A 56,030-nucleotide genomic window follows, 5' to 3' on the forward strand; every position below is an offset into this window, starting at 1 on the left:
GCAGGCCTGTGGTGGCTGGCCTTCACCGCGAACCGAAAATTCACCTGCAGCCAGCTCAAGCGCGACAATCTGAAGTACGAGGATCCGCTGAACCCACATTCGACTGCCGCGCAACCTTGGGGGACCGCTGAATGGCCGGCCGAAGGCGTCAAGAACAAGCGGCGCTTCATGCTCCCGATTCCGCCGTTCCTGCTCCACATCGTTCGGTGTTGCGCGCGAGATTTTGAAGTGATCGTCAGCAGGAAGCGCGGCCTGCGCACGACCAGCGAATGGATGTTTGCCTCGTCCCGACGGAAGGGCCGCAGCAACCACCCGGATAATCCGGATCCCGGGCTCTATCCAAGCAGCCTGAACGCGCACCTGCGCGCCATGGGCGGCAGGAAGAAGAACAGCAAGGGAGAGTACACGGAAAACTATTTGGACGGTGTGCCGCGTTTCTGGCCGCACCTCGTGAGAACCGTGGCGACGGATTTCATCAAGGCGCATCCCGACAAGGTCCCGGGGGCAGCGGTGTCGGCCATGCTCGGCCATGTTCTGCCACGCGACCGGAACGATGCAGACGACGAGATGTCGGAAGTCACACGCGAGTTCTACCTCACAAGCCAAGAAATGCTATTGAAGACCCAGGCGATGAAATTCTGGAGCGACGCCGTGCTTGACGCCTATGTGAGGGCCGGCGGCACGTTGCCCATGCCGCACGAATTCGACAAAGACCATACGGAGAAGCTGCACTGGCCCGTCCCGAGGCTGCCGCACGTCGCGCGACCGCAGCGTCGCCAGCTTGTCTCAGAACCACGCCGCGAGCGCGGTTCACGGCCGACGGCACATCGTGGCAAACGGCAACGACGCCAAGGCCGGCTTCGCCGGGCGTAAGCTGGTCACGCCCTGAATCCCGAGGTCACCATGCATGCTGTTGCTCCGACGATATCTTGCGTCGACATGACGACACTCGCTCATTGAGATCGTTACGTCCGTCGATAGAAGAGCGTCCTAACCGTGGGCAAGAGCTGCAGGACATCAAAGTCAGCGACGTTGGCGGTCAGCACCGACAAGCCAAGTTTCCGGGCCTGTAGAAACCGCACGCGATCTTGCAAAGCGCGAAATTTGCGGTCGCCGGCATAGCCCTGCATACGACAGACCACAGTCTCGACCACGCCGCCAATGTGCGGCTGATGGACGCCATCAATGTCCACAGCTATCAGCGAGACGGCCAGCACCGATATTTTGGGGGCGAGGTGCGGCGGTCGCCGTTCAGGCTTCGGGTGCCTCAGTCCGGATACTGGCACGTGACCATCGATCTTGGCGGGCGCTCCGGTACGATCCGCGCCGGCGTTAGGGTTTTCCCATCGGAAGTAGATGCCCCTGCCTGAAAGACACCCCCCCGGCGCCGTCGAGGCTTTCATGTCGGCGACGCTGGATCGAAGCAGGTCGGGCATCGACGCCGCAGGGAACGCTCAACGGGTGTGGTCGCTTCTTACGACCTGGAGACGCGGCCGGGGCTTCACCTCAAGGGTATCGTAGATCTCGTTCAGCTTGACTTCTCGTGCCCTGGAATAGCCATGACAACATCCGGACCTTCGCCGCGTGTAATATAAACGGCATGGCGCGATAGGAAAGACCACCTCCGGGAAGAGACTCTTAGTGGCCGCGGGGTCGGCGAGGGGGACTTTGCTCGGCAAGCACTGAATTTTGCCCGCGCACAAGGATTTTGGATTGGGCGATTCCAACGACCTAAAGGGGCACTGGGGCATACTTTGGTTAGTGCCGCAGCGCCTGCAGCAGCGCGCAAGGACCTGTACAAGCCTCGGTGAGACAGGACCGCAAGACCGCAAATGCGATTCCGCGACTTTGCGGTCATCAGCGCTTCAATCGAACTCGTTTGGAGTGAGCCCTTGTCCCTTCCCGACTTTGAGGTTAAATCAGAGATATAGCAATGGACTAGCCAGATGACGTTCGTCGGCGCCAAATTCGAGATGCGAATGCCCGCCCCGCAGGAAATCTGTTGGAGGGATTGAAGGCGCACACGCGCCGTTCGGACGAAGTGGACCCGAGCCCTCCCATCCTGCGGAGGGCTTCGTTTTTTAGGGTCCGCATTCTCTCTTTCCGACGGAGTGCGTCATGACGAAATATCTTGTCACGAGCGCGTTGCCCTACGTCAACGGCATCAAACATCTAGGCAATCTGGCGGGGTCGCTGCTTCCCGCGGACGTCCACGCCAGGTTCAGGCGGCAGACGGGTTCGGAAGTCCTCTTCATCTGCGCCACCGACGAACACGGGACGCCGGCCGAGCTCGCCGCCGCCGAAGCGGGCGTCGATGTCGCCGCGTATTGCGAACGTCAGCACCACCTCCAGGCCGACACCTATCGGCGGTTCGGTCTGTCCTTCGATCATTTCGGACGGTCGTCCAGTCCGCAGAACCGCGCGCTGACGCAGCATTTCTTCGCCTGCCTGGAGCAAAACGGCTTCATCGAGGAGCGTACGCTGGAGCAGGTCTTCAGCGTCGCGGACGGCCGTTTCCTCCCCGACCGGTACGTGATCGGCATCTGTCCGCATTGCGGGTCCGACCGGGCGCGGGGCGACCAATGCGAGGCCTGTGCGCGCCAGCTCGATCCTACGGATCTGCTCTCGCCGCGTTCGGTCATCTCGGGCTCCGGCGACCTCGAGGTATGCGAAACGCGTCATCTGTTTCTGCGGCAGAGCGCCATCGAGGGCGAGCTGCGCGAGTGGCTATCCTCCCGGCGGGATTGGCCGCCACTCGTCATCTCCATCGCACGCAAATGGCTCGACGAATGCATCCGGGACCGGTGCATCACGAGAGACCTCTCATGGGGCGTCCCGGTGCCGAAACCGGGCTACGAAGGCAAGGTTTTCTACGTCTGGTTCGATGCTCCCATCGAATACATCGCCGCGACCCAGGAATGGGCTGACGGCGACCCGGAACGCCGCGAATGGCGGCGGTGGTGGCTGGACGCCCATGACGTGCGCTATCTGCAGTTTCTCGGCAAGGACAACGTGCCCTTCCATGCCGTCAGCTTCCCCTGCACGCTGCTGGGATCGGGCGAGCCGTGGAAGACGGTCGACATCATCAAGGGGGTGAACTGGCTGAACTACGAAGGCGGCAAGTTCTCCACCAGCGCCGGCCGCGGCGTCTTCCTCGATCAGGCGCTCGACCTCCTGCCGGCCGATCGGTGGCGCTGGTGGTTGACCGCGAACGCGCCGGAGACTTCCGACACCGATTTCTCCTTCGCCCGCTTCGCGACGGACGTCGACCACGACCTTGCGGACACGTTCGGCAACTTCGTTCAACGGGTACTGAGCTTCATCGTCTCGCGCTACGACGGCGTCGTGCCGGGCGAGGGCCTGCCGGAGCGTGAGGATGCCGATCTGTCGTCCAGGCTCACGATCCTGCTCGATCAACTGCGGGAGCGGCATGAAGCCTTGGCGCTGCGCGGGACGGCCAACGCGGTGCGTGCGATCTGGAAGGTCGCCAACGTCTACTTCGTCGAACGGGCGCCATGGACGCTCCTGAAGACCGATCCGGACCGGGCGGCGTGCGCGGTCCGCACCGCCGTCAATCTGATCGGCATCTGCGCGCGCGTATCCTGGCCGATCATTCCCCAGGCAGCGGAGAAGGCGCTCTCGGCCGTCGGCGATCCAGAGGAGGTGCCGACCTTTCCTTCGCTGGAGCATCTGAGGCGGATTCCGGCCGGACGCCGAATTGAACATCCCGGACCGCTGTTCGCCAAACTCGGATCGGAATGGGTCGCGATACAGAATCGGAAGTTCGCCGGATCGTGGAAAGTAACTGGCGCTCCGCAGGGGGCCGCGAGAAGCGCGAGCAATCAGCAGTAGTCCGATATTTGGGGGAAATGCGAGGCATTGATCTTCAATGACATTTCGACACGCTCTCCAAAGAAATGGGCGTTGCGGACCACGCCAGCGGTCGCACTTGGCGTCGCCGAGCGGGTATGGACCATTGGTGATTTGCTTGACGCCGTGTTGCCGCTGGAGCCGAATCGGCCTGGTAGCTTCGACAACTGCGGCTAAAGCACCCACCTAGACCGGTATGCCCCGTAATCACACGGGTCCAATGTCATGAACCTTTGGCCCGCTTCGTGCAGACCCATATGGGCCAGGATTTTGCGGGAACCTTTCTGGGGCTAGAACCAGCGCCGTCCGTATGTATTTCAAGCGGGCGGCGTTGTGCATTTTCAGAACCGGCACCGCAGTGACGAAATCGGCCGCAGCGCGCGGGGCTAGGCAGCGTTCGCGCCGGAGCCGCGCCTGCATCCCCGTAGTCGGTGCTGTCCCAGTTAGGACATTTAGATGAGGCCATTCCTATGAATGTGTACCGATCGCCCTTGTGCTTGCCGTCCGCGATTCGAATCCTTACATTTTTTCTGGCGGACGAAGGACTGCCTACGGTCACCGGCTTCACCGCGCCCCGCCTACAATGCGGCAATTCGAACCCGATGCGCGACGGGCGCGCGTGGTCGGACGCGTCGGCGAAGGTAGCGGTCAAACAAACAACCTTCGCGTACGGTCGTCGTGGCAGGAGCCTTCGGGACGTGGCAAGATTGGCTTGAATTGCCCTCGCGATCGTACCCGACGAAGCCAAGGATTCGCGGAGAAGCCCGTGACGGACTCTGAGCCCTTCATAAAACTCAAAACGGAGCTCAGGGACACTCTCGCCCGCCGGGTCAGGGAGCTGAGGCTTCATGCGAAAATGAGCCAGCGAGAGCTGGCCGAGGACGCCGACATGCGTCAGGCCTTGATCAGCCGGATCGAGCGAGGCGAAGCGAACCCGACTCTTGACTCGATCGCAAAGATTGCGGTTGCGTTGGACGTGCGCCTTACGGATCATTTCGGGTGACACAGGCCTGGAATTAGCTCCTTGCTCGTCGGCGCTCGCGTCTGATCCGCGGAGCGTCCGAAAATATTCTTTCATATCGCTCGCACCTGCCACATCTTTGGCGCAATGCTGTCATACGCTATAACGTGTCATGCTCGTTGACGCCCGGCATCCCGTATGTCGCCGGCTCCGGACATAGATCCCGCAGGTCCTGGTTGAATACGGCAAACGCGCCACGGAGAGCCGTGGGCGATGGCAGTACGATTGCACGCAACAAATTGATCGGCATTGGACGCGGGCGAGAATTTTCACGCAAGGCCGCCCGATTCTATCGAAACCCAGGAGTGTCGGCATGGCCTCCCCCTCGCGTGACTGGCGGATCGAGCTGGTCGAAGCCTATCCGGATCTCTTCCGCCCGGTCGGCGATCCGCCCGTGGCCCAGGGCTGGCCCGACGTCGGCGACGGCTGGCGCGACCTGTTAGAGCGTGCCTGCGCCCGCATCCGGGCGGCGGTCCAGGCCGACGGCGGTTCATTCAAAGCGACGCAGATCAAGGAAAAGTACGCGACCTTGCGTTTTTACCGGGAGGGCGCCCTCTCACCCGAGGCGGATGCTCAGGTGGATGAAATTATCGATCTGGCGGAGGCGCGCTCCGCCTGCACCTGCGAGGTCTGCGGCGAGGAAGGAAGGCTGCATCAATCGGGCTACTGGATGATGACGCGCTGTGCGCTGCACGCCGAGGGGCACGCGGTGGTGATCGAGCCGTCCTTCGAGAACGTCCACGTCAAGGAGCGGATCGTCGGCGAGAAGCGCGTGGTCCGATGCCGCCGCTACGTCCGGGAGACCGACTCCTTCGTCGAGGTCGATCCTGGCTCCCTTGGAATCGAGGAGGAGTGATATGGCGAACGTTCGCGACTGGCGGATCGCGCTGATCGAAGCGCATCCCGGCCTCTTCCATCCTCCGGCGGGGTATCCACAGAAGGCATCCGGCTATCCGTGGTGCCACGAGGGCTGGCGCGATCTGCTCGAGCGCCTGTGCGTACGTATCGAGGCTGCGCTGTACGCGGGAGAGACGATCCTCGTCGTGGAGATCAAGGAAAAGTTCGCGTCCTTGCGCTGCTATTGGTGCGGCGACGTTTCGCGCGACACCGCCGCCAAAATCATCGAGGCTGTTGCGCTCGCGCAGGCGCGCTCGGCCTGCACCTGCGAGCAGTGCGGCGAGCCGGGCCATCTCTATCGTCACGGCGGAATCTACATGACACGCTGCACGACGCACGCGAACGGCGTCGAGGTGCCGCCGGAGCGTGGTCGCGAAAACGTGCATCTGGTACGCCGTAGCTTGGGCACCTCGGACGTCTACTACGCGCGGTACGACCGCGAGAGCGACTCGTTCACGGAAGTGCCGCCGCCGTCACCTGGCTCGGAGGAATAGCGATGGCCACCATGCAGAACTGGCGCATCGCCGCCAACGCCAGGCCCGGAGGCGTAGCATGGCAAGATTTCGTTGCCGCGCGTGCGGCCGAGAAGGCACATAGGCCTACGACCCGACGCGCCAGAGGAAGCCAAGACGAAGAGGTCGCGCACGTGAAGGTCATCACGATCATTGAGGACGGCGAGCGAGCGCGGTTGGTCTACGTAAGGGCCGACGGCGACGTGACGGTGTTCGACCGCGACCGCAAATTTCGCTTCCGGACCGACATTTCCGGTGCCGAGACCACATGGCAGCTCCTCGAGCGCGTGGTGCCTGCCATCGCTCATGCTGAGGCCGTCCGGCTCAACATCGAGGCCCTCGCCGATCGGTGCCGCACCGGCTGGCGCCCGGGATATCCGGACGAGATCGATCCCGAGGTCCCCCAACGGACGCTGCGGCGCGCGCGGTTCGGTATCGACCTGATCCGCTACCCCGAGCACGACGAGTTCTACAGCCCGGCGACGATTTTGATGGGCATCGAAATGGGCACGGGACCATCGACGAGCCTGGTCGGGAAGGCGGATGGAACGGCCTGCGTCACCGGAGAGATCCTCTGGATCGACGCCGCACGCGAGTGGGCAGTCTGCGGGGACGGCTTCTGGTGGACGCCCGCGGAGGAATAGCGATGGCCAGATTTCGCTGCCGTTCGTGCGGGAAGGAAGGCACCTTTGTCTACGAAGGTCGCCGCGAGTGTCCGAACTGCGGTTCGGTGGACGTGCAGTTTGCGGTCGGCATCGAGGAGTTGCCGGACGATGACCCCTTGATCGAGACGATGCGGCGCCTCGCCGAGGAAGGCGACAACGAGGACTAACATGCGATTGTGGATTCTGTCAGATCTGCACGTCGAACTGACCCGCGGCTGGGACCTGCCGCCCGGCGACGCGCGTCCGCAATTCGACGTCCTGGTCGTCGCCGGCGACCTCATTCCGCGCATGGAGCGAGGTGTCCGCTGGTTGCTCGAGCGGATACCCGACAAGTCTGTCGTCTATGTCCCTGGGAATCATGAAGCCTACGGAACAGATATTGATCGGACTGTTGAGAAGGCAATGGAAGCCGCTGAGGGGACCAAGGTGTTCGTGCTGCAGGATCGTTCGGTCAGGCTTGGCGACGTCACCTTCGCTGGCTCGACGACCTGGACGGACTTCGACCTGTTCGGCGACCAGCGCCGCGCAATCGCGGTGGCCGGCGAACGGATGAACGACTTCGGCAAGATCAGGACGGCGCGCTACGAGCTGCGCTTCCTGCCACACCACGCCTATGCCCGGCATCGACAATCCCGTGCGTTTCTAGAAGGCGAGATGCGCAAGCCGCGCAGCGGGCCTCTCGTGGTTGTCACCCACCATGCGCCGATGCCGAGTCGCGTCTACCGGCTGGGCCACCACTCTCCCACCGCGCGTCTGTCCGATGACGAAGTCCTGACCGCAGCATACCGCAGCGATCTGACCTCGCTGATGTGGCCAGCATCCATTGCGGACGGCAAGCCCGCCCTGCGGCCCGCCGACGTGTGGATCTTCGGGCACACGCACGAGTCCGAAGACACCGTGATCGGCTCCACGCGCGTGGTGTCGAACGCCAAGGGCTACGGACCCTGGCTGCCTCAGCAGCGCGTCTGGGACAATCCGAACTTCGACCCAAACTTCGTTATCGAAATTTAGAGAGAGGTTGGCCATGACAGACATCGACGACCACTCGAAACCCACCGACGCAAGGTGCCCTACCGTGGTTTGGTCTGCGCGCCCATCCACGATCGTCGAAGCATTTGCCGACCGCCGGCCATTTGTAGCGGACGAGTTGGCGTAAACACTTCAATTGTGCGGCGCCCGATCTCGCACCGTTGCGCGGGAAAGTGTTTCGCTTGTTCGGAAGGAGATAGGGATGCTGGTGATCACGGTCGACCTCATGCCGGGCGGGTACGAGCCCATGCGGCGCACGATCGCTGCAATGAGCATCGCGAACATTTCGGATCTGGCGGAGGTCTCGGACTATCGGATCGAGGCGAGCGAAACCAGCAATCCGCTTGCCGGCACTCCGCCGCGCACCATTCGATGCCTCGTCCGCGGGCACGCTCGCGCACAATCGTATGGGCTCTACTGGCGAAGGCCTCTGAGGAGGTCGTGAAGACTCCCCCGTCGAGTTCGAGCGACGTCGGCTAATGCTCCTCCAGATTTGCCCGCGGCGGGCTCGGTGTGCCGCGTGATCAGAAGGATTGATCCGACCAACCGGCTTTCGGCCGCAGCAGATCTGGCGTGTCCACGCTGCCGCTGTCGGTTCCAGGAGTTCGACATGAGTGCAGGTGCGTTAGAGGGCAACGATCGCCAGTCGATGGGACTTGTGACCGACCACGCGGAGTGGAAGCCGGTTGTCGCCGCATTGGAGTCCGAGGGACTTCCCGCATCCGCGGCGACGATCCAGCAGGAACACAGGTGGGATCGGGAGGCGGTCCGGTATTTTATGGGCCCTCACGTCGAGATCGACATACGGGATGCCCGCACCTGGGCGATGAACGAATCCGAGCGGATCGAGCTGGAAGCAAAGCTTCGCGCGGCCGCGCCGCCAGAATGGAACGGGCCTGACCTTGTCATCGTGTGGCGCCGGCCGGTGGCCGAAGAATGGGCGGCGGCTTGGCTCGATGCGATCGACAAACTCTGGCGCGAGTGGCGCCGCCGACGCGTCTCGAATGACGCGTTTGAGAACGCTCGAGAGGCGCTATCCGTGCTTCATCACCGGGTTTGGGACGAAGCGGAAGATCACGGCCCGCTCCTGCCGAAGATTGGCGAGATCCTGACCGAGGCACGCCGACATCCGCCAGCGGTAAGACAGTTTCCGCCCTTGCCGCCAAGTGGAATCGATGTTGCAGAGGTGATGGACGTCTTACGGCGCATCGCGAACGGGTCCGCTCGCCCTCAAGTCGTCTTTCCATTGAATGGCTGGAGGCATCTTTATCATGGTGTCGGCGAGTTCACCGTGGACGACTGGTCGATCGAGGCGTTCAAGCGCAATTTCGGGATGAAGTACGTGCAGGAGGCTCGCGCGCCGGACGGGCGGACCGGCGACTACAAATCGTTTGCAGCACGCGAAGGCAACCCATTCAGCCTTCTCGAAGACGACGAGCAGGACGCCATCTGCGAAATCCTTGAACGGCTTTAGTTGTTGCGAGGTCTTGGAATGTCCGAGGTCACCTACTACGTCGCTCTGTCTTTCGTCGCGACCGGCGACGGCATTGCACCTGGCGAGGCTGTCGAGTGCTTCAATCCAGACTGGGCAGTAATGCGCGCCGAGGCGTTCTCCCGCAAGCCCGGGTACGTCGGCGCGCTCGCGTTTAGCCGAACGGGTGATCCGACCACGGGGGATTTCCGGGACGCCAAGATCATCCTCAAGTTCGGCGACGTCCCAGATGATCTGAGCACGTTGTGATGCTGTCCTCCGGCGGCTCCCTGCGCCGTCCGCGCCGACGCAATCTTATGCGAGCACGACCTCGCACGGTGAGGAACTGAGCATGACTCAGGCGGTGACCAGTGACTCACCGGCGCCCCTGCCAGTTGAACTCCTATGGCAGCGCGGATGCCCGTCGCGGCACTGTGTTTCAGGACTAGGCGGCCTACTTTGCCCCCATTAGAGGACCAACTTTGCCCACGGCTGCACTCCCATAAGCCGCTGCAAAATCACGCACATATCGGAGATTGCGCGCCGAGAAGCCTTTCGCACCGGGAAACTCCTTTTGAAGGTCCTCGGCCAGACGATCGATGACCCGCTTAACTGTTTCTTACGTTGAACCAGCGGCTGGACGGCCGCTCTTGCCATTCCGCCGAAGCCCTCCTATCTTACTTTCGTCTTACCAAATGAAGCCGCCATGTCCGCCAAACAGAAACTGACGACCACCGTCTCGACCAAGGGCCAGGTGATATTGCCCAAGGCGATCCGGGAACAGCGGCACTGGCCTGCCGGAACGGAACTGATGGTGGAGAATACCCCCGAGGGCGTATTGCTGAAGGCGAAGCCCGCCTTTGCGCCCACCCGGCCGAAAGACGTATTCGGCTCCCTACCGTATAAGGGGCCGGCAAAGTCGATCGCGGATATGGAGGCAGGGATCGCCGCCGAGGCGAAACGGCGGCATGCTCGCAATCGATACTAATCTCATCGTGCGGTATCTGGTGGGCGACGATCCCGGACAGGCGGCCCGGGCACGAAGGCTGATCGACAACAACGACGTCTTCGTCTGCACCACAGTCCTGCTAGAGACCGAGTGGGTGCTGCGGAGTGTATATGGGTTTTCCGCGGCCCAGTGCGCCAAGGCCCTCTCCGATTTCGCCGGGCTGCCGCGCGCGAGTCTGGAAGATGTAACCGCCGCGGCCAAGGCGTTGGCCTGGATGCGGCGGGGTGTGGACTTTGCGGATGGCCTGCATCTAGCCAAGGCGGAAGGCTGTGAGGCCTTTATCAGCTTTGACCAGGATTTCGCCAAAGCCGCCAACACCCTCGGCAGCATCAAGGTGCGCGCGCCCTGACACCGGGCACGCGGAGCGCACGGAAGGCTATAGCGGACATCCTTTGAATGGCGGCACCCGGTTGCGGGTCGCTGGGGACGAGCTAAGGTACGCGCTTCCAATAGCTTGGCGAGTATCTAGGGGACCTACTTTGCCCAGTGCCGCAGCGGATGCAGCCATAGGCATAGTTCGTCCCCTACAAGTTTGTCCCTATGGGGGCAAAGTAGGTCCCCTACTCGGCGCTGCCATCGATCACAAAAACCCCGCCGAAACGGCGGGTTTTTACTTCTGGACGGCTGATGCTTTGCCGATAGGCCGCTTCGGCAGGCAGACCAACGCCTGCCGCGACTTTGGAACTGATGTTTGAAGAAGGCGTTTGGCGAATTCGGATGGGTAGGTCGGGCCGAGAACCCCAGCGCTAGTGCGGCCGCGATCAGCATCGCCGTTCGCGACATAGTCGCCGGCCAACCTTTCCGCTTCGTGCTTCAATCCGTATCCGTGAGCCAGGCCTGTGGATCGTCGCGATGACATCCCGGCGTGCGAACTTCGCCCCGACATCCTGGTCCGCCGCGGCCCGGTCGGAGACCGGACCTACATCGACGACCCGATCGTCGTGATCGGGGTCATGCCGTCGAGAACCAGCCGAACGATGTGCTCGCTCATGCAGAAGGCCCGGTGGGCGGCCTGCGGGATTGTAACTTGGCCGTCGGCCGCGGCTTTGACCGGCGTGGCGCCATCAAGCAACCTGGCCAGAAAAGTATCCAGGTCCTCAGGGGCGAACTGATCGGCCGCGCCGTGCTCTCGCTCCTGCGAGGGGACTCGGATCTTGGTCGAGTCTTATACCTGTTTGATATTTGATGTTTCCTACCACGCAGACTCGTAGTTCGAATTGGGGCTCAGCCGGATAGCGTTGCTGTGGTAGCACCCTGACATCTTCAAACAAGACGCTTCTGCCACTGTGGTGTGAGGAATGAAGCGGCCGATGAGCGACGCCGAAGTGGCTGTGATCCGGGAAGCTATCGAGCTGACGCGCATTATTATTGGCCAAGAATTACTTGGCTTCCTGGCCCGGTACAAGCCAGCGTTCTGTTGACCGCGAATAACCGCTCAAGAAGGCAAGTTGGGACTCGGAAAGCAAGCCAAGACGCCGAGCAAGAGCCGCATCGAGCTCACGTTCTCATTCCTTTCGACTACTAAGCAAGCCCATTTGCCTGAAGGTCTAGACGCAAAGCTCCTCCCGCCGCAAACAGGCGGCGAGGCGGAAGCGAATTCCTTGCGGTTAGGTAACGATCTCGATGCCGCGCTTGGCCTTCCTTTTGCGAAAGCGGAGGCGCTGCTTCTGTCCCTCCATCGCGGTCTCCTGATTCTTCTCGATGTAGATCTGAACCGAGTCTTCGGTGAGATGGATACTTTGGCTCATGATCTGCGTGGTCGTCAGGCCGGCAGTGCCCGATTCCGTCAGACCGCCCGTCCGGAACTGGGTCGGTGTCAGGTGAGGCAATCCAGACTCCTTACAGATATTCGCCACGGCCTTGTTCAGCCTCCAGTTCGTCCAAGGCCTCGGCTCGTCGGCCGCCGATTCCTCGCAGACGAAGAGCGGCCCGGAAGTGCGATTGCCTTTGAGCTTGTCCAGGCGTTCTATCAGGGCAGGATACAGCGCCTTACCGTCGTCATCGCGCAACAGGAAATACCGCTCCTGATACACCTTTTCTGCGCGCACGAGCACCTCCTCCTCGTGGTGGGGACCGCGGTAGTCGCTCACGGTCATTTTATAGGGAAAGTGGCTGACGCGCGCTTCCATTTCCCATGCGAACAGTACGATGGCCGACAGAGAGAAGAGGCCCTTGCAATCGGCGGCGCGGACGAACGTCGCGAGCTGACGAAGTGTCACGGCCGGCGCGCCTTTGGAACGGTGCGGCATATAAGCACCCGCGAACGGATTGACGCCCTTTGGGAGCAGGTGCGCGTGCTTTCGTTTAATAGCGTTCACCATTGCCCGAAGAGTGTGTATGTCACCCCGCGCCAAGCGGCTGCGCTTGCGCTGTACAGTGTTGCCGTCCTGGTCGATATCGGTGACGAAGAGGTATTCTTGGTAGAAGTCGTCCACCAATGCAGGGGTTATCAGGGTCATCGGGATGTCCCCAAAGGACCGCCCCGCAAACGGACCCGACTGCATCACGTGCGTGCAGCAGCGCCGGATGCTATCGTGATAGACTCTCTGGGTGGACTGAGCGAGATTCTTGAAACGAACGGTGCCCTGGTAGATTCTGGACGCCCATGCAAGTGTCCCGTAAAGGGGCCCGGTCTCGATCGGGATCCCTACCGAGTTCTGGCTTCTGGCCTCGAGCAGCGGTAGCACCTCTCTGTCGTACTTGGAGAGAGCTGCCATGAGGTCGGTGCCAAGCGTGAGATACGGCATAGGGAAGTCTTCCTGCCGCATTCGCGTCGACGCTTCAAATCGGAAAAAAACTCTCTGCTTGGACTCGGACCAGTGGTGGCGCACGTAAGGCGGTAGACGGACGAACTGAGCAACTTGGAACATCTGCGGCTCCTCTGGCTGGGTTTGACGCCTCAACGTTGCATACGCAGCGCGGCAGATTGGCCTGAATGCCACCAGATTTTTTGGAAGAACGAAACTAACGTCGGGTAGCGCAGAATGGTAACGCTAAGAAACGCTAAGGTTAGCTCCGCTGCACGGTTGTGGACGAACAGGTCGCAAGGTGAAACACCGTTACCAATTCCCGCTCTAGAGTCGGGATGGCTCTCAGCGAGCCGAGTCGGGATAAGTTGAGAGAGCCTATTAAAATAGGCATAACTTGCGTCGATCGAGGTGGAAAAGGAAGTAGTTGAACCTGCATAACGCCTTGGGCCGAACTCGGTAAGTACTTGCAAATACTGGCGTCGCAGACTCCCGTCCCGACTCGAAATCTACGAAACTTGCCCCAATACCAAGGACTCGCGAGACAAGAGTCGGGATAAACTCGGCGTGAATCCTTATTGCAGATCGATTCGAACCCGACCGAATTGAACCGCCGGAATCACCGCGTTCAATTGAACTTCTGGCACCAAATCACTAGGATCGCAAAGAACTCGGGTAACGCCGTGTTACCATTGCATGCGCGCGCTCTGGTTGCGTATCGAACACGAACTACGCGACTGGGTGCGAGCCATGGAGCGATGGCATGACGGATCTTGCTCAGGTCCGGATCGCTTGTGTTTACGTCCTGATGCAGTTCGGAACAGTCAGCGACCGGAAAGTTCGCGATTACATGCGAGCTCGGGGCCAGAAACCGGGCAGAACCAAAGCGTTCGCGGACGCGATCAAAGCCTTCAAGAAAGAGCTGGAGGAGCTGGAGGAGGTGACGGAGCTGGGGTCGGTCATCCGAGAATGGCTCGAGAAGTCCGCCACGGAGCTCAAGCGGCTTATTGCAACTAGCATCCTCCTCAAGGCGGAGCTGCCACGCGACGCCGCCCGGCGACAATCACGCAAGCTCCCGGAAAGGCCGGAGCCGGGGCGCAAGCAGAAATTTGTCGTCCTGAAAAACGCCGTCGAGGCGATCCTCGCCCGACACCGGAAGGGCAGCAGACTGGTAGCCACCCCGCTAAGCGGCAGGGAAATCCTCCGCCGCCTGCCCAGCGAAGTCGCCGGGCTCTCAGACAAACCCCACATCAACCGCGACCTGAGCAAAGCCGCCGCATTGTCGACCGTTCTGTACCGGCTGAACGGCGGCAAGGGCAAATGGTGGCGGAGCGACCGCGATGTTCCGCCGGGGTACGGGTCCGGAAAAGCGAAAAGACGTTACGTCCCACGTGGGACCGAGCTTTCGCAGACCCGGATGGGCAATCGTCCCATTATGGAAGAAGCGGTGGCGTTCATGATCACCGCGGGGCGTCGGGTGAGCCGGCCGGAAATTATCAAAGCCTTGGGCATTCCCGCCCAAGACCGCGACGGATTCGTGCTGATGCTGCGCAACCATTTGCGTGCCAAGCGTCCTCGCTTCAGCCGCGACCGCGACGGGTTCTTCTACGTTAAGCGTTAATAGAAAGGGCGCGGATCTGGGAGGACCCTAGCGGGAGAACCAATGCGGATCTCTCCCGGATCATCGGTGGTAGCCTGCATTCAAGCTCGACCTTCCGCAACTTGCGGGAGCGGCGGCTATGCTGTCTCCAAACCATCCTCATTCAAGTCCGCTTGCATCCCGCGATGCCGGGCAACAACGAAGGCTCTGACGGCTTCCCGCGACCACACCACCTCCAGCCTAGCGCCCCGCCCGCGCACGGCCCCGGGGCGCGGGGCTGTGCCGTCGGCGATCGCCTTGCAGAGCTGCCTCGTCGTGTCGAAATCCAGCAGCGCTGCCACCATGTCCGCGCGCAGCTCGAACGGCCATGCTCCGCTGGGCGGGAATCTGGCGGGCCGATTCGTCACCCTGACGGTCTGTTTGCGCAGACCGGCGTGGACGTCCTGCACGCCTTTCGCCGAGCCCGAAGCGGCGGCGCACACCGAGAATGCAGGACCGCTTGCTTGCCGCCCGATCCGCGCCTGGCGCTGAAAACATGGGCGACCGTCGATCGGTCGAGCATTCGTCATCGCTTCGCTCCGGCACGGCGGGATGAAGCCGAGTCCGCCGGCGAGAGAAAGCGGATGTCGAAGTGATCGGCGATCTCGTCGAGCGAGATGGTGAGATCATCCGACTCGGAATTGTCCGCTGCACCATCAATGATTCCGACCGTAGCCGTGGCGATGTCTTTCGACGCCGACGACCGCGCCACATGCGCGCGCAGCACCAGTTCGACGGCACGCAACTCTCCCGCAATGCGCCGTCGCGCCCGCGCGGAGTGCGAGCCTCCCCAACAGAAGGCGTATCCGCCCACCCAGCCGTTGCACGCGTCGATCACGACCATGTCGACGAGGGCGCTCTCGCCCGCGTCGTCTCCGCACGGGAGCGAGCCTCCGATGTAGGCCCCCTTCGCCCGGTGCACCCGTCGTCGGCTCTCCGCGGTCAACGGGACCCGGACGTTCTGACGGACGGCGTATCGGCCCGATCCGCGCAACGCTTGAGCCAGCTGCGCGCGTAGCAGGTCGTTTCGGCGAGCGGCCCTCGCGTCGATGCGGACCCTTCGCCTCGTTGCCGGAACCGTATCCACTGACGGAGGCGCGACGACGATCTGGTGGATTCTGGCATTCATCGCAACGCCCGCGGCGAGCGCGCTCGGCGTCATCTCTTCGTTGCCCTGCAAGTCGCTCACCGCGACGTCGAGCCACTTGCCCGGCACGCGCAAATGACCTCGCGGCGAACCCGGATCATCGTGCCGACCCGTAAGCGCCGGACTCTTCATGTGGCGTCCTTTCTCTTCGATAGGTCACAGTCCAGGGCTCCGCCAAGACGTGCCGTCCTATTGCGCGCCGACCTCCTCAACGAGGAGGCCGCTCGGGACGGTGATACCCACGTCGCGGCTTGAGCCGAGGTACATCGCTGCGTCGGTGAAAACGAACGATCCAGAGTATTGTGATCGCGAATGTCGCGATGAGGCCGCGACCGCACCCCAGGGCTGCGCGCGAGCAAGCAGCGATGCCTGCAGGACCTCATCGGCCGCTCGGTGCCCAATCATTGGCCGCAGCCTGCACATCCCCTCTCAATTGCGTGCATGTCGCCGTCACCCGTGGCAGCGAGCTCAACGTTCTTCCCGAGCCGATCGATCGTCGAGACATCCGTCCATCTTCTGTTTCGACCGGAAGAGCTCTGACGGTTGGCGAGACACCACCGCCAGGAAGCCGGAGCAGCCGGCTGTCGCCGGCTCTCCCCCTGCCACGCCGGGCCACGCCATGCCTCGCCGGGCCACGCCCCGCCACGGAGCTAGTCCAAACACTCCACCCGGAAACGACCGAATTTCGGACGCCAATCTCCCAGTCCACGCGCGACCCCGCTTGCTACGAAGATGTCGGCAATGAGCGGCCGGCTCAGCAGTCCAGGCAGATAGGATGCCGTAAACTCGACGTTCCACGTGTCGAACCGCGGCCTCGTTCTCATGGTTCGGGCGCTGCCCACCCGGACCGGCACGCGCAGGCGAAAACGCTCGTGCTTCCACAACTCGTCGACGTCCTGTGGACCGTCATAAAAGAGCCGAGCCGGGCCATCTACCTCGATCCCGGCCGCCGCCTGCTTTCCTCGACGCTGCATTCTGGCGCCGGCCAGGAATGCAGCCTCGATCGCTTCGGCCGGAATACAGGGCACTCCTTGATCCAACCAGAGGCCGCCGAACCACTCGATGCGGGCAATTTCCCGATAGTCAGAGGCGGTCTTCAGGCGTTTTCCGGTGATCCGGGCGAGATCGCGCGAGATCGGATCCAGCGGATCGCAAAGCCGGCCGGAATGCATCAGCAAGGGCCGCACGCCGATCAAGCGCAAGGAAATGAATTCGCTGGCCATCGGCTTCTCCATGGACCGGATCAAGGATTTGGGTGGCGAGGACGAGCGGACGTATGACGTCAGCCCGTTTGGGAATGTGCGACGCATACCGACGCTCCCGCAGCATGGCCGTCACGCCGCGATGGCAGGTCGCACAAAGCGTGATCAGATCCTCCCGCCGCTCCGCGCCGAGCCTCTCGTAGGTGCGGTGATGAACCTGCAGCTCGGCTTCTGTTCCACTTGCGTTGCAGATGCGACAGCGCATTCCGGAGGCGACCAGCTCCTGAAGCCGAGCTGGATTGGCGCGCCAGGCTGTGCTCGAGATGTATTTGATGTAGTCCATTTTGGTCCGCCCTTATCTAAGGCGCGCATCGTTGTTGCGCGCAGGTAAGGAAGACTTCCCCGATCGTGGCAAGAAGTGCTTGTTTCAAGCATGAGACGAGCGTTGCGGGTCATGGTTTAGTTGGTTGGACGCTATCCATGTCTGCGATGACTCGGGCGACGAGCTTCCAGACGCTCTGGCGCCGCGGGTGATGATGCACGATGAATTTGCGCGCCTGAGGTGGGGTCCCCGCCACGGGGTTCGCGCCCTCGGTGACGCTCACCAAATAATCGCTGACGTCGGCGAGATTGCTGATATTGCCGATCGTCATTCGTCCAATGGTGCGGCGGGATTTTGTTGCGCCACTGGGTAAGATCTCCACAGTCACCTTGAGCATGCGCTGGATCTCCATGGGAGATGAACGTGTACGTCGCCGTACTTGGGCACATCTCCGCTTGCGACGTTTCGGGCGGTCTACAGGATGGCGCTTGCCGAGCCAGAGCACCTGGTTAAGGTGATCAGGATACCAGGCAACAGCCTTTGGCCTTGTTGCCGCGAGTATTTCTCGGCGCGCCGCTATGAAATGGATGCGATGCTGCGCACCGGGTGACCTTTCAAGAGCTCATCGATCGCAGTGCGATTCAGGTAGCCAGTCGTCTCCAATCGCCGCGCCACCGCCTCGACGACGCTGCGGTTCGTCGCGATGAGTTCGCGCGCTCGCGCCAGGCAGCCCTCGAGGCGCTTGGCGATGAGCGCGACGACGGACGGGTCATGAATCAGCATGTCGGTGGCGCGCTCGGAGAAATGTGCGACCCCCAGCGCTCCGAAGCCAAATCGAAGTTCGAGATCGATTGCCGCCCGCGTCGCCCGTGCGAAATCGCTGTCCTCACCAATACCGGCGCCGACGGTCGCCTGGGGGCTACCCAGGATCACCTCCTCGGCGGCGCGACCTGCCAGGAGGGCGGCGATGCAGTTTTCGATTCCGGGCTGGGTCTGCGAATTCGTCCACGACAGGTTGCCGTGGGTGCCGGCACCGCGATCGAGAATCGTCAGAGCTTGCGGCTCGAACACGGCCAGAGCAACGCCGACGACAAGGTGCCCAGCTTCGTGCACCGCAAACGACCGCCGGAGATGTTTGGGCAGTGCTTCGCGCCCGGACCTGACCTCGTGCAGCACATCTTCGAGCACAAGAACGCGGCCGGCGCGGCGGGCACGCGATTTCGCGCGCCGGACCCACGCCTCGACGTCGGCGCCGGTCTTGCCCGCAGCCGCAAGCGCGACCGGCGTCAGATCCTGATCGGCCAGCAGGTCGGCGCCGAGATGAAAGCGAAAGATGGCCAACAGCGCCTCGGCGTCGGGCAGCTGGATCTCGATCGTGCGATCGAGACGTCCCGCCCGCCGCACGGCGGCATCGATGTGGTCGGGATGATTCGTCGCCCCGATCACCACGACGCCCGGCCGCTCCTCAATGCCGGCCAACAACTCGAGGAGCAGGTTGACGAGTTGGGTCCAATACTCCTTGTAGTCGGATGTTAGGTTGGCGCGATCCGAAATCCCATCGAGTTCGTCGATGAAGAGGATACAGGGCGCGAGCTGGCGGGCCTGCGAAAACGACTCCTTGATCGCACCGAGCGTGCCCGACAGATAAGCGGCCGAGTTCCAGTCGGCGACGGACGTGCTTACCAGCGGCAGATTAGCGGATTTGGCGAGCGCCCGCGCATACTGCGTCTTGCCGACGCCCGGCGGCCCGACCAGCAGCAGACCCTTTTCGATGCAGGTCCAGTCGAGACGGCCCGCCTGGTATTCGCGCAGGTCGGCGACGAGGTTGAGCCCCCATTCGCGCGCTTCACCGTAGCCGGCCAACTCTTCAAGGCACGGACCTTCATGCGCGAAGAAGCTCTTTGTCGAGACGATTTTTTCGAGCAGCTTGAGGCAATCGTCCGGGCTGCGATCGGCGCGGACGGAGAGGGCGAGATCCGAAATGTCGATCGCGCGCACCAGTTCATCATTTGGCGCATCGTGCGGCCGCTTCCCGGTCACGGCTTCGATTACGAGGACAATCGCGGAGGCGTCGAGCTGGCTCAGGGCAAGGTTGTATTCGGCGGCACGAAGCATGTCGCGCGGCAGGTGTCGGCGTGGATCCGGCGCGACGCCGAAAATGGGCGCGCGGGCGTGGAGCGCGTCGCCAACAATCGTATTGCCTCTGTCCGGCCGATGCTCGCTCATTGTCCCGTCCCGACACAGCAGCAGCACGGGCCGGTGATGGTGATCCGGGGCGAACGACCGTTCATCGAGTGGCTTTGCCTCCTTGCCGAACGCGCAGGTCTTCAAGACCTGTTTGACGAGTGAGACCAGCTCGGCGCGATGCGTCGCCAACGCGATCACCGGACAGCTTCGACGCAGGTCGCGGGTCAACCCGTCAATAGGCTCGATTGTGCGGGCGACCAGGACCGCGGCGGCGGCGAGATCCGCCCGGATTGACGTTCGTCCGACGGAGGCTGGTGCGATCGCCAGATCATCGATCAGCTTCTCGATGGGGTCGTCCGGATCGCCGCCGCGCAGAAGCGGCCCGCTGTTCGCGCCAGCTTCCGCCGCCAACATGTCGAGGTAGGCGCGTCCGAGCAGGTCGCGCGGAGGTGACAGGTGCAGGTTCATGCTTTCACTCCGTGGAGCATGGTTCGGGCAGGCCCGACGGTCGCATGCGCCGCCAATGGTCGCGGCAGGCCGTCGATTGCGATAGGTGTTCGACCGGCGTGCAGCCCGGTCGCACAACATAGCTGGGCCGGTCCGACCGGCGCAGCCTGTGCCACCGGCGATTGGCTGGTGGCGCCGCAAGGACCGTGAGGCGTCGTTTTCGTTGCCTTGGCCGATGTGAGGTGTTCTGCTCTAACGCGCGCGCACGATGGTGCGTGCGCCCAATGGCACCTCGCTAAGGTCAAGGTCGACGAGTGCTTCGCACGCCAGCGCACAGACGGCCGCGATGACATCGCACGTCGGTCGGGCGCGTTCCTCGAGGTCGTGTATCGATTGCGGACCGTCTTCGGCGAGCACCGCCGCGATCTTCAGCCTGTTGTGCACGGATACAGGGAAGCGCTCATTGTACCAGACAGCGCGTGCGTTGGAGCACAGCGGCTCACACCTGATGTCGGCCGCGTCGCGCTCAAGCAAGCGCAGTCCGTTCGATTCGAGCTGATCGGCCAGCCGGACGTGCTGGTCATCGGTTCGGGCCGGCCGCATCACACAGACGGCAAGAAGGAAGTCGCCGTCGATCCTTTCAAGCACAGCGCTCTTCACCATGGCCGGCGTACCATATGGGTTCGGAGCCTTCCGATAGTGAATCGCGCGAACCGCAGCGTCAAGGCCCGCCTGGAGGAGCGCGTCACGTTGAAGAGCGCTCCCGATCGGAATTGCGACCGTGCATTTTGGGCTGGTGAAGGAAGTCGAGGCAGCTTTGCGAGAAACCTGGTTGCCATGCATGATGCGGTGTCCTGATTATGTTGCGGGAGGCAGTTGCCGTAATCGGGACGGTGATGATCGATGAACATGGGGCGTTCCTTCCATCGGTTGGAATCGGAAGCGGCACGCGCCGCGCGACTGGACCGTGCGGCGCGCGTGTGTGCGGCGTCGCTCAATATGAGCGCTTTGGCGACATGGACTGTGCGGGCGCGGGGACCTGCCAGCGCGCTAGACTAGCGTGAGCTTCGAGTATCCGGCGTTTTGTCGGATTCGGATACGGCGGCGAACGTCGACGCCATTCGGAGCGCCTGTTCCCGCAACGAGGGTGTCGTCATAAGTTGTGTGCGATACGTTAAAACGTGTCACATAATTGCGCCGAAGTTAGGGCAATCTGTCGCGGCAAGTGGAAAATCGTTCGGCGCGGAATGTTTGTCGATCGAACGTGCTCCATGTCGATGAATTCGGCAGCCCTGATCGCTCCGGACGGGTCACCCGCGTTCCATATCATGTACCTGGTTGCGGCGGAGCATCTCACGCCAGGCATGACAATAGCTCCGAGCTCTTTCGCGTCGCACTGTACCCGGGCTTGACCTCAGGGGCCGGCGGTGGTGCCGGCTGGTTCTCCGGTGAGAATCCCGAGCGGCGCTCCGCATCGGTTCGCTGCCGCCCGATCTCGGCTCTCGGCTCCGAGGTGGAGCGCAGCTTTCAATACGTCAACGAAGGCGAGGCTGGCGCTGCTCCTGACCGTCGGGCTCGAACAGGTCGGTGAACTCAACGTTCAGCGCGATAGCGATCTTCAGAAGGGAGTCGAGCGTGACGTTGGCTTCTCCGCGTTCGATCTGGCTGATGAGCGCCTGCCGAATGCCGGCTTCATCAGCCAGATCGCGCTGGCTCATCTCCGAAGCGAGCCGCAGTTCCCTGACCTTGCGCGCGAGCAAGTCCCTGAGCTGTTCCTGGTTTCTGTCGAAGGATTCAGAGTCGGTCACACTTGCTCCGGGGAATCCTTGTATCTTGCCTCCACGGCAGGACGAGGCATCAGTGTGCCATCTCCATTGACACACCGCCAGAACAAAAGGGCAGTCATGATCGACCCGTTTGCGGTTCAGCGCCAATCCTTGTCGCCGACCGCCAAACGATACTCTCTTCCGACGAAAGCCGACGCGGCCTCGAGCTGGTTGTCCTGCCGACGAGCCCGTCGACGAGCGGCGTGTCGTCACGCTTTCAGCGCCTACAAAGCGAGACGGAGGACGAACCGCTGCCGTCCGAACGCGCTCAGGCAATTCCGCAGTCCGGAGCCGTACCTGATATATCCGCCTTAGACTTAGCGAAGGCGAGCGATGTCCAGCAGCCTGATCGTCGGATGACCATCGTTGCAGCTCCGCTACCGGACCTGCGACTGCCCGTATCCACACTCAGGATCTTGAGCGATCCGCAACGGATCGGTGGCAGGCAGCCACTGCAGAATCGATGCTTGAGCGCCTCCGTGGCGGGAGTTGCCTTTGCGTTGCCCACTCATATCCTGGATCAGCGCGCCAAAGAACTTGTCCGCCGTTCCAAGATCCTCCGCGCAGCTGCCGCCTACGACCTCGGCGAACAATTCCAGCACAACGCTTCCGACAAGTGCGGGCTCATAAGCCGCCGCAATTTCAGTCACATGCTCCAGCATGACCTGCGGAATCGCATCCGCGGTAACGAGCAACTTCTCGATATGGACGCGATGATCGTGCCGCCAGGTGCGCCACATGCTGTGGCTGTACGCAATCGAAAAACTCTCTGGCGGTAGAGCGTCGACCTTGACCTGATCGAGCTCAATCGCGGCAGACAACCGCTTGAGAAAGTTCTTGATATCTTCCGGCGTCAACGTCTCGGTCAACATGGCTCACTCTCCTGGTTATCGCCAACTGCAGCTCGCCTTGTGCATCGCGGCCTAAGCGTCCGTTCTGCTTGGATCGAACGGTATTTGCCACGACGACACACCTCAAACGCCGGAGGGAAGCTAAGGCGAGTTAGCTTCCCTCTGGCGAAGTTCTCCACATCTTTGTTTTCAGCGCGCAGAAAGAGGTGGCTAGGGGTTGAGCATGAACGAAGCGTGAGTCCGCGGCCGTCGGCTCATCGCCGAGTGGGAGGTCCGCACGGTACCTTAGCGCGAACGACCGTGTCGAACTAACCTGCCTCTGATGTGCGGGCGTCAACACAAGGAAGACCGTAATCACAACGCGAGCGGACAAGTCCTTCAGTAGACCCGAAGGCAGCGCGCCTCCCCGTTCTAATTAGGCGCATGAACGACCGTCCCACGAGTTCGCGCACGTCGAGCCGGAAGCAAGTGGAGAAACTGCCCCCGTGGGCCGGAACACGCCGCCAGCGCGTCCCTGGCACCAAACGATGATTTGCCTCCCGAGTATTGGGACGCTCTTGAACGCCCTCCGCCGACGACATCCGTCCGGCTGGCCCCGTTAACCGGACGCGGCGCCTTTGCGACATCCGTGATCACGTGCTGCATCTTTTTTCGGCGATGCAGTCGGCTCGGCGAGATCCAGAAAGCCGACGCCGTTCGATTGGATGGTGAGTGCGCCATTTGGCGGGACGTCGGACAACGCCCGTTGAACGGAACTTGCACGCAGCGGAAAGGACGCCACGAAGCGAACGACTGCCGGCCGTTCGTTTGAGCACACCTGATGGCGCCGAAGCATCCCCATGCCTTTGTCCGGCGGCGACAGAAAGGCCTTGAACAAGGAAATCAGCAAGGCGCGTGCGAGGGATCCTGGCCGCCGTCACCGCCCGCGGCGGCTTGGCGGCCGCTGGGCGCGCAAGACCGCCCCGGCCCGCTTCACAGCCGGCACCGCCAATAGATCTGCAACCTCGACCCTCAGCGCCGTCGCCACCTTCTCCAGCGAGCCCAAAGTCGGGTTGGCGGTGGCGACCTCCATGGCGCTGACCAGCGCCTGGCGCACCTTGGCTTCGGCGGCCAGATCATCCTGCGACCACGCCCGCTCGAGCCGCAGCCGGCGCAAATTGCGGGCAAGCAGTCGCTTTGCGTGGATCGGATGTTGCCGCCTCATCCGGCAGGATGATGCATTTGCGCGTCAGACGCGCCACACGCTATAGCGTTTAAAACACGCTATAGCGTGTAGGGCGGCCCTCCGTGAACCCCGCCGGACACCCCGTGATGATCAACCGCCAGCCCCTCCGACAATCCCGCCCGGTCCTGACCGCTGATCTTGCGGGCACTTGCCTCTCCGGTCAGGCTGTCGACTGCACGACCTTGAGATCTTGTCGCCGACCGGTCACTCCGTCGGAGTGGCATCTGGCGGCCGAACCAGATTCATTGGCGCGGACCGGCAGGCATGGTCAACGACAGCCACGCCCCAGCTGAGACCCAGATCAGGGCTGAGCGCATGCGGGCCGCGTGCGGCGAGCCGTACGGTCGCGAGCGCGTCGGCGCAAAACAGCCTGATCTTGATGGCCGTCGGCTTGACCGCGCCGCCTGCCGCCGCCCTTGCCTATGGTGTGCACTCCTTGGTGTACTGTAGGGGAGAACCGATCACCCCACTGCCACTCTGGGCATTCGGGAACCGTTTGCGCGGAGCGAACTCGGTATTCGTATGTTATTCTCTCCGCAGACAGTGCCAAGCTTCGGTCGCTGGCGTTCTTACGTCATTAGCCGTCCGAAGCACCAATCACTGGCGCCGAAGCGATGTGCGCTCTATGACGCGGACGTGGAGGCGAACAGCCCGATGAAATGGCCACCACGCCACTGGACGAGAAGTCTCATGATGGCACGAACAAGATGCTCCAGGACGAACCAGCTATTCGCTTACGGGTGGCACCGAGCCGGCAGAGAACGAGCATGGTGATCGCAACAGCGAAGGCGTTCGCCTCCAATCGCTTGGTCGATGAGAGAGTGAGCGGGGCCCTTTCGGCGCAAAGACAATCTTCGGCGAAGCGCCGCCGCCGATCGTCGTCGTGAATTGCAGTTGCTGAACCATGCTGGGCGGCCCTTTCTTCACAGTCGCCACATCCTTGTTAAGCTCGTCGAGATTTTCGAACAGGCTCATCAAGGTGAATTCTTTGATCAATTTGGCGAGCCCAACCTTCCCAGCGATCGGATAAACGAAATCTTCGGTCCTAACCAAATGGCTCATGCAATAACTTTCACTCGTTTTTTGAACGAGGCTTCCAAAGTTGTCCGTGATCGTAAATGACCATTCATTCTGTCTCTGCCTGTCGAAATTGCCGGTAAGGCCGAGGGTCACAAGGGAGACAATCATAAAGTGTACCGATCTTTCCCGGGCTTAGGGGCTAGAACAGCGCACTTACGCATCGCCGCCAACATGCATGCATCAAATTCAGGAGCTGCGGCGCGTTCGCTCGGTGTTCCAACCAACGCGTGCCATGTTGGGGAAAACCGGCGAGTGCGCCAGGGGAGCCCCCTGGACCCCGGCGCGCGATCGCGCGCAGGACTATCGGCTTGCCCCAAATGCTACAAGGCCAAGGAGACCTGATTGCGCGGACCGCTCTCGCCGACGAACACGACGTCCGGTTTGAGCAAGCCGCCGCAGGATGACGGACGGCAACGCCGAGCTCGACGACCTGGACATTTCGGACTTCGCCGTGCCGTTTCGCGCCGGCAATGCGGTGGCATCCAGGCCGGCGCAGGGGGCGTTGAGGAGTACTAGCTCGTCCTGAAAGTCGACGCGCCACGTAGTGGCCGAGCAGGCCATGCAGAAGTCGCTGTCCGGTGCGTAGACATCCTGTTGCGCTTGGCAGGCCGCCAAAGGAACGGAAAACTCACCTACCTGACACCAGCCGTCGCGCACTAATTTGACGCCCGTCGGGGTTGCCGTTGGCATTGTTTGCCCGAACAAGACCGCCGCGACAAAAACGACAGCAGCAGGAGTGTTTCCGGCAGAAGGCTGCCCAGCGCTATCCAAATCGTACCGCACGTCGCACGGAACGCGGCACGACTGAATAGCTTGCTGTGTACCAGCGAGCGCGAATAACGCGCCAAAAAGCGCAGCCTTCATAAAATTCTCTGCCCCAGAAATGCCCTGGTACCCACTTTAGACACTAGTTCGCAGAGGTTGCAACGGGGTCAAGTAGCAATTTTTTGGCAAGCCGTCGATATTCGGGGCCTAGCGGGACGGTGCGGGAGACTAGCGATGTGCTAACTTTATGCCATGGACATGCGCGACGAGTGGGTCACAGCTCTCGAAAATTGGGCCGCCAATAACGAGAGCGTCGCAGAGCTTTGGCTGTTTGGTAGCCGAGCGAAGAACACGTCTCGTCATGACAGTGACATCGATATCGCGCTCTTAATGATGCCGCCAATCGGTAAAACAAACTGGGCTTTAGCGAACTATGTCGAAAACTTCGACGAATGGAAGGCCCAGCTTCGCGATGCGGTCGACTGGCCTATTAGCCTGGTTGCGATCGGGCCAAAGGAAGACATGGACAAAGAAGTCCGCCGAACCGGAATTCGGTCTCTGGTCTTGAATCGCGCCTGCGACGTAGAAACAGCGCCTTCATCCCTGATCCGGCCCACAGCCTCTCGGACCCGGTTTCAAATTGATAATTCAACCGATGAGCCTTACGTTAAGGCAGAGACTGCTCTCTATTAGCTTCGACCTTCGACGCCAGGTTGCTTCACCAAGAATTGGCTCTTGGCCTGCCGGACGGTCGTTATGATATGCTGGTGCACGGCTCGCACGCGTGGTGTGTCATGCGTGTCCGGGTGCGAGATTAGCCAGTAGCTTCGGACGAAATTTTCCCGCGGAAGTATCCTGCGTAGTTCTGGATAACGCGCGGCGGCATAGTCGTGAAGGATGCCGATGCCGTGCCCAGCGCGGACTGCCTCGATCTGCCCCATCACGCTACCGCACTCGAAGCGGTGGCTCGTCAGCGTATCAAAGTTCGAAGCGTAGTTTAGAGCGGGACTGTAGATGATATCGTCAATGTACGTTACGAGCAGATGTTGTGAAAGATCGGTCGGAGAAGTGACCGGAGATGAGTTCCGGATGTAATCTTCGGCTGCATAGAGGCCCAAGCTGTAATCTGTCAGCTTGGTACAAATCAGCTTACCCTCCTCGGGTCTCTCAAGCGTCACCACGATGTCGGCCTCCCGCTTCGCCAGCGAAAAGATCCGGGGAAGCGGCTCCAGCTGGATCTTTAGGCCGGGATTGGTAGCTGCGAAGGCCCCTAGCTGCGCGGCGAGGAAGTAGTTGCCAAGTCCGTCGGGCGCACCCACACGTACGGTGCCATCCAATCGGTCCGAGGCCTCTGCAAGCTGTGAGCCCGCCCGGAGAAGCTCGGATTCCGCACGCTCGGCGGCTGCGAGAAATAAGACGCCGGCGGGAGTGAGCGATGACCCCGTCGTCGCCCGATTCACAAGCTTCGTCTTCAGATCTTCCTCAAGCGCGGAGAGCTGGCGGGCGACGGTCGCATGATTGAGCCTAAGCCGCCTCGCCGCACGGAGGATCTGACCCGTTCGCGCCACCTCGAGGAAAATCCGCACCCGGTCCCAATCCATTAGGACACTCTATTTTGCGCACAACGGAGCCGCAATGCTTCGCATTGAGAGAAACAGTCTCTCGCGCTCAAATCCAACCACGATTTCGATCGGAGGAGCCATGCGATGACAACCCAGATACCCCACTACGTTGACGGACGCCGCGTTACCGGCCGGAGCGGTCGCGCTTCTCCGGTGTTCAACCCCGCCACCGGCGAGCAGACCGGCGAGCTCGGCCTCGCGAGCACCAGCGAGGTGAATGACGCGGTCTTCGCGGCTAGCAAAGCGGCGCCGGCGTGGGCCGACACTTCGCCGCTGCGCCGATCGCGCATTCTTAACCGGTTTCTGCGCATTGCTGAAGAGCGCATCGACGAGCTCGCCGCGGTGATCACAGCCGAGCATGGCAAGATCCTTTCCGACGCCAAAGGCGAAGTCCAGCGTGGCCTCGAGGTGGTTGAATTCGCCGTCGGTGCGCCGAGCCTCTTGAAGGGGACGATCAGCGAAAACGTTGGCTCGCGCGTAGATAGCTACGACGTCCGCCAGCCGCTTGGCGTCGTGGCGGGAATCACGCCTTTCAACTTTCCGGCAATGGTGCCTATGTGGATGTTTCCCGTGGCGCTCGCGTGCGGTAATACCTTCATTCTTAAACCGTCCGAGCGCGATCCTTCCGCCGCGTTGCTCCTTGCCGAGTGGCTGACCGAGGCCGGTCTTCCCCCGGGGGTCTTTAATGTTGTGCACGGCGATAAGGAAGCAGTCGATGCGATACTGAACAACCCGGAAGTGATGGCAGTTAGCTTTGTGGGATCCACGCCTATTGCGCGATACATCTACACAACTGCCGCTGCGAACGGAAAGCGCTGTCAGGCCCTGGGCGGCGCCAAGAATCACATGATCATCATGCCTGACGCGGATCTCGACCAGGCTACGAACGCGCTGATGGGCGCGGCTTTCGGTTCTGCCGGCGAGCGATGCATGGCGATCTCAGTTGCAGTTCCGATCGGCGAGCGCACGGCGGATGCCCTGCTTGAGAGATTGGAACCAAAGGTCCGCGCGCTGAAGATCGGCGCCGGCAGTGACACGAACGCCGAGATGGGTCCGCTGGTGACGCGGCAACACCTCGACAAGGTCCGCGCCTACGTCGAGTCCGGCGTCGAAGAAGGCGCGCATCTCTTGGTGGACGGCCGCGATTTCCGATCCAATCAGAGCGGGTACTTCATCGGCGGCACGCTTTTCGACCACGTGACTTCAGACATGAAGATCTATAAGGATGAAATCTTCGGGCCGGTCCTCAGTGTCGTGCGCGCGCCTGACTATGCCACCGCCGCGCGGATGATCAATGAAAACGAATATGGGAACGGCACTGCGATCTTCACCCAAAACGGTGACGTTGCGCGTGAATTCGCCAACCGCATCAAGGTGGGCATGGTCGGTGTCAATGTTCCGATCCCTGTCCCAATGGCATTCCATTCGTTCGGCGGCTGGAAGGCCTCGCTATTCGGAGACCATCACATGCATGGCCCCGAAGGTGTTCGGTTCTATTCGCGGCTGAAGACCGTTACGAGCCGTTGGCCAACCAGCATCATGGAGGGCAACGAGTTCGTGATGCCCACCCTCTCTTGACATTTCGTCGGCGCGCTCCCGGGCGCGCCGACGCACGTCATTCCGCGATCTGAAGGGACTCGAGCGCCTCAATGAGGCGCTTATTGGTAGAGGATTTGACATATTCCTTCAGGTGTGCCTCGACCTTTGCCTGAGCCTTCGACCAGGCTGGCATCGCGTCCTGAAGCTTTTTCTTGCCGCGATCGCTCAACTTCAGGATTTTCTCTCTCGCATCGTCCGCGCCCGCTGAATAGTCGATCCAACCGGCGTCGATGAGAAGCTTGACGCCTCGCGACATCGTAGACCGCTCAAGTGCAAGTTCGTCCGCCAATGCGGTCAATGTCGCCTCGTGTAGCCTCGCCAGGCCGCGGAGCATCGAAAACTGTGTGATGCGCAATCCCTGCGGACGGAGCGCGTCGTCGTAGATCTTGGTGAAATTGCTCGATGCCCTCCTCAACTGAGTGCAATAGCAATCGGTGTACATCTGTTTCATCTAGCCGCTCCTCCGGCTCTCAAAGCCGAAAATACACGCACTTGGACGCTCTTCGCATCCGCTTGACTCTTGAGTTAGTTGCGTGTACACGCAACTAACTCAAGAGACTCAAGAGTCATTTCGGTCGCTCCTGGCCGACCTTCGCTCATGTAGTTGTGTATACAAGCAACTCGCGCGCAAGGCAAGGCAAGGAGGAGCGGACCAGGCCCCGTGTCGGGCCAATCAAAAATCAGAAGATTCTTCAATCAATCATGGAGGAACGACAATGACGGTCACTGCAATTAGCGAGCGAAGAATCTCCAAAGGCATAAGCAGCGATGTAGCGAAGGTCATCTTCGCATCATCGCTCGGCACCGTCTTCGAGTGGTATGATTTCTATCTATATGGCTCGCTGGCGACGATTATCAGCAAACAGTTCTTTTCCGGCGTAAACGAAACCGCCGGATTTATCTTCGCCCTACTCGCTTTCGCGGCTGGTTTTGCCGTCCGGCCCTTCGGCGCTCTCTTCTTTGGCCGCATCGGCGACATGGTGGGCCGCAAATACACCTTCCTCATCACGATCGTTATCATGGGTCTGTCGACCTTCGTCGTTGGTGTCCTGCCCACATACGCGAGCGTTGGCGTCGCCGCGCCGGCCGCACTGATTGCTCTACGCCTGCTTCAGGGGCTGGCGTTGGGCGGCGAGTACGGAGGCGCCGCGACCTACGTGGCCGAGCACGCTCCTGACCACAAGCGGGGCGCGTACACGGCCTGGATCCAGACGACTGCGACGCTTGGCTTTTTGCTCTCCCTCCTCGTCATCCTGGTGACCCGTATCACGATCGGGGAAAGCGAATTCGCTGCCTGGGGCTGGCGCGTACCGTTCATCGTTTCCCTCGCCCTGCTCGGCATCTCCGTTTGGATCCGTCTTTCATTGACAGAATCGCCGCTCTTCCAACGGATGAAGTCGGAAGGGAAGACTTCGAAGGCTCCTATCCTCGAGGCCTTTGGACGCTGGTCCAATTGCAAGATCGCGCTCGTCGCGTTGTTCGGCCTGGTCGGGGGCCAAGCGGTTATCTGGTACACTGGTCAATTCTATTCACTATTCTTTCTTACACAGACGCTCAAGGTCGAGCCCGTCACCGCAAATCTGTTGATTGCAGCGGCATCGGTGATCGGTACGCCACTGCTGCTGCTCAGTGGCGCGCTCTCAGACCGCATCGGCCGAAAGCCCGTTATCCTGTTGGGTTTCCTCGGGGCGATCGTCCTTTATTTCCCGCTCTTCCACGGGTTGACGCGTTACGCCAATCCTGCCCTGTTCGAAGCTCAGCAGAATGCTCCCGTCACAGTAGTGGCCGATCCTGCGCAGTGTTCGTTCCAGTTTAACCCTGTTGGGACGGCACAATTCACTCACTCTTGCGATATCGCCAAGTCGTTCCTTGCCGGTGCCGGCGTGAGTTACGCAAACGAAGCAGGACCCGCGGGATCCGTCGCCGTCATCAAGGTCGGCGACAAGAGCGTGGAGAGCTTCGAGGCGTCGGGATTGCCCGCCGGTGATGCGGCGAAGAAGAACGCTGAATTCAAGAAGTCGCTCGGAGAAACGATCGCGGCCGCGGGCTATCCGCTCATGGCCGATCCCGCGCGGATCAACTATCCCATGACTCTATTGATTCTCGTGATGCTCGTCGGATTGGTCGCCGTCACCTATGGGCCGATCGCCGCGACGTTGGTGGAGTTATTTCCGACTCGCATCCGCTATACGGCGATGTCGCTCCCGTATCACATCGGTAACGGTTGGTTGGGTGGTTTCCTGCCTACGACCTCCTTCGCGCTCGTTGCCGCCTACGGCAATATGTTCGCTGGCCTCTGGTATCCGATCGTGATCTCAGCCGTATCGCTGGTGATCGGCTTCTTCTTCCTACCAGAGACCAAGGGCCGTCCTTTGGATCAACAATCAGCGGATTGATGTGGTTCGAGCTGTGCCACACGACTTGCAGACGACAACTACGACGGCGTCCGCGACGAAAGGCGACCCAGCGGACGTCGCGCAAAATTCGATCTCAGATGGCGGGGCCACCGGACGAAACCCGCCTAGCACAAGGTAACGTTCGTCCATCGGGATAAGCGGCGCACTACACTCTCTAAATCATAGTCGATTTTCAAAGCAGTCAAACGAAAGGAAGACTAGAATGCCCAGCTATATCGTCACATGCGTGGAAGGGCGACTGAGCGAGTCGCAGAAGAGCGAGATCGCGGAAGCTGTGACACGCGCTCACGGTGATTCGACCGGAGCGCCCTACTATTTCGCTCAGGTCACGTTTAACGAGGTGAAGCCCGGCAACTATTTTCTCGGTGGCACGAAGCTTAACTCCGATCACATATTTGTGCACGGCACGATCCGCGATGGCCGTCCGACCGAGATGAAGAACGCACTTATAACCAGGCTGACGGCCGATGTCGCGATCGCGTCGCAGATGAAAACGAACTGCGTTTGGGTCTATCTGTCTGAACTTCCTCCCGGCCAAATGGTCGAATTCGGTCGCGTGCTCCCCCTGCACGGAAAGGAAGCTGAATGGCAAGCGGCGCTGCCCGAGTCCGAAAAGACGCGCTTAGAACGCATCGGTATCCGTAAGGAAGCGACAGTCTAGATCGGCGTTTGCCGTGCGCTCCGCCATCGAAGCCGAATTACAAAGGCCCATCGATGGCGGAGCTGCGCTCACACTTAGCTTGGATTCGATTGTGTGATGCGCCGCTATCGATACACAGGTAAGCGGAGCACGCCTCCTGGTCGCGAACAGCAAAGGGCCGATTTTGTTGCAAAAGTCGGTTGAGACGAGCCGGCAAGCGTGATTCCGTTGTGTTGACGCGAATCGCGACGAGGTCGATCCATGATGGGCCGTCTGAAGAGTGACCAAGGTCAACTGTTCTACGAGTTTCATCTCAGCGACGCGGTTCCCGAAGATCATCTGGTGCGGAAGATCGACACTGGTCTCGATCTGTCTTGGCTTCGCAGCGAACTTGCTCCTCATTATTCGTCGATGGGTCGCCCGTCGATCGATCCGGAGCTGATGATCCGGATGCTGATCGTGGGGTATGTCTTCGCGATCCGCTCGGAGCGGCTGCTCTGCCGTGAAGTGCAGGTGAACCTCGCCTATCGGTGGTTCTGCAAGCTCGGTATCGAGGATGCTATCCCGGATCATTCGGCCTTCTCGCGGGCCCGCAATGAGCGCTTCCGCGAGGGAGATGTCGTTCGTCGCGTATTCGAACATATCGTCGAGGCGTGCATTGTGGCCGGTCTGGTTGGTGGCGAAGGTTTTGCGGTAGACGCGAGCCTGATCCAGGCAGATGCCAACAAGCAGCGCTCGATCGCGGGTCAGGATTGGCGCAGGGATCGCGATCCGGCGAGGTCAAGCCGCGCGGTGAAGGAGTATCTGGCAACCCTCGACGATACGGCGTGGGGTGCGGCCAGTGACGTTGTCCCGAAGTTCATCTCGCCGTCCGATCCCGCGGCCCAGTGGACCGGAGCTCACAAGGGACCAGCATTCTTCGCTTACTCCGACAATTATCTCATCGACGTGAAGTTCGGCGTCATAGTTGATGTCGAGGCGTCCCGATCCATTCGCCAGGCCGAGGTCGGAGCGGCGAGGACAATGATCGAACGAACAGAGGAGCGTTTTGGTCTCAAGCCGGAGCGGCTTGTCGGGGATACTGCTTACGGGGCGGCTCCGATGCTGAACTGGCTGGTCGAGGAGAAGGGCATCGCGCCACATATCCCCGTGTTCGACAAGTCGAAGCGAGATGACGGTACCTTCTCGCGCAGCGACTTTCGATATGATCCGACCAGCGACGTCTACCACTGCCCGGGCGGAAAGCGGCTAGGGACGAGCGGCACCGTGCACGAGGGCAAAACGCTTCTGTATCGTGCGAGCAAGCTCGACTGCGACGCATGCCCGCTTAAACCGCAGTGCTGTCCAAAAGAACCATCGCGCAAGATCCCGCGCGACATACATGAGCACGCCCGGGACGTCGCCCGGTCGCTCGCTGGCACCGAGGGCTTCGAGACGTCGCGACGTGAGCGCAAGAAGATCGAGATGCGGTTTGCGCACTTGAAGCGCATCCTGAGGCTTGGTCGGCTTCGGCTTCGTGGCCCACGAGGCGCCCAGGACGAGTTTGTTCTGGCTGCCATCGCTCAAAATCCGAGGCGCCTCGCGTCGCTCGTTGCGCGACCACCGCCCGCTCATGCTCTGTGCATTGCGTAGCGTAGGAGTTGCGTTGAGAGCGTCAGGGTCGGCGGATCAAAGCCGGTCGGCCTTACCGAATGGCCGAAAGACATCCGTCGGTTACAGCCGACTTTTGCAACAGAATCGGCACCTCGCTGACGCGCACCACGACCGCCGGCGTGCGGCTTGAGCGGTGCCAGCAACTAGCGAGGCCCGACCACGGCCGAACCTTGCTTGCCGGATCACTGCGGTCGCGCTAGCCCCGCAGCGGCTGGCCGAACGCCTGGCCTTCGAACACCAGATCAGAAATTTTATGAGCCGTGCCCAAGAGCGGGGCTATCATTTCGCGCGCCAGTTTCCTGGCTTCGCCAGCAGGTGGGTGGACTTTGTCGACCAGAACAAGTCGGCCGAGTCCCGTATTGCCAAGGGGGCCGAACGCCGCGCTTACGAGACCGGGCGCGCCAACGAGCGAGATGATCCTACAAAAGTCGACGCCTGGTCGAACTCCCCGCCCCTTTCCCACATCGATCCCCTGCCCCTAATCGAGCGGATCGTGCAGGACGAAATCGCGAAGCGGATCGGCACGTCAAATGCCACACGCTTCGAGCCGGCGCCCCCCAACCCGCAAGAAAAGCCGACAGTGGAGACCGCAAAAGCGGCGGACACACGAATGTCTGATGCGCTGGCCGAATTTCTAAAGCCCGTCGACCCCAAGCGCCAGCACACCACCAAAGGTCGGCATGAAGCCGAGCCTGTGGTCAGGTTCGCCGTCCAAATCTTGGGCGATCCTCAGTTTTGCTCCGTCAAAGCGGAGGATTGGCGGCGGCTCGACGAAGCACTTCCCGACATTCCCAAGACCAAGAACATCCCGGCGGAAACCGCCGAGACGCTATTCGGCCGCTTCGAATACGCGCAGCAGAACGGCTGGAAGAAACTTACGCTCATCACTCAGAAAACCCTAAAATCGAAATATTGGGGCGGCTTGCATAAATTTCTGGATTGGGCGATCGCGAATAACTTTTACGGAGGGCCAAGGCCGAAATTCGAGTGCATCGATCCCAATAATATGGCGAGTTTGCCACGTGACGCGCTTGAGGACAACGAGCTGTTGGCTCTCTTCGCTCTCCCGCTATTCACTGGCTGCCGCAACCGGACACACGTGTGGAAGCCGGGAAATTACTTTGTTCAATCGGCAATCTACTGGGGCTTTTTGATTTGTGCTTTAACCGGCATGCGTCCCGGTGAAGTCGGCCAGCTAAAATGCGCTGATATCCGCACGGACGGCGAATTCTATTACTTCGATCTCAGGCCGTTCGATGCGCGAGGCGGCCGCGTTGCAGTGAAAGATCTGCGCAACCTGAAAACGAATGCCGCTGGTCGCGTAATTCCTATCCATCCCCTATTGATCGAGCTGGGTCTGCTCGATCGAATGCAAGAACTGATGGACAAGGGAGAGGGGCGTCTCTTCCCGGAATGGGAAGCCTACGCCAGAAAAGATGGAACTGTGCGTTGGTCACAACCGCTCAGCAAATCCTGGCAATACGTAAAAAAGCTGCTTGAGTTGACCCGGGCTGACCTGTCCCTGTACAGCACTAGGCATCTCATGCTCTCATGGCGGACTGGCTCGACAATGACGCCATTGCCCAGCGCACACGCGATCGGATCTTGGGACACGCCAGCGATGTGCGGGGACGCTACGGCCGCAAAGGTATCCTCGATCCGCAAGTGGCCGCGAAAATCGAGGCACTCGAGCCCCCTGTAATCAAGCAAATGAGAGAAATCCTGCTCGGTGCAAAGAAGCGCGCGGATGCCGGTGAGCTTGCGATCCTTAAGACCTACTAACGTACAGAGTTTCGGTGATGCGCACCGGGATCTCCAGCATTTGCGCCGATTCGACTAACCCGGATGAACGTGGGAATTCGGCACTGGATTCCCGTTGACCAACGTCTCAATGATGGCAACCCAGATCAGCGCACAACAGTCTCTTCCTCGTTGCCCATTTTCACCACGTCATCATCCCGGGCGTCCTAACAATACCTCCCCTTCGGTCGGCACGATCAGCCCAGTGAGCAGATTGACCAGGGTCGTCTTGCCCGCGCCGTTCGGCCCGACAACGGGGACCAGTTCGTCCTCGGCCACATTGGGGGGCCGCCAACCCAACCCGGAATGCCGCTCATGCCGGAAAGGTCGCCACGCGCTGTCCGTGCACACGATCGGCTCGTCCAACTCTCGGCTCCAACCTAGAGTGCGCTTTGACATCTTCCGCCCAATTTTGACCCCATTGCGGAAAAGGTCGGCTTTTGGGTCGAGCGCCATAGTCCCTTCGGATAGTTCCCATGACCACTTTAGATGTCCGACGTCTACCTGGGTGCAATTGAGCCGCTGATCTGGATCGTCCTAGGCTGCATGCGTCTGAAAAGCGCGCAGCTCATCAAGCGCAACAGTTGGAAGAGGACGATCGACGAACAGAACAGCTACGATAGAGGAGACAACAATGCCCAACCTCTCCGAAAATCTTAGACATGGCAGCGCCACGAGATGCGCGGTCTGTGATGGCAAGTTTGGTCTCGTTCGGTACCACTCGTGGCGGACTCCCCTTTGTTCAAAGAAGTGTGTCGAACGCTTCAGAGCTCGCCAGGAAAGCGATCGCACCTGGCTGCCTTGGCTCCAGATCGCCTTCGATCAGTTGCCCGGGAACCGCGCGAGGGCCCTATGACGTTCCGGATCTCACAACGGGGCAAGGAATATCTGGAAACAGCACAGACTTTGCTTCGCACTGCCCGAACCATGACCGACAGTGCAATAGCGAGTCAAATCAAAGCCCTTGCCGACGACTACGAGCGGCGAGCTGAGAAAGCTTCGCATGCTGATGCAGCCAAAGCGTTCGCTCGATCGGCTGCGAGCTGAACGCGAGTAGCTTACATGAGCTGATGGGCTGCTTCGCAGCCCATCCATCCTGCAGAAGAAATGTCAGTGACTTCAGGATCCCTGCGCACACCCAGTCACGCGCTTTTTATTCCCTCGTTACCGCTTGCACAGCTTCAAAGTTTGAGTGGAGATACTACGTCAGAATGGAATGATTTCCATCATCTCACGGTGGACCAGAAACGCTTGGAGCTAACATGGGCGAAGTTATTCGATTTGTCTCAAAGTCTGAGCACGAGCGAGCTCGCTTAGTTCGAGAAGCCCGTGCGATATATTACAGCATCTTCCCGCCGGCTGATCCGGTTAGCGAGCAGCAGGACAAGGCACCGACAAGTCATACGGTCAGCGGCGCCAATGCCCGTCGCAGCGACGGGGGTCGCCTGTCGTGATCAAGATCATCGCCGTGCTCTGCAGTCTCTCCTCTCCAGCAAATTGCCACGAGCAGACCGTCACCACCTCGGACTTCGCTGACGTCTCGATGCAGTCCTGCCTGATGGGCGCTCCGCAGATCGCCGAGTGGATGAACCAGCATCCGGCTGAGCGCCTGGCGGCATGGCGCTGCGTGATTGGTAAACAGGATGGCAGGGGAGCTTAGGGGAAAGGAGCTCTTCTGAGCGCTTTGAACTGCTTGATAAGAATGGTGGCGAGTACTGACGAAGACCGTTCGATAGCCCCCAAGGCCCGCCGACCGAGTGCGCCCTTTGTGGCCTATCTCTTCAGGCCGCTAACCCACGAAGGGCATGAAGGCAGGCTCACTTGCCATGCCGACAAACGAGATCTGCGTCTCGGTTGTTGGTAGCTCCCTCGCGCTCGTCAATGCGATCAAGTCGAGCCTCTGGGCGGTGGCAGCCAGGAGGAAACTCGTCCCGAGCGCCAATGGACCTCTCAGCCTGGCCGGTCGAGGCGCAGGACGCGCTTCAGTTGCGCGAACAGCATTTCGATCTTCTTCCGTTCACGGCGCGACCTGACATAGGCGTCGCTCTTCGCGATATTGCGCGCAACGTCTCGGGCCTTTTCGTGGATTGAACGCGGGACCTTGCGGGCAAGCATTTTCGAGCAGCACCGCGGCTTCAGTTCGCAAGCATCGCAGTCATGCTTGCTGGCGCGGTAGAGCAGTGTTGCCCCGTCATTCACCAGAGTTCCGGTAGAGCTCATCACCTTGCCGGCTGGACAACACGTAGAGATCGCGTTCCTGATCGTAGGCGAAGTCTTCGCGGGAGAACGTCCCATCGGCGCGGGCTCACTTATCGAACACTGGAATGTGCGGCTCGATCGCATGCTCATTAACGAGCCACCCCAGCATCTCGGCTGAACCGTATGCACTGTCGGCGGCCAGGCGCTCGGGACAGAGCTCGAGGCGCCCTTCGGCGCGCTCAATCATTCTGCGTGCCGCACCGACCTCGGCCTGCCGGATAGCTCGCGTCGCCTCGACATCGATGATGATCGCGGCCTTCAGGTCGATCAGGTAGTTGTCGGCGTAGGCAAAGAAGGCATGCCCTTTGTGAGCGCCGGTCCATTGTGCGGCCGGATCCGACTTGGAGATAAACTTCGGTACCGTCTCGCTCGCCGCGCCCCAAATATTCGCGGACGGATCGGCGTGTCCTGGCGATGGCCTCCCAGTCAACATCGTCAAACCCAGCAGCAGAACGCTGCTTGTTGGCATCGGCGGCAATCAGGCTGGCATCGACCGCAAAAGCGGCTCCCTCGACCAACCCTTCTGCCATACAGCTCGGACCACGGTCTCGAACACCTTTCGTAGCAGATCGCAATCGCGGAAGCGGCCATGCCTGTTCTTGGAGAAGGTCGAGTGGTCCGGCACCTCGCCGTCGAGGCCGAGCCGACAGAACTAGCGGTAAGCGAGGTTCAGGTGAACCTCCTCGCACAACCGCCGTTCGGAACGAATGCCGTAATTTGTCAGACGTTCGAAGCCACTTGGCGCCATTTTACAGCTCTACTGGCCGGCCTTCGATTGATCCCGAGCTGCTCGTCCGGATGTTGCTGGTTGGCTGCTTCAGCCCATATCTGTATCGCGCGAGCAACTTGATCGAACGGTTTTTCAACAATATCAAGCAATGCCGGCGTATCGCCACCCGCTACGACAAACTCGCAGCCAACTACCTCGTCTTCGTCAAACTGGCAGCCATTCGCATCTGGCTACGCGCCTTTGAGTCCACGCCGTAGATGAGGCTTCCATAAGAGCGGCCGCGGCGTGAACCCAAGTTGCGCCTTGGCCCGGCTGTTTGCGGCTCCCGTCAGACGTGTGTGGAAGTAGACGGCTTCCGCGCCGGCGGCCTTCAGAGCGTCCTCCACGCTGACGCGCGGTGGCTCTGGAGCATCGACCCAGCGGGCGAAGGCCGGCAACCATTCGGCGACGGACAGAGGATCGTCGTCGACGATATTGTAGACCCCCGGCTCTGCCGTCAGCGAGGCAACGGTCGCGGCGATCGCGTCATCGATGTGAACGAACGACCAGTTGGCATTCCCTTCGCCGATAATCGAAGCCTCGCCCTTGCGGAGTTGATCCGCAACCGCGCCGCCCGGCCGGTACCAGGTGCCAGGACCGTAGAAGAAGCCGTAGCGCAGGACGACCCCATCCAGCGGCGGCGAGGCAAGGACGCGATCTTCATAGGCGCCGATGGTACGCGTGCTCTCGCCGATCACACCAGGTGCGTCGTACCGGAGCTTGGCGCTCTCGTGGGCAAGCTGTCCGGCAGGCGCATCAAGGTAGAAGCCTTTCGACTGCAGGATATAGCGGCCGACGCCCAGCTCCTGAGCTGCGGCCAGCAGGTTGCCACCTCCCTCGCGATGGAGGCGGGTATCGTTGGGTATGGACTTAAGGATGTCGGCGGGATTGGCGGGAAGCGAGCTGAGCTGGTCGATCACCACATCCGGCGAGGCCGCCTCGATCGCAGTCCGCACCGCCTTCGGATCGAAGGCATCGGCGGCACGGGGCTCCTCGGCGCCGAGTTCGCGTAGACGATCGACGCCCCGTCCAGCGCGCGTCATGCCGGTCACCTGATGGCCGAGCGTGCACAACGCGCGCACCAGCGGCAAGCCGATGGCGCCCGTGGCGCCTGCAACGAATATCTTCATGACTATCTCCCGGGTTGGTGTGCTTCGCGGCGAGCGCTGCGCAACCTCAGCTCGCTGTCGGCGAGAGCGTTTCGCGGCTCCGGGCGCCGTTCAATCCTACTTCTCGAGTGCAGCCCGCGGCGTGTTCGAAAGCTGATTGCTAGTTATAGGCATTCATCAGGCCGATCGCGATGGCCAGGACCCACGGAAGCGAAACTCGACCTTGTCGTGGCGTAATGGACTGGATGATCTCGACGCTGATGCCGTCCCACGACATCGCGCAGCGACTGACAGCTTCCGCCGAAACAGCGTCGGGTTTAGGTTGAGGACGTTGAAATGGATATCACCCCTACCTCGTTACCATTGGATCGAAAGTGCAACCTGTCTGAAGGATTTTGAAACCGCGTAGGCTACCAGAAAGAGGAGATCACCATGGCGGTCACTCAGCTCGACAAGGGCAATGCCTTCCGCGCGCTCCATCAAGGGCCGGGAGCCTTTATCATGGCCAACGCCTGGGACGCGGGATCGGCGCGCATTCTAACGGGCTTAGGCTTTTCCGCCATCGGCACATCGAGTTGGGCATCGGCCAATGTTTATGGCAGGCGGGACCACGCGATCACCCGCGAGGAGGCGCTGGCGCACGCCCGTGCCATCGCCGGCGCCACGGATCTTCCTGTCTCGCCCGATCTCGAGAACGGGTTCGGTGCCACGCCGAGAGAGGTGGCCGAAACGTACCGTCAGGCTGCAGCCGCAGGCATCGTCGGCGCGTCGATCGAAGATGCGACCCACGGACCCAGAGAGGACGCACTGTTCGACATCGGCGAAGCGACCGAGCGCGTCGCGGCAGCGATCGAAGCCACGCGCAGGCTTGGATTTCCCTTCTTGCTGACCGCGCGCGCCGATGGCTTCCTTCACGGCCATACCAATCTCGAGGACGCGATCCGGCGCTTGCAGGCATACGAAAAGGCGGGCGCCGACGTGCTGATGGCGCCGGGCTTGCCGGACCTCAACTCGGTGAAGGCAGTCTGCGCCGCGATCACCAAGCCCTTCAACTTCATGGTTGGCATTCCTGGCAAATCGTTCTGCGTCGCGGAGCTTGAGGCGGTCGGCGTACGCCGCATCACCCTCGCCAGTTCCCTTTATAGCGCTGCGATGAGCGGGCTCCTCGCGGCGGCGCAGGAGGCGAAGGACAAGGGCACGTTTGTCTACGTTGATACCTCGGTGCCGTGTTGGGATCTTGACAGATACATGCTGGCATGAGCCGGTCCCTTGCAGTCCTGGGGAACGTCTCCACACTGCGTTCTGATCCATCCGTCGAAAACAAGCTCGGGACGAAGCTTGCAGCTTCGTCGGCTTGAAGGAACTTCCAGATGATTGCGCCATGGCACCTATCCGGCGATGCCGGCGGGCAAGCTGTTCAAAAGCTTCCTCGCAATTCGGACATCCGAAAACTCGAGTTCATCGACAAACGCCCCGCATATCGGAGCCAATAGCGTACGTGCTTCGATCTCCCGATGTTGACGCACCTTCAAACGAGCAAGGCTCACGGCAGCCCGCAACTGCCAAAACAAGGCGGCTTGTACCCCCGCCAGCTCAATAGCTTCCGACAAGAGTCGCTCAGCAGCCAAGAATGATCGATCGTCAAATTGTTGGATAGCCAATTCTCCCTTCATTCGTAACAGCTCAGGCACGTGCCAGAGGACGCCTTCATGCCTTGATCGGGCGAGCGCGCTGTCGATGACAGTCGAGGCTTCCACCAAATTCCCAAGGGAGGCCAGCGCCTCAGCGAAGTCTACGACGGATGCGGAACCATGTAGTGTCTGACCAGCGCTGCCGAACTCTTCAAGCCCAGAGCGAAGCAGCGTTGAACCTTGCGCAGCATCACCGCGCTTGACCAACAGCGCGCCCTGAAGGCAATGCGCGAATCGTATCCAGGGGAAGCGGTGCTGTGACGCAAGTTGGGAAAGCATCGTGATATACTGAGTGGCCCCCGCGATATCTCCGGCCATAAGGTGAAGGGGGCACACGGCCTCCCCGAGGGCGAAACACATCGATGGCTTGTGATCAATGACTTGCGCTTGCTCTAGGCTCGCCTTAGCGACCTGAAGGGCCCTGCGTGCAAACCCGCGCATCCAAAGAGTGCGTGCCAGTCGGGCCTGGGGTAACACGCGACCATCGTAATGAAGCCACATTGCGCGCCGTCGACCGCTTGGTGCGGTGTAACGGTTGAGCGCAGACTCGAGATGGTGTTGGGCCTGTCGATGATTGCCTGCGTAATGATTCGTACTTCCCAGGAGCCGGTCGGCAACCTGCGTGTCAGCAGGGTCACCCGTGCGTGGCGCGACGAGAGCGACCCGTTCGGCAACCTTCTGGGTGGTGCGGAGTTCGCCGTTGATGAACCTATGGATCCAAATCATATAGAGCGCCTGTAGCTGCGCTTCCGGATCATCGAGGCTCTCCGCGATCTTGAGAGCCTCCGTCAATGCCAATTCGATCTCTTCCCCCCGTCCCCCCGCGTACACCAGCACAAGGCCAAGTATTGTCAGCAGCTGCGCCTTGAGCTTTGGGCTTAAGTCGCAAGCTGCTCCAAAGTTGTCTCGGGCGCGCTCGGCACGATCCCGGCATTCGGCGATCAACGACAGATGTAACCATACAGGCGCGTAAGCGGCCGTAAGAGCAATGCCCACAGCTTTATCCCCGCTGCGAGAGAATGCCCAATCGAGCGCTGCGCGAACGTTGTCGATTTCTCGGACGTAGCGGGGGAGGTCATCAAGAGTTACCAGCGGTGTGTCCTCAGATGGCGCGAACAAATCGCGAAGGAACTCCGCTTGCCGACGAGCAGCCTGTTCCGCTTCACCGTGCTCGGCCAGCTTTTCGAGTGCATACGCGCGTGTCGTCTCGAGGAGGCGCCAGCGAGGTTCATCTGTCGATCGAACCAATGTCAGGAGCGACTTCCAAACCAGACTTGAGATGCGCTCTTCAAGCGTTTCACTTTCGCCGGCTCCGACCATCGCGGCCGCTGCCTTGACCGTGAAACCGCCAGGGAAGACCGCCAAATGACGCAACAAACGCTGCTCGCTCTCAGACAAAAGCTCATAGCTCCAGTCCAGTGTCGCGCGCAGCGTTTGATGCCGGGGCAACGCGGTGCGTCGAGCTCCGGCCAACAGAGCGAAACGATCGCTCAGACGGGCGGCGACATGCTGAACGCCGAGCGTGGCCGCACGCGCTGCCGCAAACTCAATGGCGAGCGGTATGCCGTCGAGGTGCTGGCATATTGCCGCGATTGCTGAAAGGTTTTCCTCTTGCGGCGAAATGTTTGAATGATGCCGGATCTTGGCTATGAAAAGCAGTACGGCGCTGTGTTGTAGCGCATCGCGCGAGTCGCGGTCGGGTGGTGGCACGTCAAGCGGCGGCACGCGATAGACGTACTCGCCTTCGACACGCAAAGGCTCTTGGCTCGTAGCCAGGATGGATGCTCCCGGGCACATGCGCACGAGCGTCTCCGCGAGCTGCGCTGCGGCTTCGATAAGATGCTCGCAGTTATCCAGCACCAGAAGCAGTCTCTTTCGGCCGATCGCCTGCGCGACAGAGCGCGGGGTAATCTGATGGCCGCCCAATTGCTGGCCGAGGCAGGTCGCGACGGCCGACGGCACCAAGCTGGGATCCGACAGCGAAGCGAGCTCGACCAGCACGGCATCACCTTGAAAGGTCAGGGAAAAGCCGCGCGCTGCTTCAAGCGCCAGTGCGGTTTTGCCAACCCCTCCGAGCCCGGTCAGCGTGACCACCCGATAAGCGGACAGAAGATCCTGCAGCTGTTTGACGGCAGCGGCACGGCCGATCAGCTCGGACACCGCAGCGGGCAGATTGTTCAAAAGCGGCTGGCCCGCAGCGTGTGGCTGTTCAAACGCACCCGTATGAGCCGGAGCGCTCTCTTCCCTGACCGCCCAGTTGCCGAGGAGACGATAACCCCGCCCGAATGCCGTCTTCAGCATCCCACGATCAGGCCCAAAGGCCTTCCGGATCGCTGATATGTGGAACTGCAGCGTATTTTCCTCGACAACTGCTCCCGGCCAGATGCGATCCATCAGTTCGTACTTGTTGATCGTGTCACCTGCGGCATCAACCAACACCTCAATGATTTCAAAGGCGCGACTGCCTATCGGGACCGGGGCGCCGCGCAATCGGAGTTCCCGCCGCGCGAGATCAATCTCCCAGTCCTGGTAGGCATACACCGAAGAATCCAGACGCGTGTCAGACAGAGGACGCCGATCGGCGACCGGCAAGCAGGTCTGGCGTGCGGCAGGCGCGACTAGCCGAGTCTCCAACGCATCGAAGGTTAGATTGCTCATCAGCTTTGCTCGTTTATCGTCGCGACCAAAGTAGTCACTCCCGAACTTTGCGTATGCTCGGTCATCCGAGCTTAGTTCTCGTGCCCCGCTCGATCGAATGAGGAAACGAAGCGGTAGCCACGTCCGGGGATGCTGATCGTTTGACCCGCCGCAGTCGATTGGGCGCTGGGTGGTGCGAGGTTCGCTTGTGGTCGCCTAAGCTAAGCCATCGCTTAGCAACGACGCGAGCGCGAGACGTCGTGCTTCTGCATCCGCTATGCGCATGAGCTGGTAAGGGCGGACAAAGTAGCAAACGCGGCAGATGGAATTTGCGCGCAATGCCCTTGAGCGCACGCGAGGAGGATGGTCTTAGGCCGGCTCAGGACTTCTGCGGCTGCTGTGGCCTCATATTGAGGACGTCCGCCATCCGGCTGAGTTCGGGAAGCGAGCGCGCCTTCATCTTCCGCATCAGGTTGGTGCGATGCACCTTCACCGTGGATTCGGCAATGCCGATATCGTTGGCAATCTGTTTGTTCAGGCGACCGGCCACGACATGAAACATGACCTCACGCTCGCGGGAGCTCAGCGTGTCGAAGCGCTCCCTGAGCGCAGCCAATGCCCTATCACTCTCCAGACGGGCACGATCGCGAGCGAGGCCGGCTTCGACAGCGTCAAGGAGGTCCTGATCACGGAACGGCTTTGTGAGGAACTCTATAGCACCGCCCTTCATCGCTTGCACGGTCATCGGCACGTCGGCGTGCGCTGTGATGAAGATGATTGGCACTTGCCTGTTCGCGGCGGCAAGGTCACGCTGAAGCTCAAGACCGCTTCGTCCCGGCATTCGTACGTCGAGCACCAAGCAAGTCGGTCCCTCTGGCGGATCGGCGTTGAGAAAATCGGGAACAGACGAAAATTCCCGGGAATGCAGCCCGACCGTCCGCAACAGCCGCGCGACCGAGTCGCGAAACGCGGGATCGTCATCGATGACGAAGACACTGGGATTAGCGTCACCCATCCCCGGTATCCTGCGTTCAATGGGCCCTATCCTTCCCCAGAATAGTCTAATCTTACGCGCAATCCGTCGAGATGAACAGTTTCTGTTACCTAATCGGATAGCCGGAGGCCTAAGCCATCGCTTAGGGACGCCGGCATTGCTTTGTTAGGCTGTCTCCCTGACATTACAACGTTGCATGCAGGCGCGAGGTACTGGGCGCCAGTATGGTGGGAGCCAGGAAGGCGCCTGGAAGCGACAATGTTGAACCGTACACTGATATCTATTGTTGACGATGATGGGCCCTTTCGTGAGTCAATGCGAACACTCGTAACGTTGCTGGGCTACACCGTCGCAGCGTTTCCGTCAGCGGCCGATTTCCTGGCATCGCGCCGATTGCCTGAAACCGCCTGCTTGGTCACCGACGTCCATATGCCCGGAATGAGTGGAGTCGAGCTGCACAGGCATTTGGTCGATGCAGGGTACGCGATCCCGACCATCCTCGTTACCGCATACCCCGATGAGGTCGTCAGGGACCTGGCCCTAAAGGACGGGGTCGTTTGCTACCTCAGCAAGCCGGTGGACGACGACCATCTCGAACGGTGCCTGCGTTCGGCTCTGCAGCCCGGTAAGCCGATTGAAGAGAATTCATGAGTCCTCTTGCGCCGGCAGGGTGAACTGAAATACGGCCCCCCGAGGCTCGTTGGGAGCTACCCACAATCGGCCCCCATGGGCGTTGATGATCGATCGGCAGATTGACAGACCCATCCCGATTCCGCTCGTCTTTGTGGTGTAAAAGGGTTCGAAAACGCGTTCGAGATTTCCTGGATCAATACCGGGCCCTGAATCTTGCACTGCGAAGAGGATGCCACCCGTCTCACTTTTCTCGGTTCTAATCGACAAGTCTCGCGCGCCATCCTCAACAGAGATCATGGCTTCGACCGCATTCAGGATCAAGTTCAAGAGGACTTGTTGTAATTGAACACGATCGCCCCGGATAGGAACCAACCCATCCATCAGGTAGGTACTGACTGCGATTCTATTCTTGGCGATTGCGCCTCGCAGCATCACAATCACCTCTTCAATCGCTTCATTGAGGCCAAAGCGCTCTTTTCGAGGCGGCACTTTCTTGATCTGATCACGCATCCGCCCGACGATATCCTTAGCTCGGTCCGCGTCCCTGACAACGCAACCGAGCGCTTCCCTGACCTCATCCAGATTCGGCGGCTTCATTTCCAAAAAGCGCATCCCTGCACGAGCGTTGTTGCGGGCGGTCGCGATAGGGTGCAGAATTTCGTGAGACAGCGATGCTGCCAATTCTCCCATCGTGCTCACGCGATTCATGTGCGCGAAATCCGATGCCAACTCACGGAGTGCCTCTTCTGCCTGCTTGCGTTCAGTCAGGTCGACCACGAAAGCGACGCCTTGGTTACCACCTTTTTCGAAACTCGCCGCGCCGACCAGTACGGGCACGCGGTTGCCATCCTTGCGGAAATACTCTTTCTCGTATGGCTGCGCAGTGCCGGTCGTTGTCACCTCTTCAACCGTCTGTGCGTTGCGGTCGCGCCATTCCGGCGGCGTCAGGTCGGTCCAGCGCATGCGCCCTAATGCGAGATCCTCGCGGTCGTAGCCCACGATGCGGAGAAACGCGTCGTTGGCCTCAATGATCTGACCTTCGAGATCAAAAATAAGGATGCCGATAATGTTGGCGTCGACCAGGCGCCGGATCTTTGCCTCCCGTTCCTGCAGATCGCTGTAGAGACGTGAATTCTCCAGCGCAATCGCTGCCTGGGACGCTACCAATTTTAGTACGGCGGTTCGCGCCGGCGCGAAGACGTGGGGGCTCAGGTTATTCTCGAGATAGAGCACTCCGATCAGCTTGGCCTGGGTGATCAGCGGCAGACAGAGAATGGACCGGGCTTGGCGCTCGCGGATGTAAGGATCCGCGGCAAACGTTGATTGGATTGCAGCATCGTCGATAATGACACTCTCGCGGGTGCGCAGCACGTAATGGAGCACTGACTCCGGCAGCAGCATTTCGGCCACCGCATCGTCGCGCAGTTGCACGATTACCGTATCGCCGCTGGCTGTGGCTTCCGCTGCGATCCGTGGCTCACCCGCACGCTCAAGGATCAGTAGACCGCGCTCGGCCCCTGCCTGCTCGAGCGCAGTGCGCAAGAGTGTGCCGATCAGCTTTTCGAGAACAATTTCACTCGAGACGGCTTGCGACACCTTGATCACGGTCACGAGGTCAAGATGTTCGACCGGAGCCCGGATCGTGCTCGTCCGAGCGGACGCCAGTTCGTCGTTCCGGAGGTACGGGTACATCTCATCGAGCTGCCGCACCTTGCCATCGGCTCCCCACTGCCGGTAGCAGTGCCGGGCGTTTCGCAAGTAGAGATGCGCTTCTTCATCGAAGTCACGTGCCGCATAGAAGCGAGCCGCAAGCTCATTGGCGATCGCCTCATTCTGGATAAGTCCGCTCTCGCGGGCGGAGCCGATGGCCTGTCGATAGAGTCGCATGGCGTCGACGTCGCGCGCATCGAGGCGCGCGATCTCGGCGCGCACAAGGGCATACTTGTCAGAAAATGTGCCCGGACAACTTTCAGCCCAACGCCCAAGCTGCGCGCAATGCGCCTCGATTTCATCGCGATGGGCTCCTGCGTCAGCGTCGGCCAATGAGGCCAATGTCAGTGCCGAGAAATAGTGATAATCGACGAGTTGGACGTGACCCGGCGATGACCAGAGCATGGGACGCACCTTCTCGAAGAAACGTGCAGACAGATCGAAATCGCCGGACATGAAGCGCGCCTGTGCTTTCATGATCCAGTACCAACAGATCATCGTTGGCATCCGCTCGGACGTCAGCTGCTCCTCGAAGCGGATTTCGTCGAAGTCGTCACCGTCGAACGTTGAAAACGATGCGGTCCGCCCGCGCATGTTCTGGATGAAACGCTGTTGCGTCACCAGAATATCGACGACATCACGGAAGTTAGCGCGACGTGCGAAAGCAAGACCGCGCTCCGTTTCAGGCCAGATTTCATCAAGGCTATCGCCGCGTAGAAGCCGGTCGGTTACCGTGTGATTGCAGGCAAAGCATGCGATCGGAACGTCTCCGCTCTCCACCGCTGCAGCGAATGCTGCGCGGATGTGATCCAGGGCCGACGAGACCGGTAAGGTCCATAGGCTCACAAGCTCGAGCGAAAACAGTGTTTTGGCCCGGTGCCCGACGAAGCCGTGCCGCTCGACGGCGTCGCACGCCAAGCGGGCAAATCGATAGCCGTCGGCATATCTGCCGCTAATGTGTCCAAGTATGATACCGAACCAGGCGAACGCGTGAGGTGAGGCCTCCGTCATTCCGTGCTTCAATGTAATATTGATCATGTGGCAAAGGTGAAGATCTACCAGCATTTCGTCGGTGAAGAAGGCTGGGGCATAAAGAACCGACAAAACCTGCATCGCGGTTTCGACGTCCGGATCAGTGGCGCGCGGCAGATCGATCAGCGACTCAATTGAACGTCCCTCTAGCTGACGTAAGACTTCCGCAAAAGCGACCTCGAACTGTTCGCGTGAGGGATGCGCGCACATGTCGATGCCAAACAGGCGGAGGCACTCGAGCGCGCACTCGACTGCCTGAGGGCTCTCCGATCGCAAGACGTGCAATTCGATCTTCAAGCGGTAGGCGGCCGCTTTGTCGGTCCTCGTGGAGCCATGCAACAGCAGGTCCTGCAGGAGGATATCGGCCGCGTCGAAATTGCCGCTGAGGAACTCGCATTCGGCGCGATAAAGCCCAAGCGCGAAGGTGAGCGGATATTGCCGCTGCCAGCGGTCATCCGCCAGCATTTCGCCACCCGCGTTGAGATATGAGAGTGCCGAAGCGTAGGCAGTCGAGGCCTTCGCGCGCTTGCCCGCAATAAGGTTCAGTTCCGCGACTTGCTCGCGTTCTTCCCGCAAGGGGATCAAGGCGGCGCCCAGGTTGAGCTGGCTGACGATCTCAAAGATCGCCTCTTCGCGCTGTTCTGGCGGCGTCCCCTCCGTGAGCAGCCTCCCAATCCGGAGATGGACCCCAGCACGCGAGGTTTCCGGGATCATCGAATAAGCGGCCTCCTGCACCCGGTCATGGATGAACCGGTAGGAGTCTCCCCGGCGCTCGACCAATTCCTGACAGAGCGCGTCCCAGAGAGCCACGTGAACCTGGTCTCGCGAGGTCCCGAGGACGATCGCCAGCGTGGTCGCGTCGGCCACAGCGCCGAGACAGGCGAACTGTTGCAGAACCTGCTGCGTCTTTTCCGGACGGCGAACCAGCTTCCGGACCATGAGGTCCACCACATTGTCCGTGTATCCCTTCGCATGAAGGCGGTCGAGATCCCAGGACCAACGCGCCGCGCCGACATCGAAGGTCAGCAATCCCTCATCGGCGAGCGTGTGCAGAAACTGAATCACGAAAAATGGGTTGCCGGCGGTCTTTTCGTGCACCAGATCTGCCAGTGGAGCCGCACGCGGCGGTGTGCAGCGAAGGGCATCTGTCGTCAACTCGCGGAGGTGCTCATAGCCAAGCGGCGCGAGCTGGACCTCCTGCACCGGTGCTCCGGTTTGGCGGATCACGTCTAGCTTACGCATTAGCGGATGCGCGGCGTCCACTTCGTTGTCGCGGTAGGCGCCGATCAGCATCAGATACTTCAAGTCCGACTGCGTCAGCACATACTCGATCAGGTCGAGCGTTGCCGCGTCCAGCCATTGCAGATCGTCGAGGAATAGAGCCAGCGGGTGTTCCGGCTGGGCGAATACGCCGACGAAGCGGCAAAAAACTCGCTGAAACCTGCGTTGCGTATCCTGAGGTCCAAGCTCAGGGACGGGCGGCTGGTCGCCGATGATATGTTTCAACTCGGGGACGAGATCAATCATGAGTTGCCCGTTGGGCGCCAGCGCTTCCTGAAAGGCGGCTCGCCAACCGGCCAACTCGGCGTCGCTCTTCCCCAGAAGCGGCCGGATCAGACCCTGAAAGGCCTGAGCTAGGGTCGAGTACGGGATGTCACGCTTGTACTGGTCGAACTTGCCGGATGAAAAAAGACCGCGGGGCGGTACCAGCACTTTATGCAATTCATTGACGACGGAAGATTTGCCGATGCCAGAATAGCCAGAGACCAGCACTAACTCCGGCGTAGCCCTTTTGAGGACGCGATCGAACGCTGAGAGCAAGATCTCGACCTCATGCTCCCTTCCATAGAGCTTTTCGGGAATCACCAGCCGGCCTGATATGTCGTGTTCACCAAGCGTAAATCGATCGATGCGACCCTGTCGCTCCCACTCGGCGAGACATCGGCGAAGATCGCGCTCCAGGCCTGAGGCGGTCTGGTACCGCTCCTCGGCGGTCTTGGCGAGCAGCTTGAGAACGATCTCAGAGACCTGCGCCGGGACAGTCTCAAGCCGCTCGCTCGGTGGTGTCGGCCTTTTGGCAATATGGCAGTAAACCCACTCAAGGGGATCGGCCGCCGCAAATGGCAGGGCCCCGGTGAGCATCTGGTAGAATGTGACGCCGAGCGCATAGAGATCGCTGCGGGCATCGATCGAGCGGTTCATTCGTCCGGTCTGCTCGGGCGCCATGTAGGCGAGCGTACCGGCGATGACCTCGGGCGGAGCCGGCGCCTGGCGCTCGCGCGGCAGGCGCGAGGCGATGCCGAAGCCCGTCAGCCACACTTGTTCAGTAGCAGAAATGTAGAGCACATTGGCCGGTTTGATGTCCTTATGGATGATACCTCGTTCGTGCAACCCGCGAAGCGCGGCGGATAGGCTGATCGCAAGCCGCAAGAACTGCCCTAACTCCATTGGGCGGCCGAGATGCCGGTCGAGTGGCTGGCCACCAGGATCTTCGAGGACCAGCATGGTCCGTCCACCTTCGCGAACGAGCTGAAGCGGATGGACCGCCCATGCCCGGTCCAGATCCTCCTTCAATTCATATTCGTGAACGAGACGATCGAGGATGGCAGGTGCGGGATGTTCAACGGCTGGCAACAATGCCAGCACACCGGGGAGATCAGTGTCGGCGCGACGCTCTCCTCTGCAGAAGACGCGTTCGCCGTCCTCCCACAAGACCTGGAAGTTGCTATTTCCAAACACGCTGAACTGAGTGGAGGGATTCAACTGCTGGACTCCCATCCTCAAGCGAAGCGCAGCTTGTCGAGAAAGTCTGACGCCATGCGAACGGGTTTGATCTTGAGCACCCGCGCCACCACATCTGCAGGACGTCGCTCGGTGATCGGCAAATTAGGCTGGGGCGCCTCGAAAGTGTGTGGCTGATGCTCTTGCGAATGAACGTCCAAAATCTGCTTGCTCATGGGCCTGTCCTCGCCGTTGAGGGGCACCTTGATTGAACGTTCGACACGCGTTCTAGGCGCTGTGCAGGTCAGGCGTCTTTCCCAAAGCGCGCGTGCTTTGCCCGATCCGCAGCAAGCCGCCATCACGCTTTTAGACGAAGCGCGCGCTCAATAGAAGAGGGCACGGTTGCCCTCCGACGCTTGCGCTGACCCCGATCGTTGAAGGACAACAGCGCTGACGCTTTCGAGTAAAGGATTGAGAATTGTATCACAATTTGTAGCGGCGCAACTCCTAGTCCCAGATTGCAGCGGCCGCGCTCTGTTCGACGAGATCGCGAAACTACTCGGCATGTTAGAAAAGTGCCAGAGGCGAGAGTAGTCGGCCGTGTCACCGGACGTTTTTAGGGCGGTAGCCCGGAGGCTTGAAGTGCCTTCAATATCCGATCCTGTGTTGCGGCTGAACGCGCACGGAATACTTCACCAGAGTGAGATGCACGAAAGTCGGGGCGGAGCTTCAAAAGCTGCGCCGCTGCGTCCCGCGCGTCATCGATCCGACCCGCGCCAATAGTGTTGATGATCAGAAGGCCCAGCGAATGCGCCTCAGCGTGGACCTGAACCGCCTTCGCTGCCCACTCACACCCTTCCACATAGCGCCCCGGGCAAAAGAGCGCGAATGCAATTCCCATCCATGCATATCTTCGATTTGGATCGAGCGGATCTACCCTTAGCACCCGATCGAAGCTCTCTATGGCTCTTTCGGGCTCGTCGCACATTAGCGCGACCCAGCCTCGCGAAAGCCAAACAAACGCATGATTGGCGTTGAGAGCCACCGCCTCTGCTGTCATTGACGATCCGCGATCATAGTTGCGCCCAATATAAGTGAGGACGTGTCCCGCTTGTGCTAACGGAAGAGCGTCGTCGGCCGCGAGGTTTGCTGCAGAGTTAGCAAGCCTGATTGCCTCAGAGCTCTCCTCTGCAGAGAGAGCAATTCCGCTGGTCGCCTGCTGCGTGATGTACGTCAACGCCAGATTGGCATAGGCCCTGGCGTTCTCGGATCCTTTTCCATAGCTTTCATATGCAGCGCGCGAGCCTCTTTGAAAGAGCCTGCGCGCTGGAGCGCCAGTCCTCGTAAATAGAGATCATAACTGTCCAGTCGATCCGCGAGTTTTCGTTTAACTCGCTCGATTTCTGCCCGCTCAACAGCGGGAGCAATCAACGCAACGACAGCCGCAGTTACCTGGTCCTGCAAGCTGAATATGTCTTCGATCGTTCCGTCGAACTTGTCAGCCCAAAGATGGTTGCTGGTCGCAGCGTCGATAAGTTGCCCGGTAATTCGAACTCGGTTAGCAGCCTTTCGCACGCTTCCTTCTAGAACGTACCGCACACCGAGTTGGCGGCCTACCTGTTTGATGTCGACCGGCTTGCCCTTGTAAGTGAAGGATGAATTGCGAGCGATGACGAACAGCGACTTGAAGCGAGTCAGCGCGGTGATGATGTCCTCTACTATGCCGTCGGCGAAATATTCCTGTTCTGGGTCGCCGCTCATGTTCTGGGACGGCAATACCGCGATAGACGGCTTGTCGGGCAACGCCAATGGTTCGAGGGCGGCGTTCAGAAACAGCTGGCCGGCAGAGTGTGGCTGTTCGGGTGCACCCGTGTGAGCCAGCGCTCTCTCTTCCTTGATCTTCCACTTGCCGAGGAGACGATAACCCCGCCCGAATGACGTCTTCAGCATCCCACGATCAGGCCCAAAGGCCTTCCGGATCGCGGATATGTGGAACTGCAGCGTATTTTCCTCGACGACTGCTCCCGGCCAGACACGACCCATCAGGTCGTACTTGTCGAGTGTGTCACCTGCGGCCTCAACCAAAACCCCAATGATTTCAAAGGCGCGACTGCCTATAGGGACCAGGGCGCCACGCAGTCGGAGTTCCCGCCGCGCGAGATCAATCTCCCAGTCCTGGTAGGCGAACACCGGCGTTAGGTGCTGCTCAGTCTCAGGCACGTCGCACCCTCGACCCAATAGGGCATTTCTCAGAATTTCTCAGCACTGCTTCAGGGAACGACGCGCTTAGCGAGCGTACCCCTCTCTGCGGAAACAGCGCAAAGCCGACCGGTCATAGAAAAGGGAGCCCGCCCTGTGACCACGATCACCACCACCGACGGCACTGAAATCTACCACAAAGACTGGGGCATGGCACTGCGTCAGGAAGAGGGACTCGGAACCCTCGGCAGAAAAAGCGAAAGACACGGGAGCAGGAGCAATCAGAAGGAGGTTACGCCATGATTGGGACAACCGCACTCGCCGGCTCATCTGCTTTACCGCCCCTAACGCGCATTCCTATGCGCCTAGCTGCCGACAATACGGACCGCCCGCTTGTCTTGATCGTGGACAACGACGAGGGGATCCGGTGCGCGCTTCACGAACTCCTGCTGTCGGTGGGAATCGACGCATGTTGCTTTGGATCGACGCAAGAACTGTTGCATGCAGATCTTCCAGAGCGGCCAGGCTGCCTCATCCTCGATGTTCGCCTGCCAGGAGGAAGCGGGCTGAGTCTCCAGCAGCATCTCGCCTCGAAAGGCAGTACGAGGCCAATCATTTTCCTGACCGGTCATGGCGACATCGCAATGGCGGTCCAGGCGATGAAGGCGGGGGCGGTTGACTTCCTTACAAAGCCTGTAAGAGCCCAGACGCTTCTTGATGCGGTCACGGCTGCGATCGAGAAAGATATCTCACAGAGAACCGCGGCCCGTCTCATCAAGCAACACGTCGACCGCTACGCAAAGTTGACGCCGCGCGAACGCGACGTCTTGCGCGAAGTGGCAAGGGGCCGCCTCAACAAGCAGATCGCGTTCGATCTCGGCATCAGCGAGATCACCGTCAAACTGCACCGCTGCAAAGCGACGAGGAAAATGCAGGCAACGTCCGTTGGTCAGCTCATTCGCATCTGGGAACTGTTGCCTGCGGAGCTTCGAGAGCGGAAATCAGCCTAGACCAAAGAATGCGGGGAAAACACTAAAAAGAGAAGGAACGCGTCATGGGCTGGATGTTCGATAATGTTGGACGTTTGATTGCCCGGTTGCAGAAGCAGGCCAACCACTGTGAGCCGCTCACTCCGAACTATTTGACCGCCTTACGCGACACTCTTCAACCCGGTGATGTTTTGCTCGTCGAGGGCAAAGGTCGCATTTCCGGCATCATCAAATATCTCACTCAATCGACCTGGTCGCATGCGGCGTTGTACGTCGGGCCGATAGCGGGCGCCGTAAGCGACGGCGAGCCCCACGTCCTGATCGAAGCCAATATCGACGAAGGTGTCGTGTCGGCGCCGCTTTCGAAATATCTGCATTGTCAAACCCGCATCTGCCGGCCGGTGGACCTAAGCAAGGCGGACTGCGGAAAGGTCTGCCACTACGCCTCCGAACGCATTGGTCTCGGCTACGATTTCGAGAACGTAATCGACCTGATGCGTTATCTATTCCCATGGCCGGTGACGCAGCGTGGGCACCGCCGAGCGATCCCGCTCGGCTCCGGCGATGCCAGCCGCATCATCTGTTCCTCGCTGATCGCGCAAGCATTCGACGCCGTGCGTTACCCGATTTTGCCCAAGATCACTCGCGTCGAAAGCCAGACGGCGCGACGCGAGATCGCCGAGATCCGTCACCCGTCACTTTACGTGCCCGGCGACTTCGATATGTCGCCTTACTTCATGGTGGTGAAGCCCACGCTCGCGCGTGGCTTCAACTACAAAGAAATGCATTGGGCCGATCTTCCCCAGGTTCACACCACAGGTCACGCTCATGGGCAATGCCTATAGGCGTGCGTGGAGTGAGCGCATGGCCTACCTAACGCGAGCACAAGTCCATGAGTAAGCCGATGTTGCGCGATCCTTTGGAGGCTCTGCTCGTCGCGCCCAGGGTGCGCCAAGGCGATTTGCCGATCGTCGACCGACGTCCTGCCGATGTGGAGATGGCGCGCGTCCTTAAGACCACACCGCTTCGCATGGCCTCGGATCCGCCCAGTGGCGCAATCGCCTATTGGGAGCATGGAGCTTTACACGACGTGGTCGAGCCCATGGCTGAGCACGTCGTCATGGCTTACCCCGCCGGCTCTCAGCGGCTGGAGCGGCGCACCGGGAAATCAGTTGCGATTGGAACGGCACGTCCCGGAGTTGTGACGGTCATTCCGGCCGGCTCGACCTCCCGGTGGGACATTCACCAGCCCATGAATGTCATTCAACTCTATCTTCCGCAGGCAACGCTCGAGCGCATTTCAGGCGAAGCCGACAAGGTCGCACCGGGCGATCTCCTCGAGCGAACGGCACATCTCGACCCCACGACATCCCGACTGCTCTTGAGCGCGGCGGATGTCCTGGAGGGTAATGAGGCCCTGGATACGCTGTTTAGGCAGCAACTGACAGACCTCCTGGCCACGCGTCTCCTGGCTGCGCACTCCGGCTCGCCAATCACGATCCAGCCGGCCGCGGGCGGGCTGGCGCCGACGACGCTGCGCCGCGCGATCGAACGCCTGCGCTCGGACAGCGATGCAGACGTCTCCCTTGCGGCGCTCGCAGCGGATGCCGGCCTGTCGCGCTTCCACTTCTGCCGGGCCTTCAA

The 56,030-nt window shown here is 60.6% G+C and carries 54 protein-coding genes and 5 pseudogenes (2 of these 59 only partly in view); 32 read left to right on the forward strand and 27 right to left on the reverse strand.

The features are described from left to right. On the forward strand, nt 1-873 hold the 3' portion of the coding sequence (locus ACFFWD_RS33590; RefSeq protein ID WP_376972824.1) for a site-specific integrase. 831 nt of this gene lie to the left of the window's left edge; the window shows 873 of its 1,704 coding nt (coding positions 832-1,704); its start codon lies off the left edge, out of view; its stop codon occupies nt 871-873. A 92-nt stretch (nt 874-965) separates the two neighbouring features. Here the strand turns inward: ACFFWD_RS33590 and ACFFWD_RS45275 are convergent, their stop codons facing one another. Next, the gene (locus tag ACFFWD_RS45275; protein WP_446680533.1) at nt 966-1,436 is read right to left on the reverse strand and encodes a hypothetical protein; all 471 of its coding nucleotides are present in this window, start codon (nt 1,434-1,436) and stop codon (nt 966-968) included. 682 nt (nt 1,437-2,118) lie between these two features. On the opposite strand from ACFFWD_RS45275, the gene metG reads away from it, so the two are divergent. The 10 genes from metG (at nt 2,119) to ACFFWD_RS33645 (ending at nt 9,735) form a co-directional block, all read left to right on the forward strand. Continuing rightward, on the forward strand, nt 2,119-3,852 hold the full coding sequence (gene metG, locus ACFFWD_RS33600) for a methionine--tRNA ligase (RefSeq protein ID WP_376972826.1): 1,734 nt from the start codon (nt 2,119-2,121) through the stop codon (nt 3,850-3,852). Nucleotides 3,853-4,636: 784 nt separating this feature from the next. Beyond that, entirely contained in the window at nt 4,637-4,873 is a 237-nt protein-coding gene (locus ACFFWD_RS33605) for a helix-turn-helix domain-containing protein (protein WP_376972828.1), read from the forward strand. 331 nt (nt 4,874-5,204) lie between these two features. Next, nucleotides 5,205-5,747 (forward strand): hypothetical protein, encoded by a 543-nt coding sequence (locus ACFFWD_RS33610; protein WP_376972830.1) that lies wholly within the window; start codon nt 5,205-5,207, stop codon nt 5,745-5,747. 1 nt (nt 5,748) lies between these two features. After that, on the forward strand, nt 5,749-6,282 hold the full coding sequence (locus tag ACFFWD_RS33615) for a hypothetical protein (RefSeq protein ID WP_376972832.1): 534 nt from the start codon (nt 5,749-5,751) through the stop codon (nt 6,280-6,282). Between the two features lie 2 nt (nt 6,283-6,284). Further along, nucleotides 6,285-6,944 (forward strand): hypothetical protein, encoded by a 660-nt coding sequence (locus tag ACFFWD_RS33620; RefSeq protein ID WP_376972834.1) that lies wholly within the window; start codon nt 6,285-6,287, stop codon nt 6,942-6,944. A 2-nt stretch (nt 6,945-6,946) separates the two neighbouring features. Then, nucleotides 6,947-7,132: a toprim domain-containing protein gene (locus tag ACFFWD_RS33625; RefSeq protein WP_376972836.1), complete on the forward strand. Its 186-nt coding sequence runs from the start codon at nt 6,947-6,949 to the stop codon at nt 7,130-7,132. Nucleotide 7,133: 1 nt separating this feature from the next. Then, complete coding sequence (locus tag ACFFWD_RS33630; RefSeq protein WP_376972838.1) at nt 7,134-7,976, forward strand: metallophosphoesterase; 843 nt, start codon at nt 7,134-7,136, stop codon at nt 7,974-7,976. A gap of 220 nt (nt 7,977-8,196) precedes the next feature. Further along, entirely contained in the window at nt 8,197-8,439 is a 243-nt protein-coding gene (locus ACFFWD_RS33635) for a hypothetical protein (RefSeq protein WP_376972840.1), read from the forward strand. Between the two features lie 165 nt (nt 8,440-8,604). Continuing rightward, nucleotides 8,605-9,468 carry a DUF7693 family protein gene (locus ACFFWD_RS33640; protein WP_376972842.1) on the forward strand — a complete coding sequence of 288 codons (864 nt, stop codon included), beginning with the start codon at nt 8,605-8,607 and terminating at the stop codon, nt 9,466-9,468. A gap of 18 nt (nt 9,469-9,486) precedes the next feature. Continuing rightward, nucleotides 9,487-9,735, forward strand: coding sequence for a hypothetical protein (locus ACFFWD_RS33645; protein WP_376972844.1), 249 nt, complete (start codon nt 9,487-9,489; stop codon nt 9,733-9,735). A 184-nt stretch (nt 9,736-9,919) separates the two neighbouring features. Here the strand turns inward: ACFFWD_RS33645 and ACFFWD_RS33650 are convergent, their stop codons facing one another. Next, nucleotides 9,920-10,066, reverse strand: coding sequence for a DUF1016 N-terminal domain-containing protein (locus ACFFWD_RS33650; protein ID WP_376973076.1), 147 nt, complete (start codon nt 10,064-10,066; stop codon nt 9,920-9,922). 105 nt (nt 10,067-10,171) lie between these two features. Here ACFFWD_RS33650 and ACFFWD_RS33655 point away from each other — a divergent pair, with 105 nt between their 5' ends. Beyond that, entirely contained in the window at nt 10,172-10,453 is a 282-nt protein-coding gene (locus ACFFWD_RS33655; protein ID WP_376972846.1) for an AbrB/MazE/SpoVT family DNA-binding domain-containing protein, read from the forward strand. Further along, nucleotides 10,434-10,823: a type II toxin-antitoxin system VapC family toxin gene (locus ACFFWD_RS33660; protein ID WP_376972848.1), complete on the forward strand. Its 390-nt coding sequence runs from the start codon at nt 10,434-10,436 to the stop codon at nt 10,821-10,823. Before ACFFWD_RS33655 ends, ACFFWD_RS33660 begins: the two co-directional genes overlap by 20 nt. A gap of 570 nt (nt 10,824-11,393) precedes the next feature. Here the strand turns inward: ACFFWD_RS33660 and ACFFWD_RS33665 are convergent. Next, nucleotides 11,394-11,546, reverse strand: coding sequence for a hypothetical protein (locus tag ACFFWD_RS33665; RefSeq protein ID WP_376972850.1), 153 nt, complete (start codon nt 11,544-11,546; stop codon nt 11,394-11,396). A gap of 535 nt (nt 11,547-12,081) precedes the next feature. Further along, nucleotides 12,082-13,344, reverse strand: a complete 1,263-nt coding sequence (locus tag ACFFWD_RS33670; RefSeq protein ID WP_376972852.1) for a site-specific integrase — start codon at nt 13,342-13,344, stop codon at nt 12,082-12,084. 640 nt (nt 13,345-13,984) lie between these two features. Between ACFFWD_RS33670 and ACFFWD_RS33675 the strand changes: the two genes are divergently transcribed. Continuing rightward, complete coding sequence (locus ACFFWD_RS33675; RefSeq protein WP_376972854.1) at nt 13,985-14,842, forward strand: hypothetical protein; 858 nt, start codon at nt 13,985-13,987, stop codon at nt 14,840-14,842. Nucleotides 14,843-14,958: 116 nt separating this feature from the next. Here the strand turns inward: ACFFWD_RS33675 and ACFFWD_RS33680 are convergent, their stop codons facing one another. From ACFFWD_RS33680 to ACFFWD_RS33735, 12 genes and pseudogenes are all read right to left on the reverse strand, one after another. After that, nucleotides 14,959-15,390 carry a hypothetical protein gene (locus ACFFWD_RS33680; RefSeq protein ID WP_376972856.1) on the reverse strand — a complete coding sequence of 144 codons (432 nt, stop codon included), beginning with the start codon at nt 15,388-15,390 and terminating at the stop codon, nt 14,959-14,961. After that, nucleotides 15,387-16,139, reverse strand: coding sequence for a hypothetical protein (locus ACFFWD_RS33685; RefSeq protein ID WP_376972858.1), 753 nt, complete (start codon nt 16,137-16,139; stop codon nt 15,387-15,389). The genes ACFFWD_RS33680 and ACFFWD_RS33685 overlap by 4 nt, the downstream gene beginning before the upstream one ends. Nucleotides 16,140-16,657: 518 nt before the next feature. After that, nucleotides 16,658-17,230: a hypothetical protein gene (locus ACFFWD_RS33690; RefSeq protein WP_376972860.1), complete on the reverse strand. Its 573-nt coding sequence runs from the start codon at nt 17,228-17,230 to the stop codon at nt 16,658-16,660. Nucleotides 17,231-17,402: 172 nt separating this feature from the next. Then, nucleotides 17,403-17,552, reverse strand: a pseudogene (locus ACFFWD_RS33695) (hypothetical protein); the annotation flags it as partial. 109 nt (nt 17,553-17,661) lie between these two features. Continuing rightward, a complete protein-coding gene (locus ACFFWD_RS33700; RefSeq protein WP_376972862.1) occupies nt 17,662-17,928 on the reverse strand; it encodes a hypothetical protein in 267 nt (88 codons plus the stop codon). A 179-nt stretch (nt 17,929-18,107) separates the two neighbouring features. Then, nucleotides 18,108-20,186 (reverse strand): AAA family ATPase, encoded by a 2,079-nt coding sequence (locus ACFFWD_RS33705; RefSeq protein WP_376972864.1) that lies wholly within the window; start codon nt 20,184-20,186, stop codon nt 18,108-18,110. 231 nt (nt 20,187-20,417) lie between these two features. Then, nucleotides 20,418-21,008, reverse strand: coding sequence for a hypothetical protein (locus ACFFWD_RS33710; protein ID WP_376972866.1), 591 nt, complete (start codon nt 21,006-21,008; stop codon nt 20,418-20,420). Nucleotides 21,009-21,700: 692 nt separating this feature from the next. Then, entirely contained in the window at nt 21,701-21,973 is a 273-nt protein-coding gene (locus ACFFWD_RS33715) for a helix-turn-helix domain-containing protein (RefSeq protein ID WP_376972868.1), read from the reverse strand. Between the two features lie 395 nt (nt 21,974-22,368). Continuing rightward, entirely contained in the window at nt 22,369-22,863 is a 495-nt protein-coding gene (locus tag ACFFWD_RS33720) for a hypothetical protein (protein ID WP_376972870.1), read from the reverse strand. A 577-nt stretch (nt 22,864-23,440) separates the two neighbouring features. Further along, nucleotides 23,441-23,731 (reverse strand): hypothetical protein, encoded by a 291-nt coding sequence (locus tag ACFFWD_RS33725; protein ID WP_376972872.1) that lies wholly within the window; start codon nt 23,729-23,731, stop codon nt 23,441-23,443. A gap of 27 nt (nt 23,732-23,758) precedes the next feature. Next, nucleotides 23,759-24,046, reverse strand: a complete 288-nt coding sequence (locus ACFFWD_RS33730) for a helix-turn-helix domain-containing protein (protein WP_376972874.1) — start codon at nt 24,044-24,046, stop codon at nt 23,759-23,761. Nucleotides 24,047-24,793: 747 nt separating this feature from the next. Next, nucleotides 24,794-25,255, reverse strand: a complete 462-nt coding sequence (locus ACFFWD_RS33735) for a Y4kA family protein (RefSeq protein ID WP_376972876.1) — start codon at nt 25,253-25,255, stop codon at nt 24,794-24,796. 909 nt (nt 25,256-26,164) lie between these two features. Here ACFFWD_RS33735 and ACFFWD_RS33740 point away from each other — a divergent pair. Beyond that, nucleotides 26,165-26,605 (forward strand): nucleotidyltransferase family protein, encoded by a 441-nt coding sequence (locus ACFFWD_RS33740; protein ID WP_376972878.1) that lies wholly within the window; start codon nt 26,165-26,167, stop codon nt 26,603-26,605. Here the strand turns inward: ACFFWD_RS33740 and ACFFWD_RS33745 are convergent. Then, nucleotides 26,602-27,513, reverse strand: coding sequence for a LysR family transcriptional regulator (locus tag ACFFWD_RS33745; RefSeq protein ID WP_376972880.1), 912 nt, complete (start codon nt 27,511-27,513; stop codon nt 26,602-26,604). The genes ACFFWD_RS33740 and ACFFWD_RS33745 overlap by 4 nt on opposite strands. Nucleotides 27,514-27,618: 105 nt before the next feature. Here ACFFWD_RS33745 and ACFFWD_RS33750 point away from each other — a divergent pair, with 105 nt between their 5' ends. Beyond that, nucleotides 27,619-29,112, forward strand: coding sequence for a CoA-acylating methylmalonate-semialdehyde dehydrogenase (locus ACFFWD_RS33750; protein ID WP_376972882.1), 1,494 nt, complete (start codon nt 27,619-27,621; stop codon nt 29,110-29,112). A gap of 37 nt (nt 29,113-29,149) precedes the next feature. Here ACFFWD_RS33750 and ACFFWD_RS33755 read toward each other — a convergent pair whose 3' ends face one another. Next, a complete protein-coding gene (locus tag ACFFWD_RS33755) occupies nt 29,150-29,584 on the reverse strand; it encodes a MarR family winged helix-turn-helix transcriptional regulator (protein ID WP_376972884.1) in 435 nt (144 codons plus the stop codon). A gap of 265 nt (nt 29,585-29,849) precedes the next feature. Here ACFFWD_RS33755 and ACFFWD_RS33760 point away from each other — a divergent pair, with 265 nt between their 5' ends. The 4 genes from ACFFWD_RS33760 (at nt 29,850) to ACFFWD_RS33775 (ending at nt 35,545) form a co-directional block, all read left to right on the forward strand. Next, nucleotides 29,850-31,529 (forward strand): MFS transporter, encoded by a 1,680-nt coding sequence (locus tag ACFFWD_RS33760; protein ID WP_376972886.1) that lies wholly within the window; start codon nt 29,850-29,852, stop codon nt 31,527-31,529. 223 nt (nt 31,530-31,752) lie between these two features. Then, on the forward strand, nt 31,753-32,211 hold the full coding sequence (locus ACFFWD_RS33765; protein ID WP_376972888.1) for a tautomerase family protein: 459 nt from the start codon (nt 31,753-31,755) through the stop codon (nt 32,209-32,211). Between the two features lie 240 nt (nt 32,212-32,451). Then, the gene (locus tag ACFFWD_RS33770) at nt 32,452-33,822 is read left to right on the forward strand and encodes a transposase (protein ID WP_376972890.1); all 1,371 of its coding nucleotides are present in this window, start codon (nt 32,452-32,454) and stop codon (nt 33,820-33,822) included. Between the two features lie 274 nt (nt 33,823-34,096). Beyond that, on the forward strand, nt 34,097-35,545 hold the full coding sequence (locus tag ACFFWD_RS33775; RefSeq protein WP_376972892.1) for a site-specific integrase: 1,449 nt from the start codon (nt 34,097-34,099) through the stop codon (nt 35,543-35,545). A gap of 251 nt (nt 35,546-35,796) precedes the next feature. On the opposite strand, the gene ACFFWD_RS33780 is transcribed toward ACFFWD_RS33775, so the two are convergent. Then, nucleotides 35,797-36,009 carry an ATP-binding cassette domain-containing protein gene (locus ACFFWD_RS33780; RefSeq protein ID WP_376972894.1) on the reverse strand — a complete coding sequence of 71 codons (213 nt, stop codon included), beginning with the start codon at nt 36,007-36,009 and terminating at the stop codon, nt 35,797-35,799. Nucleotides 36,010-36,132: 123 nt separating this feature from the next. Here ACFFWD_RS33780 and ACFFWD_RS33785 point away from each other — a divergent pair, with 123 nt between their 5' ends. From ACFFWD_RS33785 to ACFFWD_RS33800, 4 genes are all read left to right on the forward strand, one after another. Further along, the gene (locus tag ACFFWD_RS33785; protein WP_376972896.1) at nt 36,133-36,303 is read left to right on the forward strand and encodes a hypothetical protein; all 171 of its coding nucleotides are present in this window, start codon (nt 36,133-36,135) and stop codon (nt 36,301-36,303) included. A 192-nt stretch (nt 36,304-36,495) separates the two neighbouring features. Further along, complete coding sequence (locus ACFFWD_RS33790) at nt 36,496-36,690, forward strand: hypothetical protein (protein ID WP_376972898.1); 195 nt, start codon at nt 36,496-36,498, stop codon at nt 36,688-36,690. A gap of 215 nt (nt 36,691-36,905) precedes the next feature. Continuing rightward, nucleotides 36,906-37,097, forward strand: a complete 192-nt coding sequence (locus tag ACFFWD_RS33795; protein WP_376972900.1) for a hypothetical protein — start codon at nt 36,906-36,908, stop codon at nt 37,095-37,097. Next, nucleotides 37,094-37,303 (forward strand): hypothetical protein, encoded by a 210-nt coding sequence (locus tag ACFFWD_RS33800; protein ID WP_376972902.1) that lies wholly within the window; start codon nt 37,094-37,096, stop codon nt 37,301-37,303. The genes ACFFWD_RS33795 and ACFFWD_RS33800 overlap by 4 nt, the downstream gene beginning before the upstream one ends. 129 nt (nt 37,304-37,432) lie before the next feature. Here the strand turns inward: ACFFWD_RS33800 and ACFFWD_RS33805 are convergent. Beyond that, nucleotides 37,433-38,617, reverse strand: a pseudogene (locus tag ACFFWD_RS33805) (transposase); the annotation flags it as partial. Between ACFFWD_RS33805 and ACFFWD_RS45325 the strand changes: the two are divergent. Then, nucleotides 38,617-38,721 (forward strand): annotated as a pseudogene (locus ACFFWD_RS45325) (transposase); the annotation flags it as partial. The pseudogenes ACFFWD_RS33805 and ACFFWD_RS45325 sit on opposite strands and share 1 nt — an antisense overlap. After that, nucleotides 38,719-38,889 (forward strand): annotated as a pseudogene (locus tag ACFFWD_RS33810) (IS5/IS1182 family transposase); the annotation flags it as partial. The pseudogenes ACFFWD_RS45325 and ACFFWD_RS33810, both read left to right, overlap by 3 nt. Here the strand turns inward: ACFFWD_RS33810 and ACFFWD_RS33815 are convergent. Further along, nucleotides 38,863-39,801 (reverse strand): NAD-dependent epimerase/dehydratase family protein, encoded by a 939-nt coding sequence (locus tag ACFFWD_RS33815; protein WP_376972904.1) that lies wholly within the window; start codon nt 39,799-39,801, stop codon nt 38,863-38,865. The pseudogene ACFFWD_RS33810 and the gene ACFFWD_RS33815 sit on opposite strands and share 27 nt — an antisense overlap. A gap of 411 nt (nt 39,802-40,212) precedes the next feature. On the opposite strand from ACFFWD_RS33815, the gene ACFFWD_RS33820 reads away from it, so the two are divergent. Continuing rightward, on the forward strand, nt 40,213-41,040 hold the full coding sequence (locus ACFFWD_RS33820) for an isocitrate lyase/PEP mutase family protein (protein WP_376972906.1): 828 nt from the start codon (nt 40,213-40,215) through the stop codon (nt 41,038-41,040). 128 nt (nt 41,041-41,168) lie between these two features. Here ACFFWD_RS33820 and ACFFWD_RS33825 read toward each other — a convergent pair whose 3' ends face one another. Beyond that, a complete protein-coding gene (locus ACFFWD_RS33825) occupies nt 41,169-44,129 on the reverse strand; it encodes an ATP-binding protein (RefSeq protein ID WP_376972908.1) in 2,961 nt (986 codons plus the stop codon). Nucleotides 44,130-44,487: 358 nt separating this feature from the next. Next, complete coding sequence (locus ACFFWD_RS33830) at nt 44,488-45,123, reverse strand: response regulator transcription factor (RefSeq protein WP_376972910.1); 636 nt, start codon at nt 45,121-45,123, stop codon at nt 44,488-44,490. Between the two features lie 237 nt (nt 45,124-45,360). On the opposite strand from ACFFWD_RS33830, the gene ACFFWD_RS33835 reads away from it, so the two are divergent. Then, entirely contained in the window at nt 45,361-45,753 is a 393-nt protein-coding gene (locus ACFFWD_RS33835; protein ID WP_376972912.1) for a response regulator transcription factor, read from the forward strand. On the opposite strand, the gene ACFFWD_RS33840 is transcribed toward ACFFWD_RS33835, so the two are convergent. The 4 genes from ACFFWD_RS33840 to ACFFWD_RS33855 form a co-directional block, all read right to left on the reverse strand. Next, nucleotides 45,748-51,255, reverse strand: a complete 5,508-nt coding sequence (locus ACFFWD_RS33840; protein ID WP_446680534.1) for a trifunctional serine/threonine-protein kinase/ATP-binding protein/sensor histidine kinase — start codon at nt 51,253-51,255, stop codon at nt 45,748-45,750. The two genes, ACFFWD_RS33835 and ACFFWD_RS33840, sit on opposite strands and share 6 nt — an antisense overlap. A 2-nt stretch (nt 51,256-51,257) precedes the next feature. Continuing rightward, the gene (locus tag ACFFWD_RS33845) at nt 51,258-51,434 is read right to left on the reverse strand and encodes a hypothetical protein (RefSeq protein ID WP_376972916.1); all 177 of its coding nucleotides are present in this window, start codon (nt 51,432-51,434) and stop codon (nt 51,258-51,260) included. 380 nt (nt 51,435-51,814) lie between these two features. Next, the gene (locus tag ACFFWD_RS33850) at nt 51,815-52,435 is read right to left on the reverse strand and encodes a tetratricopeptide repeat protein (protein WP_376972918.1); all 621 of its coding nucleotides are present in this window, start codon (nt 52,433-52,435) and stop codon (nt 51,815-51,817) included. Continuing rightward, nucleotides 52,432-53,418, reverse strand: coding sequence for a winged helix-turn-helix domain-containing protein (locus ACFFWD_RS33855; RefSeq protein WP_376972920.1), 987 nt, complete (start codon nt 53,416-53,418; stop codon nt 52,432-52,434). The genes ACFFWD_RS33850 and ACFFWD_RS33855 overlap by 4 nt, the downstream gene beginning before the upstream one ends. Nucleotides 53,419-53,553: 135 nt before the next feature. Here ACFFWD_RS33855 and ACFFWD_RS33860 point away from each other — a divergent pair, with 135 nt between their 5' ends. From ACFFWD_RS33860 to ACFFWD_RS33875, 4 genes and pseudogenes are all read left to right on the forward strand, one after another. After that, nucleotides 53,554-53,700 carry a hypothetical protein gene (locus ACFFWD_RS33860; RefSeq protein ID WP_376972922.1) on the forward strand — a complete coding sequence of 49 codons (147 nt, stop codon included), beginning with the start codon at nt 53,554-53,556 and terminating at the stop codon, nt 53,698-53,700. A gap of 56 nt (nt 53,701-53,756) precedes the next feature. Continuing rightward, nucleotides 53,757-54,407 carry a response regulator transcription factor gene (locus ACFFWD_RS33865; RefSeq protein ID WP_376973078.1) on the forward strand — a complete coding sequence of 217 codons (651 nt, stop codon included), beginning with the start codon at nt 53,757-53,759 and terminating at the stop codon, nt 54,405-54,407. A 44-nt stretch (nt 54,408-54,451) separates the two neighbouring features. After that, nucleotides 54,452-55,183 (forward strand): annotated as a pseudogene (locus ACFFWD_RS33870) (YiiX/YebB-like N1pC/P60 family cysteine hydrolase); the annotation flags it as partial. Between the two features lie 95 nt (nt 55,184-55,278). Then, on the forward strand, nt 55,279-56,030 hold the 5' portion of the coding sequence (locus ACFFWD_RS33875; protein ID WP_376972924.1) for a helix-turn-helix domain-containing protein. Its footprint extends 199 nt past the window's final position; 752 of the gene's 951 nt are visible here — the first part of the coding sequence; the start codon lies at nt 55,279-55,281; its stop codon lies off the right edge, out of view.

The sequence above is a fragment of the Bradyrhizobium erythrophlei genome (assembly GCF_042430365.1).
In the GTDB taxonomy this organism is placed as follows: domain Bacteria; phylum Pseudomonadota; class Alphaproteobacteria; order Rhizobiales; family Xanthobacteraceae; genus Bradyrhizobium; species Bradyrhizobium erythrophlei.

Coding starts and splice junctions, on each gene's coding strand:
- ACFFWD_RS45275 (WP_446680533.1), bottom strand. CDS start 1,436: ATGCCCGACCTGCTTCGATCCAGCGTCGCCGACATGAAAGCCTCGACG.
- metG (WP_376972826.1), top strand. CDS start 2,119: ATGACGAAATATCTTGTCACGAGCGCGTTGCCCTACGTCAACGGCATC.
- ACFFWD_RS33610 (WP_376972830.1), top strand. CDS start 5,205: ATGGCCTCCCCCTCGCGTGACTGGCGGATCGAGCTGGTCGAAGCCTAT.
- ACFFWD_RS33615 (WP_376972832.1), top strand. CDS start 5,749: ATGGCGAACGTTCGCGACTGGCGGATCGCGCTGATCGAAGCGCATCCC.
- ACFFWD_RS33620 (WP_376972834.1), top strand. CDS start 6,285: ATGGCCACCATGCAGAACTGGCGCATCGCCGCCAACGCCAGGCCCGGA.
- ACFFWD_RS33625 (WP_376972836.1), top strand. CDS start 6,947: ATGGCCAGATTTCGCTGCCGTTCGTGCGGGAAGGAAGGCACCTTTGTC.
- ACFFWD_RS33630 (WP_376972838.1), top strand. CDS start 7,134: ATGCGATTGTGGATTCTGTCAGATCTGCACGTCGAACTGACCCGCGGC.
- ACFFWD_RS33635 (WP_376972840.1), top strand. CDS start 8,197: ATGCTGGTGATCACGGTCGACCTCATGCCGGGCGGGTACGAGCCCATG.
- ACFFWD_RS33640 (WP_376972842.1), top strand. CDS start 8,605: ATGAGTGCAGGTGCGTTAGAGGGCAACGATCGCCAGTCGATGGGACTT.
- ACFFWD_RS33645 (WP_376972844.1), top strand. CDS start 9,487: ATGTCCGAGGTCACCTACTACGTCGCTCTGTCTTTCGTCGCGACCGGC.
- ACFFWD_RS33655 (WP_376972846.1), top strand. CDS start 10,172: ATGTCCGCCAAACAGAAACTGACGACCACCGTCTCGACCAAGGGCCAG.
- ACFFWD_RS33660 (WP_376972848.1), top strand. CDS start 10,434: ATGCTCGCAATCGATACTAATCTCATCGTGCGGTATCTGGTGGGCGAC.
- ACFFWD_RS33670 (WP_376972852.1), bottom strand. CDS start 13,344: ATGTTCCAAGTTGCTCAGTTCGTCCGTCTACCGCCTTACGTGCGCCAC.
- ACFFWD_RS33675 (WP_376972854.1), top strand. CDS start 13,985: ATGACGGATCTTGCTCAGGTCCGGATCGCTTGTGTTTACGTCCTGATG.
- ACFFWD_RS33680 (WP_376972856.1), bottom strand. CDS start 15,390: ATGACGAATGCTCGACCGATCGACGGTCGCCCATGTTTTCAGCGCCAG.
- ACFFWD_RS33685 (WP_376972858.1), bottom strand. CDS start 16,139: ATGAAGAGTCCGGCGCTTACGGGTCGGCACGATGATCCGGGTTCGCCG.
- ACFFWD_RS33690 (WP_376972860.1), bottom strand. CDS start 17,230: ATGGCCAGCGAATTCATTTCCTTGCGCTTGATCGGCGTGCGGCCCTTG.
- ACFFWD_RS33700 (WP_376972862.1), bottom strand. CDS start 17,928: ATGCTCAAGGTGACTGTGGAGATCTTACCCAGTGGCGCAACAAAATCC.
- ACFFWD_RS33705 (WP_376972864.1), bottom strand. CDS start 20,186: ATGAACCTGCACCTGTCACCTCCGCGCGACCTGCTCGGACGCGCCTAC.
- ACFFWD_RS33710 (WP_376972866.1), bottom strand. CDS start 21,008: ATGCATGGCAACCAGGTTTCTCGCAAAGCTGCCTCGACTTCCTTCACC.
- ACFFWD_RS33720 (WP_376972870.1), bottom strand. CDS start 22,863: ATGTTGACCGAGACGTTGACGCCGGAAGATATCAAGAACTTTCTCAAG.
- ACFFWD_RS33730 (WP_376972874.1), bottom strand. CDS start 24,046: ATGAGGCGGCAACATCCGATCCACGCAAAGCGACTGCTTGCCCGCAAT.
- ACFFWD_RS33735 (WP_376972876.1), bottom strand. CDS start 25,255: ATGATTGTCTCCCTTGTGACCCTCGGCCTTACCGGCAATTTCGACAGG.
- ACFFWD_RS33740 (WP_376972878.1), top strand. CDS start 26,165: ATGGACATGCGCGACGAGTGGGTCACAGCTCTCGAAAATTGGGCCGCC.
- ACFFWD_RS33745 (WP_376972880.1), bottom strand. CDS start 27,513: ATGGATTGGGACCGGGTGCGGATTTTCCTCGAGGTGGCGCGAACGGGT.
- ACFFWD_RS33750 (WP_376972882.1), top strand. CDS start 27,619: ATGACAACCCAGATACCCCACTACGTTGACGGACGCCGCGTTACCGGC.
- ACFFWD_RS33755 (WP_376972884.1), bottom strand. CDS start 29,584: ATGAAACAGATGTACACCGATTGCTATTGCACTCAGTTGAGGAGGGCA.
- ACFFWD_RS33760 (WP_376972886.1), top strand. CDS start 29,850: ATGACGGTCACTGCAATTAGCGAGCGAAGAATCTCCAAAGGCATAAGC.
- ACFFWD_RS33765 (WP_376972888.1), top strand. CDS start 31,753: ATGCCCAGCTATATCGTCACATGCGTGGAAGGGCGACTGAGCGAGTCG.
- ACFFWD_RS33770 (WP_376972890.1), top strand. CDS start 32,452: ATGATGGGCCGTCTGAAGAGTGACCAAGGTCAACTGTTCTACGAGTTT.
- ACFFWD_RS33775 (WP_376972892.1), top strand. CDS start 34,097: ATGAGCCGTGCCCAAGAGCGGGGCTATCATTTCGCGCGCCAGTTTCCT.
- ACFFWD_RS33785 (WP_376972896.1), top strand. CDS start 36,133: ATGTCCGACGTCTACCTGGGTGCAATTGAGCCGCTGATCTGGATCGTC.
- ACFFWD_RS33790 (WP_376972898.1), top strand. CDS start 36,496: ATGACGTTCCGGATCTCACAACGGGGCAAGGAATATCTGGAAACAGCA.
- ACFFWD_RS33795 (WP_376972900.1), top strand. CDS start 36,906: ATGGGCGAAGTTATTCGATTTGTCTCAAAGTCTGAGCACGAGCGAGCT.
- ACFFWD_RS33815 (WP_376972904.1), bottom strand. CDS start 39,801: ATGAAGATATTCGTTGCAGGCGCCACGGGCGCCATCGGCTTGCCGCTG.
- ACFFWD_RS33820 (WP_376972906.1), top strand. CDS start 40,213: ATGGCGGTCACTCAGCTCGACAAGGGCAATGCCTTCCGCGCGCTCCAT.
- ACFFWD_RS33825 (WP_376972908.1), bottom strand. CDS start 44,129: ATGAGCAATCTAACCTTCGATGCGTTGGAGACTCGGCTAGTCGCGCCT.
- ACFFWD_RS33830 (WP_376972910.1), bottom strand. CDS start 45,123: ATGGGTGACGCTAATCCCAGTGTCTTCGTCATCGATGACGATCCCGCG.
- ACFFWD_RS33835 (WP_376972912.1), top strand. CDS start 45,361: ATGTTGAACCGTACACTGATATCTATTGTTGACGATGATGGGCCCTTT.
- ACFFWD_RS33840 (WP_446680534.1), bottom strand. CDS start 51,255: ATGGGAGTCCAGCAGTTGAATCCCTCCACTCAGTTCAGCGTGTTTGGA.
- ACFFWD_RS33845 (WP_376972916.1), bottom strand. CDS start 51,434: ATGAGCAAGCAGATTTTGGACGTTCATTCGCAAGAGCATCAGCCACAC.
- ACFFWD_RS33865 (WP_376973078.1), top strand. CDS start 53,757: ATGCGCCTAGCTGCCGACAATACGGACCGCCCGCTTGTCTTGATCGTG.